This window comes from Knoellia sp. LjRoot47, assembly GCF_964253435.1.
Lineage (GTDB): Bacteria > Actinomycetota > Actinomycetes > Actinomycetales > Dermatophilaceae > Knoellia.
Window position 1 is genome coordinate 281039 of record NZ_CAXUQS020000001.1, and the last position, 55191, is coordinate 336229.

Consider the following 55191-nt stretch of genomic DNA (forward strand, 5'->3'; position numbering starts at 1 on the left):
TTCTGGAGGGTCGAGCAGAGGTTGGTGTTGCCCGTGCCGGTCGGGCCCGTGATGAGCGAGCACAGGATGAGCGCCGGGTCGTCGAGGCCCTCGAGGTTGGCCCGGGTGTCCAGCGTGCCCGAGGACGGGTTGTAGGCGAGCTGGAGGTTGGACAGGGCGACGGGTGCGTTGTCGAGCGTCGCCGCGAGGCTGTCGCGCTTGGCGGCCACCGCGCTCGTCAGGGCGGTGAGCTGGTCGATGTCCTCGGTGAGCACGGCGCGGTTGTCCTTGACGAACGTCGAGACCTCGGCGAGGGCGACGGCGAGGTTCTTGAGGGCCGCCGCGAGGTCGTCGCGCTCGCCGTCGAGCTGGTCCGAGACCTTGGAGAGGTCGGTGTTGAGCCGTCGGACCTGGGCGTCGTTGGTGGCGAGCATCCCGGTGAAGGTGTCGAGATTCTTGATCGTCGCGAAGAGGTCCCCACGCCCCTCGGCGAACGTCTGGACCGCCTGCGAGAGGTTGCGGTTCATCTCGTGGAGGTTCTGCCCGTTGCCCTCGAGGTTGCGGGCACCGGTGTCGAGGACCCGGGTCAGCGCGCCCTCCTTGTTGGCGCCCTCGGGGCCGAGGGCCACCATGAGGTCGTCGAGGCTCTGCGAGACCCGGTCGAGCTCGACCGGGACGGCGGTCCGCTCACGCGGGATCTTCGCGCCGTCCTGCATCACCGGGCCGGCCGTCCACGCCGGCAGCAGCTGGACGTAGCGGTCGCTCACGAGCGAGGGGGCGACCACGGCGGCCTTAGCGTCGGCGGGGATCTTGACGTCGTCCTCGACCTCGAAGGTCACGCGCACGCTCTCGCCGCGCGGCTCGACGGCGGTCACGGTGCCCACGCGCACTCCGAGGACGCGCACGTCCGAGCCGGGGAAGAGCCCGACCGCACGCCCGAAGTCGCCGGTCACGGTGACCTTGTCACCACGAGGCCACCAGACGAACGCCGCCGCGACGAGGCCCACGACGACGAGCGCCGCCACGACCTTCCCGAGGATGCCGGGTGCTCCGATCCTCATCGCCCCACCGCCCCGACGGGAACCGTGAGGTTCTGGATGTAGGTGTCGAACCAGCGGCCCGTCCCGAGCGTGCTCGCGAAGACGCGGGTGAACGGCGCCATCGCGTCGATCGTCCGGGTGAGGTCCGCCTCGTGCTTGCGCAGGGTCTCGAGGACCCCGTCGAGCTGCTTGAGCGCCGGACCGAGCTGGGCCCTGTTGTCGCGGACGAGTCCGGTGATCTGGACGGCCATGGCGCTGGTGTTCGTGAACAGCGTGTGGATCGCGTCGCGGCGCTCGTAGAGCTCGGCGAGCAGGAGGTCGGCGTCGACGATGATCTTCTCGATGACCTTGTTCTGGTCGGCGAGGGTCCCCGAGACCGAGTTCGCGGCCTTGAGCAGCGCCTTGAGCTCGCTGTCGCGGCTGGCCACGGTGCGCGAGAGCCTCGTCAGGCCGTCGAGAGCGAGCGTGACGTTGGCCGGCGTGTCCTTGAACTCGGTGGCGAGGGTGTCGAGGGACTTCGCGAGCTGGTCGGTGTCGATCCGCTCGGTGGTCTCGGTGAGGTCCGAGAAGGCGTCGATGATGTCGTAGCTCGAGACCGTCCGCGAGATCGGGATGGTCGTGCCCTCGGTCATCTGGCCGCGGCCCCGGGGCTCGAGCGAGACGTACTTCTGGCCGAGCAGGGTCTTCATCCGGATCGAGGCCCCGGACTCCGGACCGAACGCGACGTCCTCGGTGATGCGGAAGTCGACGTCGACCTTGTTGCCGGCGAGGCGGATGCCCTTGACCTTGCCGACCCGCACGCCGGCGATCCGCACCTCGTCACCGGAGCGCAGTCCGCCCGCCTCGCTGAACGACGCGGAGTAGTCCTCGCCACCACCGATGAGTGGCAGCGCCGAGGCGTTGAACGCCGCGAGGAGAACGAGGGCGATGGCGGCCAGACCCGCGATGCCGATCGGCAGCGGGTCACGGGAGCGGAACGGGGTGCTCATCGGCACCTCGCAGCGGCGACGTTGTAGCCCAGGCCGCCGGGTGTGGGACCGGTCGGCAGCAGGAGGTTCTCGACCTCGAAACGGCAGAGGTAGAAGTTGAACCACGAGCCGTAGGTCGCCGTCCGGGTGATCGCATTGATCTTGCCGGGCGAGCCGGTGATGAACTTCTCGTATGCCGCGGTGTTGGCCGGCTTGTTGAGCGTGGCCCCCAGCGCGTTCAGCTGGGCGATGTCGTTCTTGATGTCGGGCCGTCCGGCTGCGAGCAGCTGCGCGGTCTCGTCGGTGACCGAGTTGATGTTGGTGAGGGACTCTCCGATCGCCTTGCGGTCGGCCGAGAGGCCGGACACGAAGCGCTGGAGCTGGATGAGGAGCTCGCCGAGGGCGTCGTCGTGCTGCTCGACGGTGGTCAGGGTGGTCGTGAGGTTGGTGATGACGTTGCCGATGACCTTGTCGCGGTCGGCGAGCGTGCTCGTGAGGGACGCGGTCTGGCCGAGCAGGCTGTTGATGTTGCCGCCCTCACCCTGCAGGACCGAGATGATCTGGCCCGAGAGCTCGTTGACCTGTTGCGGCGAGAGCGCGGCGAAGAGCGGCTTGAACCCGTTGAACAGGACCGTGAGGTCGAGGGCGGGGTGGGTGCGCTCGAGCGGGATCGAGTCCCCGTCCTTGAGCGGGGTGGCCGCGCCGGGACCCTGGGTGAGCGAGATGTAGCGCTCTCCGATGAGGTTGCGGTACTTGATCGTCGCCACCGTGCCCTGGGTGAGCACGCTCGACGCGAGCACGTCGAAGGTCACCGCGGCGTTGGTGCGGTCGGGCGCGACCTCGATCTTCTTGACCGTGCCGACGCGGACGCCGGCAATCCTGATCTCGTGGCCCTTGGCCAGACCGGTGACATCGCTGAAGCGTGCCGTGAACGTGTTGCGGTCCCCCGGCTGGATGTTGGCGATGGTCGCCGCCAGCGTCCCGGTCGCGAGGATCGTGACGATGGCGAAGATGATGAACTTCACGAGGCTCGACGTCGTCTTCACTGGCTCACCACCGTCCCGCGCATCATCGGACCCGCGAGCAGTGTTGCGAGAGAGGCGTCCTCACCACTGTCGACACCGACGAGCGCTCCGACGAGCTGCTGCTCCTCGACCGTCCCGGCGAGCCCGGCGTCGACGGTCGGGATCCGTGCTCCCTCGGGTGCGAGGAACGCCTGCGGCAGCGCCGAGTGGGTGACGTTGGTCGGCGCACCGTCCGACCCGTCGTCGAACTTCGACCCGCCCCGGGGGCTGTCCTGGTTGCCGTACTTGGTGGGCAGACCCTTGCAGTCGGGGCCCCGCTTGTCGCGCCACGCGGGCTCCTCACCCGGGCGGTAGCCCGGGCGCTGCTCCGGCAGCTCCATGGTGATGTGGAACATCCCGTCGCGGAAGATCTCGCGCGCCCGCGGCAGCCACCCGACGAGTCCCTGGGTGAAGCAGGGATAGATCGGCGAGTGCTTGGCGAGCACCTCGAGGGTGGGCCGCTGGACCCGACCGACCTGGATGATGCGGTTCTGGTTGGTCTCGAGGAAGCCGGCGGTGGTGTTGGCGAACCCAGCGGTCCCGGCGAGGAACCCCGCGAGCTCCTTCTGCTTCTCGACGATCGTCGCGTTCGTCGTGAGCAACGCCTTGGCCGCGCGCAGGAGCTCGGGGGCGGCGACGGCATACGTGCTCGCGAGGTCGGCGAGACCGGAGATGTCGGCCTGGATCGTCGGCATCTGCGGGTTGAGCCGGGTGAAGTACTGGTCGACGAGCACGAGGTTCTTGCCCAGCTTGGTGCCGCGGCCGTCGAGGGCCGTGGCGAGCGCATTGAGGGTGGCCGACAGCTTGGCCGGCTCGACGGCGCGCAGCAGCGGAAGAAGGTCGTCGAAGACCTGCTCAAGCTCGATGGCCAAGGTGGTGCGGTCCTGCGGGATGACGTCGCCGGCGCGGATGGCCCGGCCCTGGTCGCCCTCGGGCGGGACGAGGTCGACGAAGCGCTCACCGAAGAGCGTCTTGGGCAGGAGCCGGGCGCTCACCTTGGCGGGGATGAGGTCGACCATCTCCGGCTTGAGCGCGAGGCCGAGCGTGACGCCGTCGCCGTGCGGCTCGATCGAGCGGACCTCGCCGACGATGAGCCCACGGATCTTGACGTCCGAGGCCTCCTGAAGCTGGCTGCCGATGCGGTTGGTCTCGAGGCTCACCTTGACGACGTCGGCGAACGCCTTGTTGAACGACGCGATCGACAGCGACAGGAGCAGGGCGACGACGACGAGGAACGCCACACCGTAGGTGCGGTGCCCGAGGCGTCCGAGAGCGCTGCTGTTGGCCATGGCTATCCCGCGATCCGCACGGTCGTCGTCGCGCCCCACACCGCGAGCGAGAAGAAGAAGTCGACGAGGTTGATGGCGACGATCGAGGTGCGCACGGCTTTGCCCACGGCCACGCCGACGCCGGCGGGGCCGCCGCTGGCGGTGTAGCCGTAGTAGCAGTGGATCAGGATGATGATCACCGCGAAGACCAGCACCTTGAGGAACGAGTAGAGGATGTCCACCGGAGGTAAGAACAGGTGGAAGTAGTGGTCGTACGTTCCCTTGGACTGGCCGAAGTAGTCGGTGACGATGAACCGCGTCGCGGCGTACGACGACAGCAGGCCGAGGACGTAGAGCGGGATGACCGCGATGAACCCGGCGATCATGCGGGTCGTCACGAGGAACGGCAGCGACGGGATGCCCATGACCTCGAGCGCGTCGACCTCCTCGGAGATCCGCATGGCGCCGAGCTGGGCGGTGAAGCCACAGCCGACGGTCGCCGCCAGGGCGAGGCCGGCCACGAGCGGTGCGATCTCGCGGGTGTTGAGGTAGGCCGCGAGGAAGCCGGCGAAGGCGCCCGTGCCGAGCTGGTTGAGCGAGGAGTAGCCCTGCAGACCGACCTGGCTTCCGGTGAAGAACGCCATGAAGGTCAGGACGCCGACCGTGCCGCCGATGACGCTCAGTGCACCGCTGCCGAGCGAGACCTCGGCGAGGAGGCGCAGGACCTCCTTCTTGTAGCGGCGGATCGTGCGCGGGCTCCAGGCGATCGAGCGCACGTAGAAGTGCATCTGGTCGCTCAGGCTGTCGAGCATCCTGCCCGGTCGGGCGGCGAGGTCCTTGGTCCGGCTCATCGTGTGCTCACCCCTCAGACCTTCTGCGGAACGACTTGGAAGTAGATCGCGGACACGACGAAGTTGATGACGAAGAGGAACATGAAGGTGATGACGACGCTCTGGTTGACCGCGTCGCCGACGCCCTTGGGGCCACCGCCGGCCGTGAGGCCCTTGTAGGACGCGACGAGCGCCGCCACGGCACCGAAGAGCAGGGCCTTGATCTCGGACGTCCAGAGGTCGGCGAGCTGGGCCAGTGCGGTGAACGACGCGAGGTAGGCGCCGGGGGTCCCACCCTGGATGACGACGTTGAAGAAGTAGCCTCCCGCGACACCGACGACGGAGACGAGCCCGTTGAGCAGGACGGCGACGAGCATCGCGGCGAGGACGCGCGGCACGACGAGGCGCTGGATCGGGCTGATCCCGAGCACCTCCATGGCGTCGAGCTCCTCGCGGATCTTGCGCGAGCCGAGGTCGGCGCAGATCGCCGAGCCGCCGGCGCCCGCGATGAGCAGGGCCGTGACGATCGGTGACGCCTCACGCACGACCGCGAGGACGCTCGCCGCTCCGGTGAACGACTGGGCGCCGAGCTGGCGGGTGAGTGTGCCGAGCTGGAGGGCGATGACCGCGCCGAACGGGATCGACACGAGCGCCGTCGGGACGATCGTCACCGAGGCGATGAACCAGCACTGCTGGATGAACTCCTTGGTCTGGAACGGTCGCTTGGGCAGCGCGCGCAGGACGTCGAGAGCCATCGCGAAGAAGGCGCCCGCCTGCTTGAGCGGGCCGGTGAGGAGGTTCATGTCGCCGGTGCCTCGTCGCGCGACTGCTTCACGCCGGGCACCCCGGCGTTGCCGGACTCGAACGACCCGGGCGGCGGCGTGACGCCGTTGGCGCGGCACCACTCCCCCGCGGGCTTCTCGGCCCGACGCGGTGCACCGTCGCTCGTCCCGAGCTGGAGCGGGATCGGCGGCAGCGGGGGCAGCTCCTGGCCGGACTCGGCGGCGAGCTCGTCGGCGTCCTTCTCCTCGGACATGCCGATGGGGCCGATGGTCTGGGCGTTGAGGAACTGGCGCACGACCGGCTCCTCGGAGCTGAGCAGCATCTCGCGCGGCCCGAACATCGCGAGGTGCCGGTGGTAGAGCAGCCCGATGTTGTCGGGCACGGTCCGCGCGGTGTTGATGTCGTGGGTGACGATGAGGAACGTCGCGTCGATCTGCGCGTTGAGGTCGATGAAGAGCTGGTTGATGTAGGACGTGCGCACCGGGTCCAGGCCCGAGTCGGGCTCGTCGATGAGGAGGATCTCGGGGTCGAGGACGAGGGCGCGAGCTAGGCCAGCGCGCTTGCGCATGCCGCCGGAGATCTCACCGGGGAGCTTGTCCTCGGCACCGGAGAGACCGACGAGGTCCATCTTCTCGAGGACGATGTTGCGGATGTCGCTCTCGGACTTCTTCGTGTGCTCGCGCAGCGGGAACGCGACGTTGTCGTAGAGGCTCATCGACCCGAAGAGCGCGCCGTCCTGGAACAGGACGCCGAAGAGCTTGCGGACCTCGTAGAGGTCGGCCTCCTTGAGCGTCACGAGGTCGTCGCCGTTGATGATGATCGAGCCCTTGTCGGGCTTGAGCAGGCCGACGAGCGTCTTGAGGAAGACCGACTTGCCGGTGCCGGAGGGGCCGAGCATCACGGAGATCTCGCCCGGGGGGAGGGTGAGGGTGACGTCGTTCCAGATCTGCTGGGACCCGAAGGACTTCGTCAGCCCTTGGACGTCGATGGCGACACCCATGTCACAACCTCACTTCCGGCCCGTGGTGCGTGGCAGGGGGACGTCGCCGTGGGCTGGGCCCGAGGCGACCGTGCAACAGGGCACCAGCGAAGTTACCCCGGGGTTACTTCGGAAACAAGTTGCGGCCACGGAGAGCAGTCAAGGTCACAACGGGCCGCCGTGGCGGATTGGCGTCGACCCAACACGAAAAGGCCCCCGTTCCGTGAGGAACGGGGGCTTTCTCGGGACGTGCGGGACGATCAGGCCTCGGCCTGGGCGTCCTCCTCGAGGAGGTTGCGCGTCTTGGTGAAGTCGAGCGGGACACCGGGGCCCATCGTCGTCGACATCGTGGCCTTGCTGATGTAGCGGCCCTTGGAGGAGGCCGGCTTGAGACGCAGGATCTCCTCCAGCGCGGCGGCGTAGTTCTCGACGAGCTGCTTCTCGTCGAAGGACGCCTTGCCGATGATGAAGTGGAGGTTCGCGTGCTTGTCGACGCGGAACTCGATCTTGCCGCCCTTGATGTCGGAGACGGCCTTGGCCGTGTCCATCGTGACCGTGCCGGTCTTCGGGTTGGGCATGAGGCCACGCGGGCCGAGGACCTTGCCGAGACGACCGACCTTGCCCATGAGGTCAGGGGTGGCGACGATCGCGTCGAAGTCGAGCCAGCCGCCGGCGACCTTCTCGAGGAGCTCGTCGGATCCGACGAAGTCGGCGCCCGCAGCCTTGGCGGCCTCGGCCTTGTCGCCGTTGGCGAAGACGAGGACGCGAGCGGTCTTGCCCGTGCCGTTGGGGAGGTTGACCGTCCCGCGGACCATCTGGTCGGCCTTGCGCGGGTCGACGCCGAGTCGCATGGCGACCTCGACGGTCTCGTCGTACTTGGCCTTGGCGCCGGCCTTGGCGAGGCGGACGGCCTCGAGCGGGCTGTAGGCCTTGTCGGCGTCGATCTTCTCCGCGGTGGCGCGGTAGGTCTTGCTGCGCTTCATGTTCTGCTCCTGTGTGTCAGGGATGGAGTTGTGGTCCGGACCAGCGCTGGCCCTCCCACGCGCTCGCCTCAGGTGAGGAAACGCTTCCCGTATGCCGGCCGCCCGCGGTGGGCGGCCGGCATACGGAACGGTTGTGGTGACCTCAGGAGAGGTCGGTCTCGATGCCCATCTGGCGCGCGGTGCCGGCGATGATCTTCATCGCGGCGTCGACGTCGTTGGCGTTGAGGTCGGGCATCTTCTGCTCGGCGATCTCGCGGACCTGGTCCTTGGTGAGCTTGGCGACCTTGGTCTTGTGCGGCTCGCCGGAGCCCTTCTGCACGCCAGCGGCCTTCTTGATGAGCTCCGAGGCCGGCGGGGTCTTCGTGATGAAGGTGAAGGAACGGTCTTCGAAGACGGTGATGACGACGGGGATGATGTTGCCCCGCTGGTGCTCGGTCGCAGCGTTGTAGGCCTTGACGAACTCCATGATGTTGACGCCGTGCTGACCGAGCGCGGGGCCGACGGGGGGAGCCGGGGTCGCGGCACCTGCCTGGATCTGCAGGTTGATGTAGCCGGAGACCTTCTTCTTGGGAGGCATTGCGGTGTGTCCTTTTTCTGGTTGTGGGCCCACGCCGTGGGCGATGACCCGGTTGCAGTGCTGCGGAGCGTCAGATCTTGGCGACCTGGCTGAACGACAGCTCGACCGGGGTCTCCCGGCCGAAGATGGAGACGAGGACCTTGAGCTTCTGGCTCTCGGCGTTGATCTCGGAGATCGTCGCCGGCAGGGTCTCGAAGGGGCCGTCCATGACGGTGACCGACTCGCCGATCTCGAAGTCGACGAGCGGGGTCTCGGCGGCCGAGCCACCGGAGGAGGCGGGCGAGCCGGGAGCGGCAGCAGCGGCTGCGGCCATCTCGAGCTCGGCCGGCTTGATCATCGTGTAGACCTCGTCGAGGCTCAGCGGCACCGGCTGGTGCGCGTTGCCGACGAAGCCGGTGACACCGGGCGTGTGGCGCACGGCGCCCCACGACTCGTCGGTGAGGTCCATGCGGACGAGGACGTATCCGGGCATCCGGACCCGGCGGACCAGCTTGCGCTGACCGCTCTTGATCTCGGTGACCTCCTCCATGGGGACCTCGATCTCGAAGATGTAGTCCTCCATGTTGAGGGACTGGATCCGGGTCTCGAGGTTGGTCTTCACGCGGTTCTCGTAGCCCGCGTAGGAGTGGATGACGTACCAGTCGCCGAACTTGCTCGCGAGGTCGTCCTTGAACGCCTGGATCGGGTCGACGTCGGTCGGGACGACGTCGCCGTCCTCGTCGGAGTCGGTGGTCGCGGCCTCGAGGGTGCTCTCGGCGGGGGCGTCGTCGTCGGACACGTCGGAGTCGGCGTCGGTGGCGGACTCGTCCGTCTCGTCGGAGTCGGCGGCCTCGTCGGAGGCGGCGGCGTCGTCGGCCGCATCGGTCGGCTCGCCGATGGGCGCGTCGAGGAACTCGGGTGCGGTGTCGCCGAGGGTCAGCGACTCACGCTGGGCCGCGCTCTCGGTGTCGTCGACGGCGAGGGTCTCGGCGTCGCTGGAGGTCGACTCGGCGTCCTGGGACGTCGTGTGGTCGGACACTGCTGACCTACTTCCTGTTCAGCGTTGGGTTCAATCGTGGTGCGGGCTCGTCCTCGCGGACGTGCCCGGGGGCTCAGCCCCCGTTGCCGAAGACCAGGCCGACGAGCTTCTGGAAGCCGAAGTCGAGCCCGGACACGAGCGCCATCATCACCGAGACGAACACGATGACGACGAGCGTGTAGTTCCACAGCTCGGAGCGCGTGGGGCGCACGACCTTGCGGAGCTCGTCGAGGATCTGGCTGATGAACAGACCCAAGGAGGCGAAGAGACGCGACACGGGGTTGCCACTCTTGCCGGCGCGCTTGCTCGCCTGGCGTGAGTCGCGGGACTCGCCCACTTCCGTCACGGTTCCTCTTCTCCGAGATGATCTGTACGTGCAGGGCAGGAGGGACTCGAACCCCCAACCGCCGGTTTTGGAGACCGGTGCTCTACCAATTGAGCCACTGCCCTAGGAACGCACCCGTTGGGTGGGCGGTTCCGGAGGTGTCGGCAGGCATGACGAATCATGGTGCTTTCACCGAGGGAACAGCATACGTGACGCCCCGGCCCGACGCGAAACCGTCCGAACCGGGGCGCCACGCGGGCTCGTCCGTCAGCGAAGCGGCACTGCGCCGAACAGCATCCGGTGGTTCGACGGGGTGAACTCCGTCGTGGCCCATCCGCCGTCCGTGCGGCTGTGGCCCTTCCACGCGAAGATGTAGTCGACCTTGCGGTCGGTGTTCTTCTTCACCTTCCCGATGGTGAACCTGCCGGTCCGGGCCTCGTTGCCCGTCGCCGACTGGGTGATTTCCCGGAAGTTGCCCTTGGAGTCGGGACCGACGCCATAGACGTAGTCCATCGCGCGCGCGGTCGGCTCACGGTTGAAGTCGCCGGCGATGAGGATGAGGTCCTTGTTCCAGGCCCGGGCCTTGTCGCGGATGACCTTCGTCGACGCGAGCCGCATCGCGTTCTTGGCCGGGCCGTCGCCGGAGGCGAGGTGCGTGGAGCAGGCGCGCGTGGACCGCCCGGCGTAGGAGAAGTTGAGGCACGCCATCCCGTAGTTCTGGTCCTCGCCTTCGACGTCGAAGTCCACGGCGTCACGCACCACACTGGCGTTCTTGTCCGTGTAGGCCACGACCTCACCGATGACGTTGTCCGAGCAATCCGACTGGTTGTCACGTCGCATGTGGAACGACGCCTTGCCCAGCTTCTCCTCGATCCGCGGGAGCATGCTCTGGCACACCTCCTGCAGGAAGACGACCTCAGGCCCCGGGAACCGGGCGCTGTTGTGCTTCTCGATGACCTTCGTCAGCGCCTCCGGCTTCTTGGCGATGTTGTGCGAGATGACTCGGACCATCCCGGGTGCGGCCTCTGCGGTCGGCGCGGTCGTCGTGCTCACGGCGCCGATCGCGCCGGTCACTGCCAGCGTGGCGACCGCGAGGGCAGCGCCGTGGCGGCTGGTGGACAACTTCATGGTGGGTTCCCTCCCTCGGTGGTGGGCGCTTCTGGCCCGCCGTGCTCCCACCCTCCAACGGCGCGGTGTCTCGCACCATGGGGAGGACTGCCCTCCACCATCGTCGTCTGGAACGATGACGGTCGTGACCGAGTCGACCGCCGCCGCCCTGTCGTCCCTCTCCCCCGCCGAGCTCGAGGCGTTCCTCGAGAGCCAGCGCACGGCATACGCCGCCTTGAAGGACCGCGGGCTCACGCTCGACCTCACGCGCGGCAAGCCCTCGGTCGCGCAGCTCGACCTGAGCAACGAGCTGCTCAGCCTCCCCCGTGGCTACAAGGACGCGAGCGGGACCGACGTCCGCAACTACGGCGGGCTGTCGGGGATCACCGAGCTGCGCGAGATGTTCGCCGACCTGCTCTGGGTCGAGCCCGAACAGGTCGTCGCCGGCGGTGCCTCGAGCCTGACGATGATGCACGACTGCCTGGTCCAGCTGCTGCTCCACGGTGCGCCGGACTCGCCGCGCCCCTGGTCGCAGGAGGAGACGGTGAAGTTCGTCTGCCCCGTCCCCGGCTACGACCGGCACTTCACGATGCTCGCGTCCTACGGCATCGAGATGCTCACCGTGCCGATGCACGAGGACGGCCCGGACGTCGCCGCGGTGCGCGAACTGGTCAAGGACCCCGCGGTCAAGGGCATGTGGATCGTGCCGACCTACGCGAACCCGTCGGGCTCGACCTGCTCGCAGGAGGTGGCCAGCGAGCTGGCCTCGATGGAGACGGCGGCGCCGGACTTCCGGATCTTCTGGGACAACGCCTACGCCTTCCACCACCTCACCGAGGACGAGGCCAAGAGCGCCGACATCATCACGCTGGCGTCCGGTTCGGGGCACCCCAACCGGCCGATCATGTTCGCGTCCACCTCCAAGATCACCTTCGCCGGGTCGGGGGTCGCCTTCCTCGCGGCGTCCTCGGAGAACGTGAAGTGGTACCTCGGGCACCAGCAGTTCGCCTCGATCGGCCCGGACAAGATCAACCAGCTGCGGCACGTCCAGTTCTTCGGCACCGCCGACGGCGTGCGCGACCACATGCGCAAGCACCGCGAGATCCTCGGCCCGAAGTTCGCCGCGGTCGACTCGGCGCTCACCTCGGCGCTCGCCGGTCGCGAGGTGGCGACCTGGTCCAAGCCCTCGGGTGGCTACTTCGTCAACCTCGACGTCCTCGACGGCACGGCCTCGCGCGTCGTCGAACTGGCCAAGGGCGCCGGGATCGCGCTCACGCCGGCCGGGGCATCCTTCCCTCTCGGCAAGGACCCGCGCGACCGCAACATCCGGCTCGCGCCGTCCTTCCCCGTCCTCGAGGAGGTCGAGACCGCCATGGCCGGGGTCGCGACGTGCGTCCTGCTCGCCGCCGCCGAAAAGCTCTCGGGCGTGACAGGGTGAGGTCATGAGCGACCAGCCCGGAACCGAGAACTTCAGCGACGACCTCGGCTCGATGAGCCTCGACGACGGCGTGGACGCCGGCGAGGGCCAGCCCGACCTGCTCGACTCGAGCGAGGGCGACAACCTGCCTGTCTCGCCGCCGGACCTGCAGCCGCGCAACACGGAGTGGGGCACCACTGCCGAGGAACAGGCGCAGGACGAGACGATCGATCAGCGCATCAACCAAGAGGTGCCGGACCCGAACTCGGCCTACGGCGCCCCGGACAACGAGTCCGGCCTCGACGCCGAGCCGCGTTCCGGCGGCGACGACCCCGACTCGATCCCGGCCGAGGACGACTTCCTCGGCGAGCCGAGCGACGACGCGAGCGCCGACGACGTCCTCGACGCGGGGTCGCTCACGAGCCCCGACGAGGGCCTTCGACCCGACGAGGAGAAGACCCTCGTCGCCGAGGAGGGCTCCGGCGATGGCTACGGCGCCTCCGAGGACGTGTCGGCCGAGGAGTCGGCCATGCACATCGTCGAGGAGTGAGCCCCGAGCCGTCCGGGTCGGTGCGCGCGCGCGACACCGCCGCCCTCCCCAAGGCGCACCTGCACCTGCACTTCACCGGTTCGATGCGCGTCGCCACCGTGCGCGAGATGTCGCAGGCGCACGGCCTACGCCTGCCGTCGGCCCTCGGCGCCGACTGGCCGGTGACGTTCGAGACCCGGGACGAGCGTGGGTGGTTCCGGTTCCAGAGCCTCTACGACGCCGCCCGCCACTGCGTGCGCGGCGAGGCCGACATGCGCCGGATCGTGCGCGAGGCCGCCTTCGACGACGGGGCCGAGGGGTCGCGCTGGCTCGAGCTGCAGGTGGACCCGACGTCGTACGCGCCGTTCGTCGGCGGCATCACCCCGGCGCTGGAGATCGTCCTCGACGAGGCGGCGGCGGTCTCGCGCGAGCCGGGCGCCGCCCAGGTCGGCGTGATCGTCGCGGCCTCGCGGATGCGTCACGAGCTCGAGTCGCGGACCTTGGCCCGCCTGGCGGCGCGGTATGCCGGTGAGGGACCGGGTGCCGTCGTGGGCTTCGGCCTGAGCAACGACGAGCGGCGTGGTGAGACCGAGGCGTTCGCGCACGCCTTCGCGATCGCTCGGCGCGCCGGGCTCGCGCTGGTGCCGCACGCCGGCGAGCTGCTCGGGCCGGACGCGGTGGACCGCACGCTGACGGCGCTGTCGCCCGACCGGCTCGGTCACGGGGTCCGGTCGGTCGAGGACCCGCGCACGCTGGACCGGGTCGTGGCCGACGGGGTCGCGCTGGAGGTGTGCCCGGGGAGCAACATCTCGCTCGGTGTCTACGACGGGATCGACGACGTGCCGTTGCGACGGCTCGTCGATGCCGGGGCGACCGTGGCGCTGGGCGCCGACGACCCGCTGATCTTCGGGTCACGGCTCGTGGAGCAGTACGAGGTGGCTCGGGTGCTGGAGTTCTCGGACGCTGAGCTGGCCGACCTCGCCCGGGCATCGCTGCGGGCGTCGCGGGCGCCGACCGAGGTGCGCGAGACGGCATACGCCGACATCGACGCCTGGCTCGGGGAGTGACGCCCGGTGGCTGAGGAGCGCGACGTCGACGACGAGCGGTGGCTGGTCGTCGACGGTCGCCGCTGGCGACGGCAGGACCCTGCGCTCCCTCCCGAGGTCGCCGAGCGGTTGCTGTCGCACCTGGGGCGTGGACGTTCGGGGGTGCGGTCGGCGAAGAAGGCCGGCGAGGACCCGGCGCAGTCACGGCACCGGGTCGACCTCGCCAAGCACGGGCTCGGTGAGCGCGGGACAGCGTGGTGGGAGCAGGACCCGGCGGCGCGGCGACGACGCTGGGAGGGGGCGCTCGATGAGCTCGACCAGCTCGATGGGTGAGTCCGGGAGCGGGGGCCCGTCGGGTGGCATGGGTGAAGGGCTGCGGTTGCTGCTGCTCGCCGACACCCACCTGCCGGCACGCGCCCGAGACCTGCCGGCGCAGGTGTGGGCCGAGGTGGAGGCCGCCGACGTCGTCATCCACGCCGGGGACTGGGTGACTCCGGACCTGCTCGATGCGCTGGAGGCGAGGGCCTCGCGAATCTTCGGCGTGTGGGGCAACAACGACGGGGCCGAGCTGCGACGCCGCCTGCCGGAGGTGGCCCGCGTCGAGCTCGGCGGGCTGCGGTGGGGCGTGGTCCACGAGACCGGGCCGAAGCAGCGGCGCGAGGAGCGCATGCGGGCGGAGTACCCGGACCTCGACGTCCTCGTCTTCGGGCACAGCCACATCCCGTGGGACACCCGGCACGAGGGACTGCGGTTGCTCAACCCCGGGTCGCCCACGGACCGGCGGCGCCAGCCGCACTGCACCTATCTCACGTGCACGGTCGGTGACGGCGTGGTGTCCGGGCTCGAGCTGCACCGGTTGCCGGCGCGCGGGCGCTGAGCCCGGCACTGACCGGGACGTCAGCAGGTCGGGGCAGGGCTTGGGGCCGGAGGTCCGTCAGCAGGTCGGGGCGGGGCCCGCGCACGCGGAGTGGTCGGCCGGGACGTCGGCGGTGACCCGGGCGAGGAGCGACCGGAAGACCTCGGCCTCGTCGTCGGACAGGCCCCGGAGGACGTCGCGCTCGACCTCGCGGATGCGGGCCGACGCGCTGTCGAGGGTCCGGTCGCCCTTGGTGGTCAGGACGACCTGCCGGGCACGCCGGTCGGCCGGGTCGGGGCGCCGCGTCACCATGCCGGCCTTCTCGAGGTCGTCGACGAGGTAGGTCATCACGGTGCGGTCGATGCCGAGGCGCAGGGCGATGGTGGCCTGGTTGCTGCAGACACCCTCGGCGGCGATGGTGAGGATCTGGAAGCCACGCGGACCACCGGGGAGCTCGTCGACGACGGTGCGCGCGCTGTCGAGGTATCGCCGAAGCAGCGCACCGAGGGCCTGACCGAGGTCGACGCCCGTAGCGCTCGACGGCGCCTGGTCGGGGGCTTCGGTCACCTTGGTCATGCCTCACATGCTAGCGGGAGCGTGGCGTTGCGGATCATCAATTTGCCAGATGATCTGTTCTCTATACTATCGTGGATCTAGACCACTTCGGTCTGGTCCCTGAACCTGAACGAGGAGCACGCGATGAGCACGATCTTCCGGCTGGACTCCAGCATCCGCACCGAGGGCTCGGTCAGCCGAGCCGTCGCCGACACCCTCGAGGCGTCGATCGTCGAGGCGGAGGGCGTGGACACGACCGTCATCCGGCGCGACGTCGGGCTCCACCCCCTCCCCAGTGACGTCTGGGCGACGTCTGCCTTCGCCGGGTTCGTTCCCGAGGGCGACCGCAGCGCCGAGCAGGTCGCGGCCCAGGCTCTCGCCGCCGAGCTCGCCGACGAGGTCGTCGCGGCTGACGTCGTCGTCATCGCGACCTCGCTCTACAACTTCGGGGTGTCCCAGCACCTCAAGACGTGGATCGACACCCTGATCTCCGACCCGCGCTTCGCGCCAGGGACCGCGACGGTCAAGGGCAAGCCCGCGTTCCTCGTCATCGCCCGCGGAGGCGGCTACGCGCAGGGCACCCCGCGCGAGGGCTGGGACCACGCCACGGCATACCTGCGTCGGATCCTCGTCGACGTCTGGGGACTCGACCTCGACGTCATCGAGACCGAGCTGACCCTCGCAGAGGTGACGCCGCAGATGGCCGAGCTGCGCGACCTTGCGCGCCAGCAGCTCGCCGAGTCGCACGAGGCGGCGCGGACCGTCGGCCGCTCCGTGACGCTGAAGCTCGGCAGCGCTGCCTGAGCTGTCCGAGCTGTCTGAGCCATCTGAGCTGCCGCAGGGACGGCCGAGACGGGCGCCCGCGGACATGGTGCGGTGGAGGAGTGTCTGTGCTTCCACCCATCACGCAAAGACACCCCCATTTGCCCCGGGAGGCTGACGCAACCGGCCTGTGCGTCACCTGGTGCAGCGAATGGGGGTGTCTTTGCGTCAGGGAGCCGGGGCACAGGGCGGGTGGTTGTCCACAGTGACGGGGCTGGGCGGGGGTCGTCCACAGATTCGCCGTCGGACTCTGGTGGTGAGCTGCGAGCACGACGCACCGTCGACGGCATGACAACTGAGGAGAAAGCGGCGCAACGGGCCGCACAGAGGGAAAAGGCCGCGAGGGACCTCACGGTCGCCGGGTCCGTGGGGCTCGCGCTGCGCGACCACCGACGCCGGCTGGGGCTCTCGCAACGTGCCTACGCCGCGGTGCGGGGCTGGTCGGCGAGCCATGTCGCCAGGCTGGAGACCGGGGCCGGACGGTTCTCGCTGGACGACGTCGTCGACGCCCTGGTGGGCACGGGGTTCAGCATCGCCCTCGTGCGACCGGGGCAGGCCGATGCGCCGGCGGAGGTCGTGGACCCCGGCTCGTGGCCCGAGGTGGAGCTGGTGGCGCGGATCCGTGACGGCAGCCGCCGCTTCCCCGCGCACCACGAGACCGAGGCCGCGATCAGCCCGCCGACATGGTGGTGGCACCGCGAGTTCTTCCACGGGCTGGGTCCGGCGCCGCAGTGGTACGCGCCCCGGCCGTCCCGGGCTCCGTGGGTTCGATCCGACGACGACGCCGCCTGAGCCGCCGCGAACGTCCGTGCCCGCCGGGGGGTGTCTCCGGCCCACAGGGTTGTCCGGTGCGCGGCCGCGTCACGAGGTGGAGCAAAGACACTCCTCCAGCGCACCACCTCTGCGGTCAGGGCCGGCGTCCCCGCGCTGCGTCACGAGGTGGAGCAAAGACCCTCCTCCAGCGCACCACCTCTGCGGTCAAGGCCGGCGTCCCCGCGCTGCGTCACGAGGCGGAGCACAGACACTCCGTCAGCACACGACCTGCGGACCCGCGTCCGGCTACCCCGCGAGGAAGTCGAGCCGCACCATGCGCTCGTGGTTGTCGACGTTGAGGTCGACCAGGCAGATGCTCTGCCACTCCCCGAGTGCGATGTGCCCACCCTCCACCGGCAGGGTGGCGTAGGGCGGGAGCATCGCCGGCATGACGTGGGACCGACCATGACCCACGGTGCCGTGCCGGTGGCGCCAGCGCCCGTCGGCCGGCAGCAGCTCCTCGAGCGCCGAGAGCAGGTCGCTGTCGGAGCCGGCACCGACCTCGATGATCGCGAGGCCCGCCGTGGCATGCGGGACGAAGACATGCAGCAGTCCGTCACCGAGCTCCTCGACGAAGTCCGCGCACTGGTCGGTGATGTCGAGGACGACGTCCTCACCGCCGGTCCACACCTCGAACGTCACGGTCTTCATGCGTCACCTCTCAGAGCTCGTGGCCGACGAAGACGGGCTCATTGACCAGTGTGACCCCGAACCGGTCGTGCACGCCGTCTCTGACCTGCCTGGCCAGCGCCGCGACCTCCGCCGCCGTCGCCGTCCCGCGGTTCGTCACCGCGAGGGTGTGCTTCGTCGAGAGGGCGGCGGGGCCCGGCATACCGAATCCCTTGCCGAAGCCGGCCTTGTCGATGAGCCACGCGGCACTGGTCTTGACGTCACCGCTCGCGTCCTCGAAGCGCGGCGGCCCCGGGGCGTCGTCACCGAGCTCGAGGGCCACCTTGGCCGCGAGCTCCTCGAAGCGCCGCGCCGACATGATCGGGTTGGTGAAGAACGACCCGCAGCTCCACGTGTCGTGGTCCGACGCATCGAGCACCATGCCGCGCCGCCGCCGCTGCTCGAGGACGCCCTCGCGTGCCTCGGCCAGTGGAACCCGCGCGCCGACCTCCACGCCGAGCCCCTTGGCCAGGTCGGCGTACGCGATCGGCTGCGATCGGTCCGCCACGCGCAGCTGGAAGGTCACGTCGAGGACGACGTACTGCGAGGTCGCCTTGAACAGGGAGTGCCGGTACGTGAACGCGCACTCCGCCGCACTGAACGTGCGCACCTCCTGCGTCTGCCGGTCGAAGACCCGCACGCGGGCGATCGTCTGGGCGACGTCCTGCCCGTAGGCGCCGACGTTCTGCACGGGGGTCGCACCCGTCGAACCCGGTATGCCGGACAGCGCCTCGATCCCGGACCACCCCTCCGCAACGGCCCGCTCCACGACGTCGTCCCACACCTCGCCGGCAGCGACGCGGACCATCGCCCCACCGCAGGTGTCGTCGGACTCGACGTCGATCCCCGAAGTCTCGAGCTTGAGCACGGTCCCGGCGAACCCGGCGTCGGCGATGACGAGGTTGGACCCGCCGCCGAGGACGAGCAACGGCTCGTCGGCGTCGTCGACCTCACGGACGGTGTCGACGACCTCGTCGATCGTCTCGGCCACGACGAGGCGCTGGGCGGGGCCGCCCACCCGCATCGTCGTGTGCTCGGCGAGAGGGGCGTCGTGGGTCTCCTGCATCAGTCGAGCTGGACGGTCGCGACGCAGCGACCGAGGACCTTGTCGCCGCCAGCCGTCACGGTGAGGTCGACGACGGCGCGACGCGTCTCGGGGTCCACGCTCTTGACGGTGCCCCCGATGATGACGTCCGCGCCGGTCGCCGGCACGACGACGGGCTTGGTGAAGCGGGTCCCGAACTCGACGACCCGGCCGGCGCTGCCTGCCCACTCGGACACCACCGACCCGGCCGCACCCATCGTCCACATGCCGTGGGCGATGACATCCGGCAGGCCGACGGACTTCGCGAAGTCCTCGTCCTGATGGATGGGGTTCTGGTCGCCGGAGGCGTTGGCATAGGCCACGAGCGTCTCGCGGCTCACCGGCACGGTGTGCGGGTCGAGGACGTCCCCGGCTGAGGTCTCGGCTGCGGTGCGGATGCTCATGCGTCCTCCCCTCCTCGCACGACGATGGTGGACGTGGACGTGCACACGGGCTCGCCCGCTGCGGTGAGCTCGGTGCGGGTCGTGATCATCGAGTGCCCGCCGGCGGAGCGGATCGCGTCGACGGTGAGCTCGCCGAGGATCTCGTCGCCGGCCGTGATCGGGCGGTGGTGGACGAAGCGCTGCTCACCGTGCACGACCCGGCTGTAGTCGATGCCGGACTCGGGGTCCTTGACGTACTCGGCGTCGCACTTCTGCGCGAGCGTCACGGCGAAGGTGGGCGGCGCGATGACGTCGGCGTAGCCCGCGCCCCGCGCGACCTCGGGGTCGTGGTGGAGGGGGTCGTCGGAACCGACCGCGGAGGCGAAGGCGGCGATGTCGGCCGCGGTCACGGCATACGGACCGCTCGGCGGATAGGACCGACCCTGGAAGTCTGCGTTCACGGGCATGCGGACACTCTAGGCAACCCGCTCCCCCGCCCGGAACGGCGAAGCCGCCCTCCACGAGACGTGGGGGCGGCTTCGGCGAGGCAGAGACGCTGGGGTCAGCGGGTCTCGCGGTGCTCGGTGTGCTTCTTGCAGCGGGGGCAGAACTTCGCCAGCTCGAGCCGGTCGGGGTCGTTCCGACGGTTCTTCTTGGTGATGTAGTTGCGCTCCTTGCACTCCGTGCACGCCAGGGTGATCTTGGGGCGGACGTCAGTGGCCTTGGCCATCGGGGCAACCTGCTCTCGAAAAGTTTGATCTGGGTGGTCGTGTCGCGCCGACTCACGAAGCGAGTTCGCGCGACGCCAGCACAACAGAATAGGGGACATCGGGTATTCCCCGAAATCGCCTTGAGTAGCGGGAGCGGGGCTCGATCCCGCGACCTCACGATTATGAGTCGTGCGCTCTAACCAGCTGAGCTACCCCGCCTTGGGGGCCGAGGACCATCACGCGGTGGTGCTGGTCCGGACCAGAGCCCCCTGTCGGAATCGAACCGACGACCTTTTCCTTACCATGGAAACGCTCTACCGACTGAGCTAAGGGGGCCGATCAGGCACCGGGTCAGACCCGGGCTGAGTGCGACGGCGATGCTACACGGACTCCCGCGCGCGAACGAAATCCACCCCCGGAAGAGCGATGACGGTCATCCCCGCGGACGTCGCCGGACGGTCCATCGCGGCCAGCGCGGCGCCCGCGCCGTCGAGCCCGATGACCTCCCCGACGAGCCGGTCGGGGCGCAGCGTGCCGTCGGCGACGAGGGCGAGCATCGCGGGGTACTCGTGCGCCGCCATGCCGTGCGAGCCGTAGATCTCGAGCTCGTGGGCGACGACCCGGTCCATCGGCAGCGGTGGAGTGGACGACGAGCCGAGCAGCAGCCCGACCTGGACGTGCCGGCCGCGGCGACGCAGGCAGGTCACCGACGCGACCGCGGTCGCCGGTGCGCCGAGGGCGTCGAGCGACACGTGCGCCCCTCCCCCTGTGAGCCCGTGGATGGTGGCGGCCGGGTCCTCGTCGCGGCTCGCGTCGACGAGGTGGGTGGCGCCGAGCTCACGCGCCCGCTCCAGCGCCGTCTCGCTCACGTCGACGGCGACGACCGTGGCGCCGAGGGCGACGCCGATCATCACGGCCGACAGCCCGACCCCGCCGCACCCGTGGACGGCGAGCACGTGCCCTGCCTCGAGCCGGCCGTGCGCGGTGATCGCACGGAACGCCGTCGCGAACCGGCAGCCCAGCGACGCGGCGGTGACGACGTCGACCGAGTCGGGCAGCCCGACGAGGTTGGCGTCGGCGGCGTTGATCGCGACGCGCTCGGCGAACGACCCGGGACCGGTGAACCCGGGCTGGGTCTGGTCGGGGCACACCTGCGCCTCGCCGGCCACGCAGTGCTCACAGACGCCGCACCCGCAGACGAACGGCACGGTGACCCGGTCGCCGACCTGCCAGCGGGTCACGTCGGCACCGACCTCCGCCACCGTCCCGGCCAGCTCGTGGCCGGGGATGTGCGGGAGATCGACGGGGTCGTGTCCCTTCCATGCGTGCCAGTCGGAGCGGCACACGCCCGTGGCGCCGACGGCGATGACGACGCCGTCGCGCGGGCAGTCGGGGTCCGGCACCTCGCGCACGCGGAGAACCTCGTCGTATGCCGTGTGGACCGCGGCCTTCACGCTGCGGTCCTCGTCGTGGTCATCCCGGTGCTGCGCGTCATGCCTCCAGTCTCCACGTCCCGGCGCAGGCAGGTCGGCGCCGCCCACCTAGGGTTGCTGCATGAGTGAGAACGACGCCGTCGCCACCTTCTGGGAGCTGGCGCGGGTGCACGCCAAGCTCAACCTCTCCGCCGCGTACTTCGGCCCGACGCCGCTCGACTCGGTCCCGCCGCCGGCATGGTCGTTCGGCGCCGACGCCGCCCAGGCCGACGAGCTGCTCGACCTCGTCCTCGCCGGGACCAAGACGGCGACGGCGAGCGCGCTGTGGGACTACGAGGCGGACGACGAGCCGCTGCCCGAGCAGGGTGCGCTGAGCATCATCCTCGACGGCGCCGGTCGCCCGCGAGCGCTGATCGAGTCGACGGAGGTCGAGGTCGTGCCGTTCGACGAGGTGGGCGAGGAGCACGCGCGGCTCGAGGGCGAGGGGGACCTGTCGCTGGCCTACTGGCGCGAGGTGCATGAGCGCTTCTTCACCGATACCGCGTCGCACGACCACGGGTTCGCGACCGACATGCCGGTCGTCTGCGAGCGGTTCCGCGTCCTCTACTCCGACGAGGGCTGACCCAGCGCGGCTCGCGCCTCGACGAGTGACGGGCCGTACCAGGTGATGAGGCGACCGTTGACGAGTCGTGTCGGCGTGCGCGAGAACGCCTCCGGACCGTCCTCGGCGGCGAAGACGTAGGGCTCGTCCGGCAGCAGCACCAGGTCGGCGCCGCAGGTGTCGAGCCGCTCGACGTCCACGTGCGGGTAGCGGCCCGGCTCGCCGGCGGTGACGACCTCGAGCCCGACGCGGGCGAGCAGGTCGGCGGTGAACGTCGGGTGCCCGACGACCATCCACGGGTCGCGCCAGATCGGGACGACGACCGTGGCCGACGGCACGGGCACCTCACCCGCCCACAGTCGCTCGGCCTCCACGAGCCACGTCGGCTCGTCCCACCCGCACACCTCGACGAGCAGCCGGCGCATCGACGCCAGCGCCTGCGGAACCGTCTCGATGTCGGTGACCCACACCGGTATGCCGTCCGCGCGCAGCCGCTGCACGTCGAGCTCGCGGTTCTCCTCCTTGTTGGCGATGACGAGGTCCGGGGAGAGCGCGGCGATGGCGGCGCGGTCGGGGTTCTTGGTGCCGCGCACCCGGGTCACGTCGAGGTCGGCCGGGTGCGTGCACCAGTCCGTCGCGGCAACGAGCGCTCCGGGCGCGGTCGCGGCCACCGCTTCGGTGAGGGAGGGGACGAGCGAGACCACCCGGCATACCTCGTCGTCCGGGAGGGAGACCTCGAAGCCGAGGTCGTCGCGCAGCGTGCGGGTCATCGCGAGCCTCAGGCGTGGCCGACCGCGAGGAACATCGAGAACGTGCCCCGGCCCTGGTGGTCGCCGCCGAGCTCCTTCTCGACCGAGCCCGCGTCGCGCACCATGACGTCGCGGAAACCGCTGTGGCGCAGGCGTTCTGCGAAGGCATCGCGGTCGAAACCGTGGTGCCCGGTGAAGTCCTCGTGACCCGCATGGAAGGCGCCGGCACGGTCGTCGTCGAGGTCGACGATCGCCACCCATCCGCCGGGGACGAGGACCTCGCGGACGTGGGCCAGGAGGGCGTCCAGGTCGTGCACGTGGTGCAGCGCGAGCTGCGCCCACGCACCGTCGAAGCGCTCCGTCGGCAGCGGGTCCGACACGAGGTCGAGGCGCTCCGCCGCCAGCCTCCCACCGACGCCCGCACGCTCGATGTTGGCGCGCGCGACCTCGACCATGCCGGCCGAGGCGTCGGTGACGAGGACCGAGCCGACCCGGTCCGCGAGCGCGAGGCTCAGCTGTCCGGTCCCCCCGCCGACCTCGAGGACGCGCTCGTCACCGCGCAGGGGCAGGACCTCCGCGAGGATCGCCGCCGTGGACCGCGCCCGCTCGACCTTGGCCGGGTCGTCGTCCCAGGTGCTGGCTGCGGTGTCGAAGTGCCCGTGGTCGCTGGGGGTCATGGGCGCCAGCCTGTCATGGCCGGGGACAGTCACGACAGGGCAGCGCGCAGGGCGTCGCCGATGCCGCGCAGGGCGTCCATGACGTCGTCGCGACCGGTGCCGGGCGGGTTCTCGGTCCAGTTCGCGAGCACGGCGTATGCCGTGGCTCGCCCGCCGCTGTCGAGCACCCCGACGTCGGCGCGGACGCCGAGGTTGGTGCCGGTCTTGTTGACGACCACGGGACCGGCGGTCTCCTCGGCGTGCGAGAGCGGGTCCTGGTGCCAGGCCGACGCGACCATCGACAGGTCCATCCCCGACGCCAGCCACCCGAGGACGTGCTCGCCCACGGAACCGGGCGTCGAGCGTTCGGCCCAGAGCCGCGCGAGCACGTCGACGTGGTCGGCGGCGCAGCCGAGGCTGAGGTGGGGCGGGTCGTCGGGGCCGCGCAGCCCACGCACGACGTCGACGAGGTCGGAGCCGCGTGCCGCCCACTGAGCCGCACGGGCACGGACGGCGTCGATCCCCACGAGGTCGATGAGGACGTTGGTCGCCCAGTTGTCGCTCACCGTGCCGACGAGCCGCGCGACGTCGTCGAGCGGCAGGACGTCGGTGCGGAGGTGCTGCCACAGACCGGAGTCCGCGACGGGTGTGACGTCGCGACGGTCGAGCGGCTGGTCGGACGTGAGCGTGCCGGCGCGCAGGCGCTCGGCGACCTCGATAAGGACGAACACCTTGCCGACGCTCGCCGTCGAGAGCAACCGATCAGGGTCGTGCGAGGCGAGCACCTGACCGCTGCCGAGGTCGACGATCGAGATCGACCAGTCGACGCCCGGCAGCAGCTCGAGGTCCAGGGGCACGTCGGTGGAGCGCTGGGCAGCCACGCGTCAGCGCGGAGCCATGCGCAGGGCGCCGTCCATGCGGATCGTCTCGCCGTTGAGGTAGTCGTTGTCGACGATCGCGAGCGCGAGCTTGGCGTACTCGGTCGGCAGGGCGAGGCGCTGCGGGAACGGCACACCGGCGGCGAGCCCGGCGCGGAACTCGTCGGACACGGTCGCGAGCATCGGCGTCTCGACGATGCCGGGGGCGATGGTGCAGACGCGGATGCCGTACTGCGCGAGGTCGCGGGCCGCCGGGAGGGTGAGACCGACGATGCCGCCCTTGGACGAGCTGTAGGCCGCCTGGCCCACCTGTCCGTCGTAGGCCGCGATGCTCGCCGTGTTGACGATGACGCCGCGCTGGCCGTGCTCGTCGGCCTCGGTCTGCGCGATGGCCTCCGAGGCGATGGCGAGGACGGTGAACGAGCCGACGAGGTTGACCTCGACGACCTTGCGGTAGAGCGCGAGGTCGTGGACGCCCTTCTTGCCGAGGATGCGGGCGCTCGGGCCGATGCCGGCGCAGTTGACGACGATGCGCAGCGGGGCGGCGGGGTCGGCGGCGGCCTGGGCGACGGCGGAGCGGACCTGCTCCTCGTCCGTCACGTCGGTCGCGACGTAGGTCACGCCGTCGACCTGCGGGGCATGCTCGATCGCCGTGGCGAGGTCGAAGGCGTGGACGTGGGCGCCCTGGGCGGCGAGGGCGGCTGCCGTCGCGGCACCGAGGCCGGAGGCGCCGCCGGTGACGATGGCGGAGGTCTGGTCGATCTGCATGGGCGTCATCGTGCCACTGCCGGTGGGTGACGACGCATCCCGCTGCGGCGCACCGACGCAGAGCGGCGTCGACGTCACGCCGCTCGTCGTACGCGACGACAGGTGCGCGACAGGTCCCCGACATGCGGCGTGACGACGCTCGGGTCCATGACGACCACTGCCCTGCCGCTCCTCGTCCACCCGTTGAGTCCCGGCGACACCGACACGGTCCACGCGGTCTTCGCGCAGCTCTCTCCCACCTCGGTCTGGCTTCGCTTCCACACCGGTATGCCGCGGCTCACGCCGGCGATGGCCGCGCGGCTCGCGGCCGTGTCACCTGGCCGCCACGAGGTCATGGTCGCCCGCGTGGAGGGAAGACCGGTGGGTCTCGCTCGCTGGATCCGGGACCCCGTCGACCCGACGTCGGTGGAGGTCGCGGTCGAGGTCGCCGACGCCGCACAGGGACAGGGCATCGGCTCGCGCCTCCTCGAGGAAACGGTGGCCGCAGCACGGTCCGCTGGGGCCCGCTGTCTCGTCGCCCACGTCCACCCCGACAACCGCCCGGTCGTCGCGTGGCTCCGTCGGCTCGGCGCCTCGCATCCGGGCGGCCTCGACGAGCCGTTCCGGCTTTCCCTGACCCCCGGTTCGGAGTCGGCAGCGTGTGGTTGCATGAAGGAGTGCGGGTCGGGGTGCTCGGACCCCTCTGGGTCGAGGTCGACGCCGGGGTCGCGACACCCCGGGGATCTCGCTCGCGCGATCTGCTCGCTATCCTCGTGGCGCGACGTGGTCGCGCGGTCCCCACGGAGGTCCTGCTCGACCTCGTCTGGGGTCAGGAGGCTCTGGGTCTGACGCCGACGGTCGTGCACACGGCGGTGGCTCGGCTTCGCCGACAGACGGCGCCCGACCTCATCCGCAGCAGCGACCTCGGCTACGTCGTGCCGCCGGGCGTGGACAGCGACGCCGACGCCTTCACTCGGCTCGTGGTCGACGTCGCTGCGTGTGCGACCTCGACTCCCGAGCGAGTGGGTCATCTCCGCTCGGCGCTCGCGCTCTGGCGGGGCGAGCAGGCCTACGACGGGGTGAGCGACGAGCTCGTCCTCGCGGAGCGGACCCGCTTGGCCGACCTGCGCCGACGCGCCATGTCCGGACTGGCCGAGGCCCTCCTCGACGAGGAGGGCTCGGACGCCGAGCGTGAGGCCGACGACCTCGCCCGCGCCCTGCTGTCGAGCAACCCGCTCGACGAGAGCGTCGCGGCGCTCGCCATGCGGACGGCATACCGGCGGTCGGGACAGGGCGAGGCCCTGGACGTCCACGAGTCCGTGCGCCGGGCGCTGGGCGACGAGCTCGGGGTGCGACCCGGGCCGGCGGTCCGCGAGCTGCACGCCCGCATCCTGGCGCAGGACCCCACCCTCGACGGCCCGAGCGCGCGCTCGCTGCGTCCGGTGCCCGTCCTGCTGCACCCGAACCGGCTCGTGCCCGTGCCGACCTCCCCCACCGTCGGTCGCGAGGACGACGTCGCGGTGGTCCTCGAGGCCCTGGCTTCCGGGCGACGCCTCGTGACGATCACCGGCCCGGGCGGCGTGGGCAAGTCCCGTCTGCTCGCCGAGGTCGGTGCCGCGCTGGCGGCGCAGGGCGAGGTCGCCCACGTGTCCCTCGGGGCGCACGCGGCACTCCCGGTCGACGAGCTCGCCGCCGGCATCGCGCTGGCCGCCGGCGTCCCCCTCTCTGCGGACGACCCGGTCGCCGGCCTCGTCGCGGCCCTGCGCACGTCAACAGCCACGGTCCTCGCCGACGAGGCCGAGTGGGTGCTGGGCTCCGCCGCGAGCCTGACGGCGACGCTGCTGGCGGGCTGTCCGGGCCTGCGCATCGTCATCACGTCGCGGGTACCGCTGTCCGTCGTCGGTGAACGCGTGGTCGTGCTCGAGCCGCTCGTGACCGCTGATCCGCAGGGGCCGGTGGAGGACCTGCGTGCCTCGGCAGCCGTGCGACTCCTCGCCGAGCGGCTCGCCGACCAGGGGCACCTGCCGGCCGACCTCGTCCAGGTCGAGGAGGAGGATCTCCGGCTCGTCGCCGAGGCAGCCGAACGGCTCGACGGCATGCCGCTGGCCCTCGAGATCGTGGCCGGCGCCGCGGCCGACGCCTCACTGGCCTCGCTGCCCGAGGTGGCCGCGAGCGCCCTCGACGTGACGACCGAGGACCACGGGCGGGACGAGCGGCACCGCTCCCTTCGCGACGCCTTGACCTGGGGCGTTGCTCGCCTCGGGCCCGACGCCCGCACCGTGCTGCGACGCCTCGGGGTCTTCGCGGGCCCGTTCACGGTGGCGGCGGCAAGGGCTGTCGTCGGGCCCGACGTGCGCGACGTCACCGGGGCGGTGCGCCAGCTCGCGCGGCACAACCTGCTCCGGGTCGACCGCATCCCTGCTGCCCTGTCGTTCGTCATGCTGCGTGTCGTGCGCGACCTCGCCCTCGACGAGCTGGCGGCCGCCGGTGAGGAGAGAGGGGTGCGTGCGCGCCATCGCGCCTGGTTCGCCGAGATCTGGCGCGACAGCGCACTCAGCGACGACCTCGTCGAGCAGGTCGGTCGCACCCACGACGACCACCTCGACGCCCTGGAGAACGCCCTGGCCGAGGGCGACGACGTGGCTGCCGGTGACGTCTGCATCGCCCTGTGCCGGCGCTGGCAGTTCGTCGAGGCGAGCGCTGTCGGTGCCCGGTGGACGTCCCGGGTCCTCGAGCGCCCCGGCCTCACCGACCGCCAACGCGCCCGGTTGGAGATCTGTCACGCCGCGTTCATGCAGGGCGCCGACTGGGACGCGACGCACCACGAGCATCTGCGGCGCGTCCTCGCCGGCGACGCCGAGTGGACCGGCCTGCTGAGCCTCGCGGGTGCGATCACGGCATACGCAGCCGGCGACGTCGACCTCGCACGCCGGCACCTCGACGAGGGACGCACCGCCGCCGCGTCCGGCACCAACCTCCTGCCCGAGGTCATCGCCACCGGGGCCGTGGTCGATGCCGCGGCCGGCGACGTCGATGCGGCGGTGGCCGGTGCGCGTGACGCCCTCGCGAGGATCGGCACGACGCATTCGGCGGTCCACTCGGTGACGGTGGTGCCGAAGGTGGCGCTGGCCCTGCTGGACGCCGGCCGGCCGGCCGAGGCGCTCGAGCTCCTCACCACGGCAGCCGAGGACGCGGAGGCACGCTTCGGCATCCGGCCGACGAGCACGACCGCGATGAACGCCGGTTGGGCAGCCATGGCCATCGACGATGCCGACACGGCGATCCTGTGGTTCCGGACGTCGCTCACAGGGCCGCAGGCAGCGACCGCGACGGCGTCGATCGCGGAGGCCGCCAGCGGAGCCGGCTGCGCGCTGGCCGCACTCGGGCACGCGGGGGCGGCCGAGCTCCTGGGGCTGGGTCAGCACCTGCTCGCGTCGTGCCACCAGGAGCTGCCACCGACGCTCACCACACTCGTCGAGCGGGCCGAGGGCCTGGTTGGCCTCACCGGACCGCCGGCCGGTTGGAGCGTCGAGCTCGCCACCTCGAGAGTCGACCAGCTCGTTGGGGAGCTCGCAGCGCTGTGACGCAGCGCGCGTCGTGCTGGGTGCAGGGGTCAGCCCGTTGCCACGGCGAGGTGCTCGCGCAGGATGCGGATGACGAACGCGTGGTCGTCGCGCTGGGGCAGCCCGGAGACGCCCATCCAGCCGACGACCCCGGCCGACGCGACGCGCAGGGGGACGGCGCCGCCGTGCGCGGCGTAGTCCGACTCGGGGAGCAGGAACTTCGCCTGCAGGGTCGTCCCGGCGTCACGGCACAGCTGCCCCATGTAGAGGGAGGAGCGCTCGAAGCGGCGGACCACACGACCCTTGCGGCGCAACCACTCGTCGTTGTCTGCGGTGGAGCCGGGCAGGGCGCAGTGGAAGAGCTGGTGGTCGCCACGCCAGATGCCGACGACGATCGGCAGCGCATCGGGCCACGCCGCGTCGACGGCCGCGCGCCCGAGGTCGTAGGCGACCTTTTCTGTGAGCTCGGGGAGGACGACCTCGGCCTCCTGCCGCTCCAGCTCGTCGAGGGTCGGCCAGGCGTCGTGTGCAGTCACCTGCCGAGCGTATCGACCGACCCGGGATACCCGAACTACCCGCGGACGCCACCGAGGACGTAACCTTGGAGTGCGTCCCGGCGTTCGGCGGGGGCGCGTTCAGCGACAAGGGGCCGGGGTCGTACCCCCGGAACGTGTTCGCCTTCGAGCCGGTATGCCGTGCATCCGGCGCGGTGACCGCGGCGCCCCTGCACGGTGGTCCGGCGCCCGTCAGCGCGCCCAGGCCGTGCCCGACCCAGGAGAAGGTTTCCGCTTGGCACAGCGACCTCAGCGACGTGGCGGCGCATCCCGCAACGGATCGCACACGCCGTCACGCGACCGCCGCCGCCCCCAGGAGCGCGACGGCGAGGGCATCATCCCCGTGCTGGCCAAGGCCGTCCGCCAGGTCGAGGCCGCAGCGCAACGGGGGCGGATCCGCCCGAACCAGCGCACGGCATACCAGGTGGTTGCCCTGCTGGTCCGTGAGGAACGGGCGCGGGTCAAGGCCGACTCGACCATCTCCGAGGGCGAGCGGACCGCGATGATGACCCGCCTCGACGGCATCGCGACGATCCTCGCCAAGACGGCGGCGCGCGACACGTCGCTGCTCGCCCTGCTCGCCGACGGCGCGGCGGTCTCGCCCGCGGCGGCCAGCCTGCGCAACGACATGCTCGCGGCGGCCGGGCGCGAGCCCGACCCGGAGCCGGAGCCGACGGCTGAGCCCGAGTCGGTCGGCCCTGCCGCCCCGGCACCGCGCAGCGTCGTCCCGCAGACGGTGATCCAGCGCCAGCTCGCGAACCCGTTCCTCGCGCCGGACTTCTCGGCGGCGCAGGCCCCGCGTCCGAAGACGAACCGGCTCGGCAGCTGGGAGCTGCTGTCGCCGCTGTTCCGGTCGTTCGAGTACGGCGGGGAGTCCTCCTGTATGCCGTTGCCCGAGCCGTCGCGCGTCGTGCACGGCATCGAGGACCTCCAGCTCATGCACCACCAGGGGCAGGTCGTCGCTGCTGCCGCCGAGGGGCACCGGACGTTCCTGCTCGCCGACGAGCCGGGCCTCGGCAAGACCGCACAGGCGCTGCTCGCGGCCGAGGCCGCCGGGGCCTATCCCCTGCTCGTCGTCGTGCCCAACGTCGTCAAGGCGAACTGGGCGCACGAGGCCGCGCTGTGGACCCCGCGCCGGACCGCGACCGTCATCCACGGTGACGGCGAGAGCATCGACGGCTTCGCCGACATCGTCATCGTCAACTACGAGATCCTCGACCGGCACGTCGGCTGGCTCGGGCGCCACGGCTTCCGCGGGATGGTCGTCGACGAGGCGCACTTCATCAAGAACAAGACCTCCCAGCGCTCGCAGCACGTGCTCGCGCTCGCCGAGAAGATCCGCGAGTGGAGCCCGAACGCGCTGTTCATGGCGCTCACCGGAACGCCGCTCATCAACGACATCGAGGACTTCCGGGCGATCTGGCAGTTCCTCGGGTGGATCGATGACAAGAAGCCACGGCCCGCGCTCATGGCGGCGCTCGAGGCCAAGGGGCTCGCCCCTTCGGACCACGGCTTCTACACCTCGGCCCGCAACACCGTCATCGACATGGGCATCGTGCGCCGCCGCAAGGTCGACGTCGCCTCCGACATCCCCGCGCGCCGGGTCGCCGACCTGCCGGTTGAGCTCGACGACGCCATCGGGCGCTCGATCCGCGCGGCCGAGGCCGAGCTGGCCGCCCGGCTCGTGGAGCGCTACCGCTACACGATGTCGACGCGCGCCGAGTCCGGTGTCGGGGGCGGGGTGGACAGCAAGGGTGACGGCCTCGGCGACGAGACCGGCGGCCTGGACCACGCGCTCATCCGTCGTGTCGCCGCCGCCGAGCTCAAGAACACCGGCACCGGGTCGGGCGAGAAGGGCGACAACGTCTTCACGCTCATGCGCAAGATCGGCCAGGCCAAGGCCGGGCTCGCCGCCGACTACGCCGCGCAGCTCGCCCGCAGCGTCGGCAAGGTCGTCTTCTTCGCCAAGCACCTCGACGTCATGGACGTCGCCCAGGAGACCTTCGAGAAGCGCGGCATCGGCTACGCGTCGATCCGCGGCGACCAGAGTGCGAAGTCGCGCAAGGACAACATCTCGGCGTTCCTCGAGGATCCCGAGGTCGAGGTCATCGTCTGCTCGCTCACCGCGGCCGGCGTCGGCATCAACCTCCAGGTCGCGTCCAACGTGGTGTTGGCGGAGCTCTCCTGGACCTCGGCCGAGCAGACGCAGGCCATCGACCGCGTCCACCGCATCGGCCAGACCGAGCCGGTCACCGCGTGGCGGATCATCGCCGCGCAGACGATCGACTCGCGGCTCGCCCAGCTCATCGACGACAAGGCCGGGCTCGCCGCCCGTGCGCTCGACGGCTCCGACGAGGAGGTCGGGTCGTCGGCGGACGTCCAGCTCGAGGCGCTCGTGTCGCTCCTGACCGACGCTCTGGAGAAGGAGCGCGCGGTGGCGCTGCCCGGCGGGCCGGACGCTTCGGGTGGGTCGGGCGCTGCGGTCTCGACGGGTGCGGCGGGCTCGACGGGTGCGGCGGACGACGCGGCGAGCGCACCGCTCGCTGCGCCGAGCCCCAGCCCCTTCAGCCCGTTCAGTCCGTTCAGCGCGTCCTGACGAGGTCGTGGGTGAAGTGGATGCCGGGCTCGGGCCTGCCGTCCGCTCCCTGAGGGACGTACTCGAGGTCGACCCTCGCGAACGACAGGACGACGACCTCGTCGCCCGCGTCGGCGTCCGCGCTGATGGACGTCGCGACGCCCGACACGCTCACCTCGGTGAGGTCGATCGTGAGGAAGTCGTGCTGCCCGTGCCCTGCCTTGCGCACGGTGACCCGCGCCTTGGGCAGGCGCTGCCCGGTCGCGCACGCCTTCATGAGCAGCGGCGAGGCGGCGTCGACGTGGTGCACGAAGGTGAACTCCGAGAACGTCGGTCGTCCCACACGCCCTGACCCGCCGCCGTGTCCCGGGCCACCCGCGCCCATGGCCTGGGCGACGCCCCACGACCACGACACCGCCTCGATCTCGTCCTCGTGGCCGCGCTCGCGCGACTCCCCCTTGATCGAGTCGATGCGGACGAAGATCGACGTGGACATGACGCGCCCCTTCCGGGCCGGCGACGACGGACCTGCTCAAGGTCCCGCCGTGACCTTCGCGGTGTCAAGACCTCCGTATGCCGTCCGCTCCCCAGGCGCCGTGACGGCGGGTGATCTCCGGTCGCCGGGAGGGGTAGGGATCACCGTCATTCGCCACAGAGCCGGAGAGCGGCCATACTCGGAGGTCATGGCTACGTCATCTGCACCGTTGCGTCCGCGTCACGCCAACAGCCCGTTCGCACCTCGGGTCGAGCCGGAGGTCGAGCTGTTCGTCGTCGACGACCGCGTCCTGCACGACTCCTACGGCCTGGGTCGTGTGGTCAGCGTCGACGTCACCGGTGCGACGGTCGACTTCACGAGCAGCACCGTGCGCATCGCCACACCGTTCCGCAAGATGACGAAGCTCTGACCCGTCCGGCGATTCCTGCCTCCGTGCTCCACCGCGCCGCTAGCGTGATCTGCGACCGGCGACCACGGCGCACCGATCGGAGGACGACATGGACGCAGACAGCGCACCCCCGACGGGAGTGCGGGCAGCCGCGCTGATCGCGTGGGGCATGGGCCTGCTCGGGGCGGGCATGGCGCTGCTCGTGCTCAACCTGCTGAGGTCCGACTCCCCCGAGTCGACGGCCTCGCTGCGCGTGGCGCTCGTGGTCGTCGGCGTCGGCTGGGTGCTGCTCACCGCAGGAGTCACGAGGTTGGCTCGGCGGCTGGACCAGCTCGGTGACCGTCGTGAGGACCTGGCAGTCCCCACACCTTGAGAGGGCCCGCGCCGGGCGCGGACCGAGACGAACTCGGTGGTGAGCGCATTGGCGCTGGGCACGAGTCCGCCGAGGCCGAGGCCGGCGATGAGGCGAAAGGCGCCGAAGGTTTCGGCGTTGGGGGCGACGTAGCAGAGCGCGGTGAAGAGCGAGAACCACAGCGTGCACCAGAGGATGGTGCGGCGGCGGCCGAGAGCGTCGGCGAGGCGGCCCGCGGCCAGGGCCTCGACGAGCATCCCGAGGAAGGCGAGGCTCCCGATCAGGCCCCCGGCGGTGGCGGAGAGGCCCCAGCCGGGCTCAGCAAGGATCGAGGGAAGTGTCGTCCCGTAGACGATGAGGTCGTAGCCGTCGAAGACCACGATGAGCCAGCAGAGCAGGATCACGAGCCAGGCCGAGCGGACCGGGCGGGCTGTGCGGTGGGGGGTGGGCGTCGTTGCCATGCGTTCGAGAGTGACGGCGTTCGGTGGAGCGGAACAGTGATTTCTGCCTAGAAGAATGGCTTGGGCTTGACTCAGGGTGTGAACTCGCGAGAGCTCAAGACCAAGCCGACGTATGCCGTGACGTCTGTCGACCATGCCCTGCGCCTTGCGACGTGGTTGCAGCTCGAAGGTGGGCTGACGGTGGCGGAGGCTGCTGCTCGGTTGGGAGTGGCGCGGTCGACGGCTCACCGGTTGCTGGCCATGCTCGTCCATCGCGACTTTGCCGTGCAGAGCGCGGACCGTGGCTATCGGGCCGGGCCGGTGCTGGAGCTGGCGGGGAACTCGCCTTCGGAGACGTCAGCGTTGCGGGCGGCGTTGGGGCCGATGCAGGACCTGGTGGCTCTTGTTGGCGAGACGGTGAACCTGACGATCCGGACGGGCGACACTGCTCGCTTCATCGCGTCGGTGGAGTCACCCCAGGCACTGCGGGTGGGTTCACGCGAGGGGATGGTGTTCCCGGCTCATCGGGTGACGGGCGGGCAGATCCTGCTGGCTGAACTGAGAGACGCCGAGGTGGAGGAGCTGTACTCAGTGGATCGGTATGCCGGCCGCGAAACCGAGCGACCGGATGTGCCACGGTTGCTGCGGACCCTGGCCCGGATCAGGACACGCGGCCTGGCGGTCAACCGCGGTTTGAGCGAAAAGGGCGTCGTGGCAGTCGGCCGGGCAGTTCGGGACTCGTCGGGTTCGGCGATCGCCGGCCTGTCCATCTCCATGCCAGCAGTCCGCTACGACCCCGAGCAGCTCCCAAGACTCGACGCCACCCTCCGCCTGGCGATCTCTTCGGTCCCTGCCGGCATGTCAAGCCTCAACACTCGCAGCTCTTGAGGCAAGGGCGGCGCCTCGTCGGGAGGAACTGCGCTCTACACAGAGCCGCCTGACATGTGGTCCATCGCAGTGCGCCCTGCCTGGGCGAGACAGAGCGCAATCTGACTGCCCCGAGTTGTCGACGGATGATGCTCAGGTCTTTCGACCGGCGTGCCCCCTTGATCGCCGTGTTGCCCAGCCCCGCCCACGTAAGAATCCGCCTCCACCGGTTGGGGCGGAGCCGGAATCAACGGCGCCGGGTACTGGGCGATCTGAAGCAACAGACTCCCGTAGCGGGCGCCAGAGACAGCAGCTCGATATGTGATCAGTGCTGCACTGACCCGTACGCTTCCGCGATGACAGGACAACGATGGTTCGACCTCTGGTTAGCTCTAGGACAAACCCTTGTCGGAGTCGCAGTGACTGTGCTGGCGGTCTACTTGGCGGCCATGGCTGCTCTCCGGCAAGACAGACGGCGAGCTGTGGCGGAACGGTCGCGAACGGCGGCCGAGCGGATACTTGGCGTAATCGACGAGTGCCAGCAGCGACTGATGTTGGCTTGGGGGCACGTGATCTACGTCCTCCAACCAACACCCGAGCGAATGGATGACCCTCGACTAGCCGAGGTTCCCGACTTCCCGCAACTTGCTAAGAGTCTCGTTGGCGACCTCTCTAGACTCAAGGTTGAGGCTGGCCTGCTGAACGATCCAGACCTTCGACAGCAGTTCGATTGGGCCTTCAAGTGTGCGCTCGACCTGAGCTTAATGGTGACCGCCACCGCTCAAGATCCCGAACGCTTTTCTGCCCGGGCGATCGCGGAGAACGCTGGGTCTGCCTCCGGCATGCTGGGCCAGTTTGCGACCGCGTTGCGCGCCCACCTCATGGAGGAGACGGCGCCCGTTGTAGCGAAGCCGACCCATCTGACCTCGCCGGTTCGAGACCATCTCTAGAGCCGGTCGGACCATGTAGCACGCATCTTCAGTTGACCCCGGACCCCATTCCGACAGTTTCTCAACTTACTCACTCCCGTTGCGCGGGTGCGACAGACTATGACTTAAACGAACGCCTCGAAGCAGAAGGAGCCTGATGTCGACAGTTTGGACGGAGTGGGGCGCACTCACTCGGTTCCTAGAGAGCGCTCGGGTCGCTTTCGCTCGCGAGCGAAACCTATGGCATTCGCTCGAGCTTGCCGACCCAGAGGCAGTTCAGATCACGACTACTACTGGGGCCCGTCGGTACGAAGTCACGCTCGCCAACCATGTCGCCGCCGTGGAAGACGAAGTGATTCTCCATGCCTCGGTTTTGATCCACACCTACGCACTGGCAGAGGCTGCCGCATGTAGCAAGCTAGGGATCGATTCGCGGTCCGCCGGAGGCATCGAGACGTGGGGGAGGCGGCTCCTCGCCCAAAACAACCGTGACTGGACAGGGGTGTTCGACGAGGAAGCGGGTGCTGTGGAGGTCGCGGTAGTACGCAACGCTTTTGCGCACGGGACTCGCATGATCGACGCATCCGACGAGACAAGATTGGCCGCGGTCGGCGCGCCGCCACGAAGGGCCGGAGACGCCGTCGGCCTTCCATACGAGGAGTTGCGGGTGTATCGCGATCGGCTTCGAAGTCTGCTTCGGACTGGCGGGGTCGATCTTACAGCGCCGAGGCCCACCTGAGCACACGGCTGACCGCCGAACCGCTCTCCGGACCTGCAATCCAACAGGATGGGCGGCCAGGTTACCTGCGGGCCCGATGACACGGCCCTTGCTCCAATTCGTCGGACGCGCAACTCTGTTCACGCTCGCGCTCAACCCCTAGCGTGGACCTCGGGCTTCAAGGAGCCAGCCGCACTCCCGGCCGGTGCGACGAGGATCTCGATCGCCAGTCGTCAGTCCAACCACCGGGGTGAGGCACGCTGATTAGGCTGCGTTGTCACGGACTCGGATGCACGCCAGCCCACCAGTTCCTGCCTGGCCCGGAATGGCGATTCCAGAACGGGTGGCCCCCGGTGAGTTAGGCAAGCGCAGCGAGCTGTGAATCACTAGTGTGAGCATCCGACCTAGGAGGGTGACATTGGCATCTGAGATACGAACCCAGCGATCAGAATATTCGCAGGACAAGCTAGCTGAGCTTCGGCTGCGGCTTGACGAAACCGGCGCGTTCGCCGACCTGTCCGATCTGACTGTGTTCGCTGCTGGGTCCTACGGGCGAATGGAAGCTGGTGTCCACAGTGACATCGACCTGTTCTTCATGTATGGCCTCAAGGCAAACCGCCGAAACGATCGAGCCCGAGAGGCGAGATTCTTCCGTCAACTACACAGCATCGCCGGGGATATGGGATTCCCTGCCTTTACTGATAATGGCCGATACCTTGTCACCCATCGGACGAATGAGGTTCTGCGTCGACTGGGGGGGCGAAAGGACGACTACGGGAACCATTTCACGGCGCGGATGCTCATGCTTCTCGAGAGTGCGCCGGTAACAAGACCCGAAGTATTCGATGAAATCGTACGGGCTGTAATTGCCGAGTACAGCCGAGACATGCCCGGTCACGAGGAGACTTTCTATCCGCTATTTCTTGTAAATGACATACGTCGCTTTTGGACCACACTCTTAATAAACTATGAAAATAGTCGCAACGAAGCGGTCAAGCGTGACAGGAGAGCGGCGCACAGGGTTAAGAACTACAAACTGCGCATCAGCCGACTTACGACTTGCTATGCGACTATCGCCGCCATAGAGAGCATCCACCCCATTTACCACGACGGGCTAACTGATATTTTGTCCAGAACCCCTAGGGGTCGACTCGACGTTGTTCACGAGAACGTTCCTGAGTCACGCGAGGCACTCGAGGAGATGTCCGAACTGTACGACCATTTCCTCGAGATGACTGCGCTCCCCACTTCAGAGATAGAAGCCATCTTCAGCGATGACACCCGCCGAAAACGAGAGCGCATCAGGGCGCGACGTTACGGCGACCTCATGTACCAGGTCATCGATGCAGTTGGTCAACAAAGAGAGGCCGATCGCGGGTATCATCTGGCAAGAATGCTGGCGATATAACGTGGTGGCCTCCAGTTTGGGGCTGTTCTTCTTGGAAGATCCAGTCGCTTCCGCTTTGCAGCTGATTCGGCGAGTTATGCAGCCACAATCTACCGATGTACCTCACATCACGTTACGTTATTCCGACATTCAGATACCCCCCTCCTTTCAGGCGGTCTTCTCCTCAACGCAGGTTGACCGAGTTGTTCTTGAAGCCCCTGGCACATTCGACCTTGCTGGCTACGAGCAGGGGCTGATCGGCACCACCTTCCTGCGGTGCGGGGCCCCTCGTCTTGAATCAATTGCGTACAAGCCTGATTTCCCGGACAGCATCTTTCACGTCACCCTTTACGAGGGGCGACCAAGCGGCGTGGCATTTGAGTTGCTACAACTCCTTCGAGCCTACCCGTGGAATCTTGAGTACTCCCCCGGCCAATCCGTGATCATGAGCTTCGAAGCTTTTCGAGGATTGCGGTCAGACATCAACGGCGCACCAGGAGCACTTACTACAGGCGCGGCGGACTTATTTCAAGAGTTGACCGGCCGAGCCCCAACTATTGCAGCGCTGCACTCTGTCACAGCCGACGCCAAGCTGGATCTGATAGATCAGATCGTACGGCGCGTGCATTCCGCCGAGAACGTCAAGCCACTCTCGGTCGTCTCCAGGCAGGTCGAATCTAAAGATCATCTGGTGTTTCACCGAGTACACCAACCGCAATTGCTGTCAGACACGGATCTTGGGATTGAAGAGACAGCGCACGCCAAGAGTCCAGAAGAAACGGCAACGGTGATCACACCGCCGGAGATTGCGGCAGAAGTGGTGGACCAGGCCCTGCAGCATCTACTTCCCGAGCAGACGAAGATCTCGCTACTTGACCCGGCGATTGGCGGCGGCGTCTTCTTCGCCACTCTCGAGGCCAAAACCTCGCCGGCCACTAAAACCTCTCTAGCTCGAATCACGTCCGCCATCGGAATAGAGAAGCGCATACAGCGTGCCGGATTGACTCAGCACGCATTCGACGGCTCCAACCTCCGAGTCGTAGTTGCTGACTTCCTGTCCGTCAAGCCAGCCGACATCCGGACGAAGGCCTCCGACGAGAGCCTCCTTCCGAACCTCCTCCTGGCGAACCCTCCCTACATGCGCCCATCGCTCGATTCGAGCAACGCTTACGAAGTAGCGCGTGATCAGATTCGGGACCGCCTCGGCATCACGCTCTCCAAACGGGCAAACCTTTACATCTACTTCATGCTGCACGCAGATGCCTTCCTTGACCATGGCGCCGTGGCCGCGTGGGTGCTGCCGGGCGAGGTCCTTTACTCCGACTCAGCGGAACCCGTCCGCCGATACCTGATGTTGCAAGTGGACTTGCTCTCAGTGCACGTCTACACGGACGCAATGCGCTTTCACCGCAAGCGCGTATCTACCGTCGTGGTCACGTACCGAAAGGGTGCCCCTTCGCGCTCAGGCCGCGTCCACTGGTCTCAAGGAGACTCGTTGCTTACTCCGGAGCGAGAGCGAGATGTCGACCGTCACACGCTTACGACCGAAGCGAAGTGGAACTCCTCGTGGATCCTCGGAGCGTCGACACCGCGTGCGGGTGGCGTCGAATTGGGGGCGCTGTTCACCGTCTCCCGAGGAATAGCCACAGGCGCAAACAACATCTTCGTTGTCGACGATGAGGTGAAGGAAAGTTTGCGGCTCGAGGAGAGTTGCCTACGGGTCCTACTTCCCAAGCCAAGAGAGCTGTTCGGTTCCATCATTGAAGCTACAAGCTCCGGATTGCCTGAGGGCTACTCGCCCCGTTGGCTCATCGACTCGAAACTTCCGTGGAGGGAACTTGAGCGTTTGGCACCGAGACTCCATGGCTACCTGTCTGAACATATGTCTGTCGCTGACCTAGCCCTACCCAAGAGACGAAGCCCATTTTATCGCCAAGAGCAGCAGCTGGTTCCCCCAATTGTCTTTATAAGCATGACCGGGGCGACGAGAGGTGGAGACCGGTTCATTCTTAATGCGAGTCTCGGCAGAGCGTTGAACAATTACCACGTTGTACGTCCAAACGCTCTTCTATCAGATTGGATGAAAAAGAGCGGTGTCAAAATGTCGGACGTTCACCGCGCACTCCAGGACGTTCGAGCTGAAGACTTGTTAACGATAGGCCGGCTATTCCATCGCGGATCTGTAAAGTTGGAACCGGGTGACCTTCGAAGGGTGCCTCTGCGAAATTCTTTATTCCTGAAGGCCCTTTCTAGTGCTACGGATTGGGAGGGCGCGACATGACGCCAGCAGATCGGGATGCCGTCAAGACGGAACTGAACCGTCTTTTGTCCTCGGTTCTATATACAGAGAAGGCGCACTTTAGACACGAGGAGCGCGCCCGAAGGACCTACTTTTGGCTAGGGCTCGTGGCAACAGCTGCGGGAACCCTGACTGCTATATCCGTACTACAGGACCTGGCCACATGGATACCAACGGTTCTAGCGGTCCTCGCGTCGTTGTGCTCCGCACTGTTGACTTTCGTCCGACCGAGCGATTCGGCGGAGGCCCACGCCAAATCAGGCAGATCACTAGGCGAATTGCGCGTTCGGATGCGGCAGTACCGCGACTTGGACTTGCGCGACGCGGATGTAACTGTTCAGGCAGCGAGGGCATGCCTCGCCAAGTTCGCGGCGGACAAGGCTGATATTGATGCTGTAGCAGAGGCGATCTCGGATCGTGTGTATCGACGCACAGCTAAGAAGCTGAAGGACGAAGGCCAGCAATAGCGTCCGGCATTCACATGGCAGCAGTCCGTCTAGTGTTTGGGCCGTGACTGCAGCGGCACGCCGAGCGGTCGACCGGGGTCACCGCACTATGGGCTGGCCCTTGCGGGGCTAGCGCTCTGGACGCATGGAGTGAGCCAGATGACCGCCCTAACCGTTCGGCCCGAGGGGCACCGAGTTGGGCTCAGGGAAACGAAGGGGTTGCTCCTTTCGGGCCAATCACCGAGCAGTGCGCAAGCGAGCACCATCCTCCGCACGCAGCGACGATCCGCAAATGGCTAAACGTTGCGGCGATACTGGCCTCCGACCTCGAAGAAGGCGTCCGTGACCTGCTGCAGCGTGCACACCCGAGCAGCATCCATGAGCACCGCGAACACGTTGTCGCCCGACATCGCCGCCGCACGCAGCCGGCCCAGCGCCTCCTCGGCCTCGACCGAGTGCGCCTCGCGGTACGCGCGGACCCGGGCCAGCTGGGACTCCTTCTCGGACTCCGACGCCCGCGCGAGCTCGACGTGCTGCGGCGTGCCACCCTCCGCATCGGGCTTGCGGAACGTGTTGACACCGATGATCGGCAGCGACCCGTCGTGCTTGCGGTGCTCATAGAGCATCGACTCGTCCTGGATCTTGCCGCGCTGGTAGCCGGTCTCCATCGCCCCGAGCACTCCCCCGCGCTCCGAGATCCGGTCGAACTCCGCCAGCACCGCCGCCTCGACCATGTCGGTCAGCTCGTCGATGACGTACGACCCCTGCAGCGGGTTCTCGTTCATCGCGAGCCCCCACTCACGGTTGATGATCATCTGGATCGCCAGCGCCCGACGCACCGAGTCCGGACCCGGGGTCGTCACCGCCTCGTCAAAGGCGTTGGTGTGCAACGAGTTCGCGTTGTCATAGATCGCGATGAGCGCCTGCAGCGTCGTGCGGATGTCGTTGAAGTCCATCTCCTGCGCGTGCAGCGAACGACCCGACGTCTGCACGTGGTACTTCAGCTTCTGCGAACGCTCGTTCGCGCCGTACTTCTCGCGCATCGCGACCGCCCAGATCCGGCGCGCCACCCGACCGATGACCGAGTACTCGGGATCCATGCCATTGCTGAAGAAGAACGACAGGTTCGGCGCGAAGTCGTTGATGTCCATGCCGCGCGCGAGGTACGCCTCGACATACGTGAACCCGTTCGCCAGCGTGAACGCGAGCTGGCTGATGGGGTTCGCCCCCGCCTCGGCGATGTGATAGCCGGAGATCGACACCGAGTAGAAGTTGCGCACCTGCTGCTCGATGAACCACTCCTGGATGTCGGCCATCATCCGCAGCGAGAACTCTGTCGAGAACAGGCACGTGTTCTGCCCTTGGTCCTCCTTGAGGATGTCGGCCTGGACCGTGCCGCGCACCGACGCAAGAGCAAGCGCCCGTATGCCGGCCGCCTCCTCCTCGTTGGGCTCGCGCCCCTCGCGCTCGGAGAACTTCGCCATCTCACCGTCGATGACCGTGTTGAGGAAGAACGCGAGGATCGTCGGCGCCGGGCCGTTGATCGTCATCGAGACACTCGTCGACGGTGACGTGAGGTCGAACCCGTCGTAGAGCGCCTTCATGTCGTCGAGCGTCGCGATCGAGACACCGGAGGTGCCGACCTTGCCGTAGATGTCGGGGCGCGGGTCGGGGTCGCGGCCATAGAGCGTCACCGAGTCGAACGCCGTCGACAGACGCGTCGCCGGCTGACCCTCGGACAGCAGCTTGAACCGGCGGTTCGTGCGGAACGGGTCGCCCTCGCCGGCGAACATGCGCGCCGGGTCCTCGTTGTCGCGCTTGAACGGGAACACCCCAGCGGTGAACGGGAAGAAGCCGGGCAGGTTCTCGCGCCGCAGGAACGACACGAGGTCACCGTGGTCGGCGAACGACGGCACCGAGACGCGGCGGATCTTGTTGCCGCTCAGCGACTCCTTGACCAGCGACGTGTGCAGCTCCTTGTCGCGGATGCGCACGACCTGCTCGTCACCGGCATACGACTCGACGACCGCGGGCCAACGCTCGATGGCCTCCTCGACCTCGGCCGGCAGAGCCTTCCGAGCCTCGGCCAGCAGCGCATCGACCGCGTGGTCCTCGTGACCGGCCGCAGCGAGCTCGTCGTCCACGAACTCGAGCCGCTGCACGCGACGGGCGTGGGCGGCATACGCCTCGGTCTGCGAGTGGTATCCACGGACGGTGTCGGAGATCTCGGAGAGGTAGCGCACGCGCGCGGCGGGCACGATCTGGCGCAGCACCGACGAGTACCGCACGGAGACGGGCGGCAGGACGCCCTCGGAGAACTCGAGGCCCTTCTCGGAGAGCAGGCCGCGCAGCTCCTGGTAGAGCGCGGTCACGCCGTCGTCGTTGAACGTCGCGGCGGAGGTGCCGAAGACCGGCATGTCCTCGGGCTTCTTGCCGAAGGCGTTGCGGTTGCGGACGAGCTGGCGGCCGACGTCGCGCAGCGCGTCCATGGCGCCGCGCCGCTCGAACTTATTGATGGCAACGAGGTCGGCGAAGTCGAGCATGTCGATCTTCTCGAGCTGGCTCTGCGCGCCGAACTCGGGCGTCATGACATACATCGACACGTCGGCGAACGGCACGATCGCCGCGTCGCCCTGGCCGATGCCGGGCGTCTCGATGACGATGAGGTCGTATGCCGCGGCCTTGAGGATCGTGATGACGTCCTCGAGCGCTTCGGGCACCTCGCGGCCGCCGCGGGTCGCGAGCGAGCGGAAGAAGATGCGGTCGCCGTCGAGCGAGTTCATCCGGATGCGGTCGCCGAGCAGGGCGCCACCGCCCTTGCGACGGGTCGGGTCGACGGCGACGACGGCCACGCGCAGCTTGTCCTGCTGGTCGACGCGCAAGCGGCGGACGAGCTCGTCGGTGAGGCTCGACTTGCCGGAGCCACCGGTGCCGGTGATGCCGACGACGGGGACGTGGCGGCCCTCGGCTGCCTTGGTGAGCTCGGCGCGGTCCTCGTCGCTGAGCTTGTGGGTCTCGGCGCCGGTGATGGCGCGGGCGACGGCTGCCCGGTCGCCCGAGAGGACGGCAGACATGTCGGCCGAGCGGACGGCATACAGGTCGGTGTCGCAGTCCTCGATGACGGTGTTGATCATCCCGACGAGACCGAGCCGCTGGCCGTCCTCGGGGCTGAAGATCGTCACGCCCGCCTCGCGCAGGCGGGCGATCTCGTCGGCGACGATGACGCCACCGCCACCGCCGACGACCTTGACATGGCCGGCGCCGGCCTCGCGGAGGAGCTGGACGAGGTACTCGAAGTACTCGACGTGGCCCCCTTGGTAGGACGAGACGGCGACGCCCTGGACGTCCTCCTCGATCGCCGCGTCGACGACCTCCTGGACGGAGCGGTTGTGCCCGAGGTGGACGACCTCCGCGCCCTGGCTCTGCATGATCCGCCGCATGATGTTGATCGACGCGTCGTGCCCGTCGAACAGGCTCGAGGCGGTGACGATGCGCACCGGGTTCGTGGGCACGTGGAGCTCGGGAGCCTGAGGAGCCTGGGGGGACGTCGCAGTCATGGGAGAAATAGTAGGACGTCCTACTAAGTACCCGGAAGTCACGAAGGCTTCAGTCGTCGAGGCGTGACGGGTGTCGGTGGGCGGGCCAGTGGTCCATCACCAACCGGCAGTAACCCTCTTGATGTACTGACCCTTGTAATAGACGAACAATCCACCCCACTTGTAGGTCGTGCCCCGTGGGCACGTCGCCTCTGACATCCGGCGGTCCCCAGCCCATCGCTCCAGCCCGTAGTCGTTCGTGATGATGGAGCTGGTCTTATAGCACTGGGTGACGGCGACGTAGGTGTAGTCGGGTCCCCTTCCGTCGCACCATCCGCGCGCCGTCGTGGCATTTCGGTGGGCGCTGCAGGATCCCAGCGAACCTGCGCCGTGGGCCATCGGGGCTGCGGCGATGGTGGCCGCCACGGCGCTGGTGACGACTGCGGACCCGCAAGCGACGCGGCGGATTCGGGACGATGACGATGACATGGGTGGGCCTCTCTGCGGAGCCTGGCGGGAGATGACGTTCAGTACCCCCGGTGGGGTCGGAACGTCAGCAGCACACCGCGTCGGGGCAGGTCACCACCACCACTATGGCGGCCATCCGCCACGTCTCTGGGTGGGGCGGTGCACGCCGGGTAGCAGTGGCGATGTCGGTTCGCTGTCAGTGGCTCCCGATAGGTTCGAATCAGTCGTTGGGGAGGGTTTCGATGGACGAGCAGCAGTTGGCAGGAGCGGGTCTGACCGCTGTGCTGACTGCGGCACGCGACGGGTTGTGCGATGTGGCCAAGGACCTGGCTGCGATGTCGGCCGTCGAGCTGGCCGAGATCATGAGCGTCGCCGACGCGGTCGCCGCGCAGGCGCGGGCAGCGCAGGTGCAGGTCACCGCAGAGGCGTGTCACAGGGGTGAGTTCGCATCAGCGCGACGCGGTGCCGGTTCGGTGCACGAGTGGGTGCTCGAGCACGCTCCATCGTTGCGGCAGAGCGGCGCCGGGCAGGTGGCCCAGCTGGCTCAGGACGTCGCGGCCGCGACGCCCGGTGGTCAGTGGTCGCGTGGTGGACCCGAGTCCGGGGCGTTCGCGGACCAGGACCGTCCCGAGGGCATCGTGTGGGGCCGGGTGGTCTCCGGCGACGTGGGTGTGGGGCTGGCACTGACGGCGATGCGCGAGGTCGCTCGGATGAAGGACCTCCTCAAGCCCGAGGCGGTGCCGGCCGTGACGAAGGCGATCCTGGACCACGGCGTGCTTTGCGGTCAGGACAGAGCGCGCGAGATCCGTACACAGCTGCTCGCGAGATACGGGGCCGAGGGCGAGTTCGACGATCAGCAGCGCCGACTGCGCGGGGGCGCGTTCCTGTCGAGTCCGGCCGTTCATGACGGCGACCTCACCGAGTACCGCATGGCCATGACGCCGGAGCAGTCCGCGCGACTCGAAGCGGCCATCGGGCCTCTGGCGAAGCCATGCCCCAACCCCGACACGGGCGAGGCCGATCTGCGGACGGCTGGGCAGCGACGGGTCGAGGCGCTGTCGGCGGTGCTGGCCACGCGCGCTTCCCAAGAGGCCGGAGGCGCCGCGCCCGGTGCGAGTCCCACCAGCCTTCATGTGACGTTGGGCCTGGCCGACCTGCAGGCAGCGCTGGCCGCGGTTGCGGATTCGCGTTCGGGCAGCGCGGGCGGTGCAGGCGAGGGATGTGGCCGTGTCATGGCGTCGCGGGCGGCCGGCACGATCCTGGCACCCTCCATGGTCCGCCAGCTGGCGTGCGATGCAGACCTCATCCCGATCGTCCTCGGGGCGGAAAGTGAGGTGGTCGACCTCGGCCGCGCGACGCGGCTCTTCACCCGCGGTCAGCGCCGCGTCCTGTGGCACCGCGACGGTGGGTGCTCCTTCCCCGGCTGTGACGCGCCGGCGGCGTGGACGCAGGCACACCATCTCGTGCACTGGGCCGACGGCGGACCGTCGGACCTGACCAACGCTGCCTTGCTGTGCCAGCGCCACCATACTTTCGTCCACGAGAGACGGCTCATCGCGACGGTGCATCCACCCGACGATGACGGCAGGTCCGTGACATGGGACCTCAGCCCGGGCAGTTACGACCTAGGGCTCGAGCGACGGCTCCGCGAGCTTCGAGCAGCTCGAGGGGCGCCGAACACTCGCGGAGGACGGACACGGCTCGACACCGGACCGCCCGACGGTTGGGCATCACAAATTCCCGAAGACGTTCTCCTGCGACTCGTCGACGACCTCGAAGCAGAGCACTCCCATGCCCTGTCCCATGCGTGGGACGGCACCGCCGACTTGCCGATGGGCGCCTGAAGCTCTTCGACAGCGTGACTGCGTGAGTGCTGGCCGCCGCGCAGCGACCAGAGGCAACGCGCGAGTGCCGACCGAGGCGTTGCGACACAACTCGGCATGAGTCCGCTCGAGCGTTGCGACGTCAGCGGTCAGGGAGCGCCGATGCCGCCGCTGCCCGGGTGGTTGTGGCGCATCGCCTGCCCGAGCGAACCCGCCTCGGTGTCGGTCGAGCCCTTGCTGTGCAGACCAGAGTTACCGCGCCGGTTGAGCACGAACGCGAGCACGGCGATGACGACGACGAAACCGACGATGAGCTGCCACATGACTGCCTCCCCTGCTGCTGGAACGTCCAGCGTGGGCTCAACCTAGCGGTCGCGGCCCTTGTTGGACAGGCGTGAAACCGGGGTTCAGGTGTTGCCGCCACCGGTGTAGGAGCCGCTGCCGAGCCCACCGCCGTTGCCCTCCTGGCGGAACGGAGCCTGGGCGTCGGCCGACGAGTGCGACGAGATCTGACCGCGGGTGGAGGAGTCGCGCCGACCGAGGTACCACGCGAGTAGACCGATGACGACGATGATGCCGATGACGACGTAGACCATGCGTGCCTCCTGCAACGGGGGCGCGAGGTGCGCCGTGTGGCTTGAGGCTAGCGGTGGCGCCGAGTCACGAGCCAGCGAATCGCCTCGACGTAGCCGGCGATCCCACGCCCTATGACCTGGTGGTCGGTGACGTCGGTGAGATAGCTGAAGTGCCGGAACTCCTCGCGCGCGTGGATGTCGCTGATGTGCACCTCGACGCTCGGCACGGTCACGGCCGACATCGCGTCACGCAGCGCGACGGACGTGTGCGTGTAGCCCGCCGCGTTGATGACGAGCCCGGCGATCCCGCGCCGCCCCTCCTGCACCCAGTCCACGAGCGTGCCCTCGGAGTTGGTCTGCCGGAAGTCGAGGGTCAGCCCCTCGGCGTTGCACGCGATACGGCACAAATTCTCGACGTCCGCGAGCGTGTCGCTGCCGTAGATCTCGGGCTCGCGCTCGCCCAGCAGGTTGAGGTTGGGGCCGTTGAGGACGAGCACCGTGGTCGAGTCCAGGCCGTGGGAAGACATGCGCCGAGTATGCCGTCCGCCCACCTCCGTGCGACTTATTGCCTGTTCGGGCGCATCCCAGCGAACGTGCGCCGATCGGCAAGGCGCCCGAACGGGCAATAAGTCGAGTCACTCACCTCGGCCTGGGTCACTCACTTCACGACCTCGGCGTGGGGCAATCAGTCGAAGATCTCGGCGCGGGTGTCGGTGGGGACGAATCCGTCGCCGAAGCCCTTGCAGAACGACGGGTCGACCGTGAGGTCCTTGCCCTTGGCCGCGTTGAAGGCGTTTTGCCTTCCGAGGTTGAGCTCGAGCACATCGTCGTTGCGGTCGGCGCTCTTCTCCATGCGCCACGTGACGACGCACGCCGCCTGCTTGTCGTCGAGCCCCGCGAGGATCGCCGGAGTCGCGTCCACCCCGAGACCGGCGAGGTAGTAGGTGTCGAGCTTGCCCGTGGCGTGGAAGCGCTCGATGTTGCGCGTCGCCACCCAGCCGTCGGGGTTCATCAGCCCGAACCCGAGGAAGAGCACAGCGCCCGAGATGAGCGCCGCCCGCGGCACCCACGTCCCCTTGAGCCGCACGACCGCCACCATCATGAGGACGATGAGCAGGCCCAGCCAGAGCTCGAACCCGTCGACGAAGACGCGCAGCACCGTGTAGCCGTAGGCCTCTTGGTAGAGCGACATCCGGTAGAGCGCGGAAGCCACGACTGCCAGGGTCAGCGTGCACAGCACGAGCAGCGAGACCCGCAACGCGAGGCGGTCCGAGGCCGTCTCCTGCGAGGCCTTGCGGGTCGCTATGCCGACGACGACGAGGGTGAGGAACGTCGCCGTGGTGAGCTGACCGAAGCCCTCGTGGACGTACTCGGCATACGTGAGGCCGGTGGTCTCCCGCAGGTACTCGTGACCGCCCCACATCGCCGTGGCCTGCGCGACGAGGAACAGCGCGAAGATCGCAATGACGACACCGAGCGGCACGAGCCACTCCCACCGGTGCCGGACGGGCGCACCCCGCGGCACGTCGAGGTCGGCGATCTTCGGCGGGTTGAGCGCGAGGTAGGCACCGGCCAGCGCGACACCGGCGACGAACACGAAGACGAAGATGCGGGCGATGATCGTGTCCCACCGCAGGTCCGGCACGAGCGACTGCGCCCACGAGCCGAAGATCGCGTCACCCGAGGCGAACAGCCCACCGAAGAGGACGAGCCCGACGGCCGCGATGGCGACGGTCCGCAGCACCGGCCAGAGCAGTGGCATCCGGCTCGTCGCCGTGAGCGTGCGCCCCAGGAGCGGCAGGCCGCGCAGCCCGGCGAGCACCCACGACATCGCCGACAGCGGGATGCTGATGAACGAGCGGGCCCGCGTCACCGTCGCCGCGAGCAGCAGCGCTGCGAGCAGGACCGACAGGACCGCGATCCACTCGGTGGCGCGCACGACGGTCATCGCGGTGAGCGCGATCCCGACGGCGACGCAGGCGATGCTCCACGGGCTGCGCCTCTCCTTCGACGCCCACAGCATGAGCCCGGCGGCGAGCAGGACGACGATGAAGGCGGCAAGTCCGATGCGCCTGTCCGGCACCGTGAACGACGCGAAGAGACCGAGGAGCAGCGCACCGATGAGGAGCTGTGGCTGGGGTCGCAGACCCGACTCGGGCCAGAACTTGCCGAAGACAACGTCGGTGAAGGGCGGCGGCCCCGGCCTGGCGACGGCCGTCGCTGACGCCGGCTGGGCGGGGCGTGCCGGCTGCGCGGGTCGCGCGGGCTGGGACGGCGGGACGGGGGTCGTGGTCATGGGAGCCTCCGAGATGGTCTGTGCCGCAGGCGTGCTCGCCTCGCGTGCACGGGATCGGGTATGCCGTGGCAGGACCGCGCGCAGCCGCGCACCTCGCCCGCCGGGCCGGGTGGGAAGGACGGAGATGGAGCCGCCGTGGAGCTGGCAGACCCACGCCGCGATGGCGAGGCCGAGGCCGGTGCCGCCACCGGAGTCGTCGCCCGTGCCGAAGCGCCGGAACACGTTGCCGGCCTTGTCGGCGGGGATGCCGGGACCCTGGTCGATGACGTCGAAGGTCCAGGTCGCGTCGTCGAGCGCCGTTGCCACGAGCTCGATCTCACCGTTCGGCGGGCTGTGCCGGGCGGCGTTGTCGAGCAGGTTGGCGACGAGCTGCTTGAGGCGAGCGGGGTCGGCGGTGACGGTGAGGTCCTCCGGGACCACCCGGCATACGTGGGTCACGGTGCGGGAGCCGAGCTCCGCCTCGGCGACGGCACCGCGCAGGAGGTCCGCGACCACGACCTCCTCGAGCCGCAGGGGCGCCACCCCCGCGTCGATGCGCGAGAGGTCGAGGAGGTCGCCGACGAGGTCGCTCAGGCGTTCGGACTGTGTCAGCGCACCCCTGAGCGCTGCATCGTCCGGCTGAACGACCCCGTCGACGAGGTTCTCGAGCAGCGCTCGCTGCGCGGTGAGCGGCGTGCGCAGCTCGTGCGACACGGTCGCGATGAGCTGGCGCCGCTGGGAGTCGGCGTCGGCGAGGTCCGCCGACATGGCGTTGAAGGCGCGGGCGAGCTGCCCGACCTCGTCGGTGGAGACGGTCGAGACCCGCTGCGCGTAGTCACCCGCTGCCATCCGGCTCGCGGCGTGCGTCATCTCGCGCAGGGGCGCCGTCATCCCGCGGGCGAGCCACTGGACGACGGCCAGCGCCAGGGCGACCGTGACCGGGAGGGTGAGCCAGAGCGGCATACCGGCGCGATCGCCGATCGTCGCGAAGAGTGCGGCCACGACGCAGCTCGCGCCGACGAGGAAGCCGAGCTTGACCTTGATCGAGCCGACGCCCTGAAGGGGTTCGACGGTGTTCACGTCGTCTCCAGGGCGTAGCCCACCCCGTGCACGGTGCGGACGCGGGAGGCGCCGATCTTGGCGCGCAGGGACTTCACGTGGCTGTCGAGGGTGCGGGTGCCGGACGCGTCGGACCAGCCCCACACCTCGCTCATGAGCTGTTCGCGCGAGCGCACCGCACCGGGGGTGGCCGCGAGCGCGGCGAGCAGGTCGAACTCGAGGGGCGTGAGGTGGACCTCGCCGCCGTCGACGGTGACGCGTCGGGCCGGACCGTCGATCTCGACGGGCCCGACGGCGGTCGTCGGCGCCGGGACCGAGGCCAGCTCGGCGGCGCGCTCGACGCGACGCAGGAGGGCGTGGGTGCGGGCGACGACCTCACGCATCCGGAACGGCTTGGTGACGTAGTCGTCGGCTCCCACCCCGAGGCCGACGAGGATGTCGGTCTCGTCGTCGCGGGCGGTGAGCATGAGGACGGGGACGGGGCGGATCGCCTGGATCCGGCGGCAGACCTCGAGCCCGTCGAAGCCGGGGAGCATGACGTCGAGGACGACGACGTCGGGTCCGTGCTCACCGAAGGCCTCGACCGCCGCCGGACCGTCGAAGGCCTGGTGGACGGCGTATCCCTCGGCGCGCAGGCGGTCGGTGACGGCCTGGTTGATCGTCGGCTCGTCCTCGACGACGAGCACCGTCGCCTTCGGTCCACCCACGGTCCCCGCACCTGTTGTCGTCATGGCACCGACAGTAGGAGCCTGCCTGCGAGTCGCGTGGGCACGACCTGTGGAGATCTCGTGAAGATCGGTCGGGCGCGACAGGTGGAGCGGGTCAGGCGGGTGAGCGGTGGCGGGTCCGGAACACTGTCGGCGTGAGGCCCGTGCACTGCGAGAAGTGGTGCCGCAGCAGCGCGGCCGACCCGAACCCGACGTCGCCGGCGATCTGCTCGATCGACAGGTCGGTCTCCTCGAGCAGCTCGCGCGCCCGGAGCACCCGCTGGTCGGTGACCCACTGGTGCGGGGTCGTGCCCGTCTCGGAGACGAAGCGCCGGGCGAACGTCCGCGACGACATCGACGCGCGACGGGCCAGCCCGGCGACGGTGTGCGGCTCGTCGAGGTGCTCGAGCAGCCACTGCAGCACCGGGCCGATGCTCTCGCACTCGGTGACGGGGACGGGCCGGTCGATGAACTGGCGCTGACCGCCGTCGCGGTGGGGCGAGACGACCATGCGGCGGGCGATCCGGTTGGCGACCGCTCCCCCGTGCTCGCTGCGCACGAGGTGGAGGCAGGCATCCATCCCCGCGGCGGTGCCCGCGCTCGTGATGACCGTGCCGTCGTGGGCGTAGAGGACGTCGGGGTTGACGTGCGCGAGCGGGTAGGCGGACGCGAGCTCGTCGCTGTGCCGCCAGTGGGTCGTGCACTCGCGCCCGTCGAGGACGCCGGCTGCCGCGAGCGTGAACGCTCCCGAGCAGACCGACAGGACGTAGGCGCCGCGCTCGACGGCGTCGCGCACGACGTGCTTGACGGCCTCCGACGGCCGGTCCGCCGAGCTGCTCGCCGGGATGGCGACGAGGTCGGCATCGGCCGCCGCGTCCAGCCCGAACGGCGCGACGAGCATGGTCTGCCCGTCCGCCTGCATCGGCTCCCCCGGGCGCTCCGCGCAGACACGGAAGTCGAACGCCGGCACGCCGTCGTCGGTGCGGTCGATGCCGAACACCTCGGACAGGACACCGAACTCGAACATCGCGACCGGATCCTGGAGCACGACGGCGACGGAACTTAGGGCCATCCCTGCAGCATGACAGCGTGGCAGCATCTTGTGCAAGAGGGGCAGGTCTGCCACTCGTGGCAGGATGTGGTCGAGCATCAAACTTATGCCATGAGCACATTCATCGAGAACCTCGTCCCCATCGTCCCCGCGCTCATCCTCACCGCCCTCTTCGTCTGGGCCCTCGAGCGCAACAACCGCCGCCAGCGGGTCGCCCCCTGGTCCGACGACTTCCGCCACCACGTCGACCACGACGCCGACAGCCGGCGCGTGCTGCACGACCTCGACGCCTACGACCGCGCGGCCTGACGTCGTCGCCAGCTGCCCCACGTGGTCGAGAGGAGAGAACACGCCGCACCGGGACAGCCCCTAGGCGACGTGTTCTCTCCTCTCGACTGCGGAGTCAGCCCCGGTCGCGGCCCCACGCGTAGCCGACGAGGACCCCGATGAGTCCCGCCACGGCATACGGACCCCACGTCCGCACCGCGGACGGGAAGGCGATGGCTCCGAGGTCGATCGCGTCGTCCACCGGCTTCGGTGCCGGCGCCGACCTCGCGGGCTTCGACGTGGTGGGTGTCGACGCAGGCGGCGTCGCCGACGTCGACGCGACGGCAGCGACGGGCGCCGTGTCCGCGGCCTCCGCCTCCACCTCCGCCGACGCTGTGGCCTCGTCCGGCACGTCGGTCGGCGCGAACTGCCCCTCGATGCACTCGACGAACTGACGCAGCAGCTTGTCGGACACGTCCTGCATGACGCCCCGCCCGAACTGTGCCGGCTTGCCGGTGATGGCCAGGTCGGTGGCGACCTCGACCCGGGTCGCGCCGTCCTCGGGCGTGAGCTGCATGGTGACGTTGGCGCCAGCCGTGCCGTTGCCTCGCTTGTCCTTGCCCTTGGCCTCGATGACCGCGCGGTGCGTGGCGGGGTCGCGCTCGACGAAGGTGCCGGAGCCGGCATACACGAGGGCGATCGGGCCGAGCTTGACCTTGACCGTCCCCGAGAAGCCGTCGTCGGTGACCTCGGTGACGGTCGCGCCAGGGAAGCAGCCACCAACCCGTTCGAGGTCGAGCAGCACGTCCCACACGGTGTCGACGTCGGCGGGCACGGTGAACTCGTGTCTCAGCTCCACGGGTCAGCCTCCCGCGGCCGCGAGGACCGCGCGGCGGGTGAGCACCGGGGCGATGGCGCGTCGGTAGTCGGCGCTGCCGTTGAGGTCGCTCGGTGGGTCGGTGCCCTCCGAGGCCGCGGCACACGCCTCGCGCACGGCGTCCTCGGTGGCCGCCGCCCCGATGAGCGCGGCCTCGACCGACGAGGCACGCAGCGGCGTCGACCCCATGTTGGTGAGACCGATGCGTGCCTCCGCGATCGAGCCGCCCTCGACCCGCACCGTCGCCGCGACCGCGATGATCGACCACTGGTGCGCGACCCGGACGAACTTCTCGTAGTGACCGCCCCACCCCGTGTGCTTCGGGACGCGGATCGCCGTGAGCAGCTCGCCCTCGCCGACCGCGGTCTCGAAGAGGTCGTGGAAGAAGTCGGCGGCCGCGACGGTCCGCTCACCGCCGCGGCCGGTGACGACGAACTCGGTGTCGAGAGCCAGCGCGGGTGCGCCGACGTCACCCGCCGGGTCGGCGTGGACCAGCGCGCCACCGAGGGTCCCGCGGCGACGGATCTGCGGGTCCGCCACCTCGGCGACGGCAGCCCGCAGCACGGCTGCGTGCTCGCGCACGGCGTCCGAGGCCAGCACCTCGGCGTAGGTCGTCATCGCACCGATAACGACGTGGTCACCGTCCTCTCGTATGCCGCGCAGCTCCTCGATCCGACCGAGGTCGATGACCTTCTCGGGCGCGTTGAGCCGCATCCGCAGGATGGGCAGGAGGCTCTGGCCACCGGCGAGCACCTTGGCGTCGTCGCCTGCCTCCTCGAGGGCGGCCAGGGCGTCGGCCACCGAGGTGGGGGCGAGGTAGTCGAAGGATGCGGGGATCACTGCCCCGCTCCTTCCGCCGCGGCACCGGGATCCTGGTTGGGCGTGTCGGCGTCGAAGTGCGGCTGCGCGTCGGCGGGGACCGGCGCCGACTGGTTGGCGCCGGCCGTCTGGATGGCGGTCCACACCCGCTCGGGCGTGCACGGCATCGTGATGTCGTTGACGCCCATCGGCCGCAGAGCGTCGACGATGGCGTTGACGACGGCCGGGGTCGAGGCGATCGTGCCGGCCTCGCCGACACCCTTGGTGCCGAGGGAGTTCGACGTCGACGGCGAGGTCGTGTGGTCGGTGACGAAGCTGATCGTGTCGGCCGCGGTCGGCAGCGTGTAGTCGACGAACGACCCTGACACGAGCGTGCCCTGCTCGTCGTACTCGGCGCCCTCCCAGAGGGCCTGGGCGATCCCTTGGACGAGGCCGCCGTGCACCTGGCCCTCGACGATGAGCGGGTTGACGATGACGCCGATGTCGTCGACGCAGACGTACTTGCGCATCGTCGTGGCACCGGTCTCGGTGTCCACCTCCATCGCGCAGAGGTGGGTGCCGTGCGGGAACGAGAAGTTCACCGGGTCGAAGGTCGCGTCGGCGTCGAGGCTCGGTTCGGCGCCGTCGGGCAGGTTGTGCCCGGTGAAGGTGGCGAGCGCGACCTCGGTGAGCCCGATGCCCGTGTCGGTGCCCCTGACCGAGAACCGGCCATCGGTGAACTCGAGGTCGTCGGGGTTGGCCTCGAGCAGGTGCGCCGCGAACGGCCGGGCCTTGTCGATGACCTTGTCGGCGGCGCGCACGAGCGCCTCGCCACCGACCACGAGCGAGCGCGACCCATAGCTGTCGAGCCCCTTGGGCGCGATCTGGGTGTCGCCGTGGAGGACCTCGACGTTCTCGAACGGCACCCCGAGCCGGTCGGCGACGATCTGGCTCCACGCCGTCTCGTGGCCCTGGCCGTGCGGGGAGGTGCCGGTGACGACCTCGACCGTCCCCGTGGCGAGCATCCGGATGCTCGCGGACTCCCAGCCACCGGCGCCGTAGTTGAGCGAGCCGAGGACGCGCGACGGCGCGAGACCGCACATCTCGGTGAAGGTCGACACACCGATGCCGAGCTGCACCGGGTCACCGGCCTCGCGCCGCTGCCGCTGCTCGGCCCGGAGCTCGTCGTAGCCGAAGAGCTCCTTGGCCCGGGCCGTGGCGGCCTCGTAGTTGCCGGAGTCGTAGGTCATGCCCGCGACGGTGGTGAACGGGAACTCGTCGTGCGTGATCCAGTTCTTCTCCCGGATCTCGAGAGGATCGACGCCGACCTCGGCGGCGAGCTCGTCCATGAGCCGTTCGATCGCATAGGTCGCCTCTGGTCGCCCCGCGCCGCGGTAGGCGTCGACCCACGTCTTGTTCGTGTAGTAGTTCGTCGTGTTGAAGCGGTATGCCGGGAACTTGTAGATCGCGTTGAACATCCACGCGCCGAGCACGGGCACGCCGCCACCGACGAGCGCGGCGTAGGCGCCGAGGTCGGCGAGCAGCTCCACCTTGAGGCCGAGGACGGTGCCGTCCTTCTCGGCGGCGAGGGTGAGCTTCTGCCACTGGTCACGACCGTGGTGCGCGGACACCATCGTCTCGGAGCGGGTCTCGGTGTACTTGCAGGGCCGGCCGAGCTTGCGGGCGACGGCGAGGGTGACGAACTCCTCGGGTGTCGACTGCAGCTTGCCGCCGAAGCCGCCACCGACGTCCGGGGCGATGACCCGGATCTTGGACTCGGGCAGCCCGGTCGTCGCAGCGATGCAGAACCGGAGGATGTGCGGGACCTGCGTGGACGACCACATCGTCACCTGTTCGCCGGTGGGGTCGACG

General features: G+C 69.2%; 55 protein-coding genes and 3 tRNA genes (2 of these 58 only partly in view). 19 read left to right on the forward strand and 39 right to left on the reverse strand.

Annotated features, from left to right (window positions below; genetic code table 11):
- From ACSQ11_RS01350 to ACSQ11_RS01410, 13 genes are all read right to left on the reverse strand, one after another.
- On the reverse strand, positions 1 to 1040 hold the 5' portion of the coding sequence (locus ACSQ11_RS01350) for an MCE family protein (RefSeq protein WP_436002309.1). It extends 202 nt beyond the left edge of the window; the window shows 1040 of its 1242 coding nt (coding positions 1-1040); its start codon is at positions 1038 to 1040; its stop codon lies off the left edge, out of view.
- Positions 1037 to 2008 carry an MCE family protein gene (locus tag ACSQ11_RS01355; RefSeq protein ID WP_436002311.1) on the reverse strand — a complete coding sequence of 324 codons (972 nt, stop codon included), beginning with the start codon at positions 2006 to 2008 and terminating at the stop codon, positions 1037 to 1039. The genes ACSQ11_RS01350 and ACSQ11_RS01355 overlap by 4 nt, the downstream gene beginning before the upstream one ends.
- On the reverse strand, positions 2005 to 3033 hold the full coding sequence (locus ACSQ11_RS01360) for an MlaD family protein (RefSeq protein WP_436002313.1): 1029 nt from the start codon (positions 3031 to 3033) through the stop codon (positions 2005 to 2007). The genes ACSQ11_RS01355 and ACSQ11_RS01360 overlap by 4 nt, the downstream gene beginning before the upstream one ends.
- The gene (locus tag ACSQ11_RS01365; RefSeq protein ID WP_436002315.1) at positions 3030 to 4340 is read right to left on the reverse strand and encodes an MCE family protein; all 1311 of its coding nucleotides are present in this window, start codon (positions 4338 to 4340) and stop codon (positions 3030 to 3032) included. The genes ACSQ11_RS01360 and ACSQ11_RS01365 overlap by 4 nt, the downstream gene beginning before the upstream one ends.
- A 2-nt stretch (positions 4341 to 4342) precedes the next feature.
- Entirely contained in the window at positions 4343 to 5170 is an 828-nt protein-coding gene (locus ACSQ11_RS01370; RefSeq protein ID WP_436002317.1) for an MlaE family ABC transporter permease, read from the reverse strand.
- 14 nt (positions 5171 to 5184) lie between these two features.
- Entirely contained in the window at positions 5185 to 5952 is a 768-nt protein-coding gene (locus ACSQ11_RS01375; RefSeq protein ID WP_147064710.1) for an MlaE family ABC transporter permease, read from the reverse strand.
- The gene (locus ACSQ11_RS01380) at positions 5949 to 6932 is read right to left on the reverse strand and encodes an ABC transporter ATP-binding protein (protein WP_436002320.1); all 984 of its coding nucleotides are present in this window, start codon (positions 6930 to 6932) and stop codon (positions 5949 to 5951) included. Before ACSQ11_RS01380 ends, ACSQ11_RS01375 begins: the two co-directional genes overlap by 4 nt.
- 239 nt (positions 6933 to 7171) lie before the next feature.
- A complete protein-coding gene (rplA, locus tag ACSQ11_RS01385) occupies positions 7172 to 7894 on the reverse strand; it encodes a 50S ribosomal protein L1 (RefSeq protein ID WP_436002322.1) in 723 nt (240 codons plus the stop codon).
- 142 nt (positions 7895 to 8036) lie between these two features.
- A complete protein-coding gene (gene rplK, locus ACSQ11_RS01390; RefSeq protein ID WP_436002324.1) occupies positions 8037 to 8471 on the reverse strand; it encodes a 50S ribosomal protein L11 in 435 nt (144 codons plus the stop codon).
- A 70-nt stretch (positions 8472 to 8541) separates the two neighbouring features.
- Complete coding sequence (gene nusG, locus ACSQ11_RS01395) at positions 8542 to 9489, reverse strand: transcription termination/antitermination protein NusG (RefSeq protein ID WP_436002326.1); 948 nt, start codon at positions 9487 to 9489, stop codon at positions 8542 to 8544.
- 73 nt (positions 9490 to 9562) lie between these two features.
- On the reverse strand, positions 9563 to 9835 hold the full coding sequence (gene secE, locus ACSQ11_RS01400; RefSeq protein WP_436002328.1) for a preprotein translocase subunit SecE: 273 nt from the start codon (positions 9833 to 9835) through the stop codon (positions 9563 to 9565).
- A 31-nt stretch (positions 9836 to 9866) separates the two neighbouring features.
- Positions 9867 to 9939: transfer RNA gene (locus ACSQ11_RS01405), tRNA-Trp, on the reverse strand.
- Between the two features lie 142 nt (positions 9940 to 10081).
- Positions 10082 to 10942 carry an endonuclease/exonuclease/phosphatase family protein gene (locus ACSQ11_RS01410; RefSeq protein WP_436002330.1) on the reverse strand — a complete coding sequence of 287 codons (861 nt, stop codon included), beginning with the start codon at positions 10940 to 10942 and terminating at the stop codon, positions 10082 to 10084.
- A 124-nt stretch (positions 10943 to 11066) separates the two neighbouring features.
- On the opposite strand from ACSQ11_RS01410, the gene ACSQ11_RS01415 reads away from it, so the two are divergent.
- Genes ACSQ11_RS01415 through ACSQ11_RS01435 form a run of 5 tightly spaced genes read left to right on the forward strand, consistent with a single transcriptional unit; the run spans position 11067 to position 14790 of the window.
- Positions 11067 to 12359 carry an aminotransferase gene (locus ACSQ11_RS01415; RefSeq protein ID WP_436002332.1) on the forward strand — a complete coding sequence of 431 codons (1293 nt, stop codon included), beginning with the start codon at positions 11067 to 11069 and terminating at the stop codon, positions 12357 to 12359.
- Positions 12360 to 12363: 4 nt separating this feature from the next.
- A complete protein-coding gene (locus tag ACSQ11_RS01420; RefSeq protein ID WP_436002334.1) occupies positions 12364 to 12888 on the forward strand; it encodes a DUF5709 domain-containing protein in 525 nt (174 codons plus the stop codon).
- A complete protein-coding gene (locus tag ACSQ11_RS01425) occupies positions 12885 to 13934 on the forward strand; it encodes an adenosine deaminase (RefSeq protein ID WP_436002336.1) in 1050 nt (349 codons plus the stop codon). The genes ACSQ11_RS01420 and ACSQ11_RS01425 overlap by 4 nt, the downstream gene beginning before the upstream one ends.
- A gap of 6 nt (positions 13935 to 13940) precedes the next feature.
- Entirely contained in the window at positions 13941 to 14246 is a 306-nt protein-coding gene (locus ACSQ11_RS01430; RefSeq protein WP_436002338.1) for a biopolymer transporter Tol, read from the forward strand.
- Positions 14247 to 14274: 28 nt separating this feature from the next.
- Positions 14275 to 14790, forward strand: a complete 516-nt coding sequence (locus ACSQ11_RS01435; protein WP_436006670.1) for a metallophosphoesterase family protein — start codon at positions 14275 to 14277, stop codon at positions 14788 to 14790.
- A gap of 57 nt (positions 14791 to 14847) precedes the next feature.
- On the opposite strand, the gene ACSQ11_RS01440 is transcribed toward ACSQ11_RS01435, so the two are convergent.
- A complete protein-coding gene (locus ACSQ11_RS01440; protein WP_436002340.1) occupies positions 14848 to 15345 on the reverse strand; it encodes a MarR family winged helix-turn-helix transcriptional regulator in 498 nt (165 codons plus the stop codon).
- Positions 15346 to 15468: 123 nt separating this feature from the next.
- Here ACSQ11_RS01440 and ACSQ11_RS01445 point away from each other — a divergent pair, with 123 nt between their 5' ends.
- Positions 15469 to 16128: an NAD(P)H-dependent oxidoreductase gene (locus ACSQ11_RS01445; protein ID WP_436002342.1), complete on the forward strand. Its 660-nt coding sequence runs from the start codon at positions 15469 to 15471 to the stop codon at positions 16126 to 16128.
- Between the two features lie 306 nt (positions 16129 to 16434).
- Entirely contained in the window at positions 16435 to 16938 is a 504-nt protein-coding gene (locus ACSQ11_RS01450) for a helix-turn-helix domain-containing protein (RefSeq protein ID WP_436002344.1), read from the forward strand.
- A 267-nt stretch (positions 16939 to 17205) separates the two neighbouring features.
- On the opposite strand, the gene ACSQ11_RS01455 is transcribed toward ACSQ11_RS01450, so the two are convergent.
- The 8 genes from ACSQ11_RS01455 to ACSQ11_RS01490 form a co-directional block, all read right to left on the reverse strand.
- Positions 17206 to 17610: a secondary thiamine-phosphate synthase enzyme YjbQ gene (locus ACSQ11_RS01455; RefSeq protein WP_436002346.1), complete on the reverse strand. Its 405-nt coding sequence runs from the start codon at positions 17608 to 17610 to the stop codon at positions 17206 to 17208.
- 10 nt (positions 17611 to 17620) lie between these two features.
- Positions 17621 to 18694 carry a UDP-N-acetylmuramate dehydrogenase gene (locus ACSQ11_RS01460; RefSeq protein WP_436002348.1) on the reverse strand — a complete coding sequence of 358 codons (1074 nt, stop codon included), beginning with the start codon at positions 18692 to 18694 and terminating at the stop codon, positions 17621 to 17623.
- A complete protein-coding gene (locus tag ACSQ11_RS01465; RefSeq protein ID WP_436002350.1) occupies positions 18694 to 19116 on the reverse strand; it encodes a MaoC family dehydratase in 423 nt (140 codons plus the stop codon). The genes ACSQ11_RS01460 and ACSQ11_RS01465 overlap by 1 nt, the downstream gene beginning before the upstream one ends.
- Positions 19113 to 19562 carry an FAS1-like dehydratase domain-containing protein gene (locus ACSQ11_RS01470; RefSeq protein ID WP_436002352.1) on the reverse strand — a complete coding sequence of 150 codons (450 nt, stop codon included), beginning with the start codon at positions 19560 to 19562 and terminating at the stop codon, positions 19113 to 19115. The genes ACSQ11_RS01465 and ACSQ11_RS01470 overlap by 4 nt, the downstream gene beginning before the upstream one ends.
- A gap of 95 nt (positions 19563 to 19657) precedes the next feature.
- Complete coding sequence (gene rpmG / locus ACSQ11_RS01475) at positions 19658 to 19825, reverse strand: 50S ribosomal protein L33 (RefSeq protein WP_009776014.1); 168 nt, start codon at positions 19823 to 19825, stop codon at positions 19658 to 19660.
- 125 nt (positions 19826 to 19950) lie between these two features.
- Positions 19951 to 20024: transfer RNA gene (locus ACSQ11_RS01480), tRNA-Met, on the reverse strand.
- A 44-nt stretch (positions 20025 to 20068) separates the two neighbouring features.
- Positions 20069 to 20141 (reverse strand) — tRNA-Thr (locus tag ACSQ11_RS01485).
- 44 nt (positions 20142 to 20185) lie between these two features.
- The gene (locus ACSQ11_RS01490; protein WP_436002354.1) at positions 20186 to 21259 is read right to left on the reverse strand and encodes a zinc-dependent alcohol dehydrogenase family protein; all 1074 of its coding nucleotides are present in this window, start codon (positions 21257 to 21259) and stop codon (positions 20186 to 20188) included.
- A 100-nt stretch (positions 21260 to 21359) separates the two neighbouring features.
- On the opposite strand from ACSQ11_RS01490, the gene ACSQ11_RS01495 reads away from it, so the two are divergent.
- A complete protein-coding gene (locus ACSQ11_RS01495; RefSeq protein ID WP_436002356.1) occupies positions 21360 to 21860 on the forward strand; it encodes an ASCH domain-containing protein in 501 nt (166 codons plus the stop codon).
- Here the strand turns inward: ACSQ11_RS01495 and ACSQ11_RS01500 are convergent.
- From ACSQ11_RS01500 to ACSQ11_RS01515, 4 genes are read right to left on the reverse strand one after another with little or no spacing between them, the layout of a single operon-like run.
- On the reverse strand, positions 21842 to 22609 hold the full coding sequence (locus ACSQ11_RS01500; RefSeq protein WP_436002358.1) for a helical backbone metal receptor: 768 nt from the start codon (positions 22607 to 22609) through the stop codon (positions 21842 to 21844). The two genes, ACSQ11_RS01495 and ACSQ11_RS01500, sit on opposite strands and share 19 nt — an antisense overlap.
- Before the next feature lie 8 nt (positions 22610 to 22617).
- Positions 22618 to 23265, reverse strand: a complete 648-nt coding sequence (locus ACSQ11_RS01505; RefSeq protein WP_436002360.1) for a class I SAM-dependent methyltransferase — start codon at positions 23263 to 23265, stop codon at positions 22618 to 22620.
- A gap of 29 nt (positions 23266 to 23294) precedes the next feature.
- On the reverse strand, positions 23295 to 24125 hold the full coding sequence (locus ACSQ11_RS01510) for a serine hydrolase (protein ID WP_436002362.1): 831 nt from the start codon (positions 24123 to 24125) through the stop codon (positions 23295 to 23297).
- A gap of 3 nt (positions 24126 to 24128) precedes the next feature.
- Positions 24129 to 24890, reverse strand: coding sequence for an SDR family NAD(P)-dependent oxidoreductase (locus ACSQ11_RS01515; RefSeq protein ID WP_436006672.1), 762 nt, complete (start codon positions 24888 to 24890; stop codon positions 24129 to 24131).
- Between the two features lie 147 nt (positions 24891 to 25037).
- On the opposite strand from ACSQ11_RS01515, the gene ACSQ11_RS01520 reads away from it, so the two are divergent.
- Together ACSQ11_RS01520 and ACSQ11_RS01525 are read left to right on the forward strand one after the other, a co-directional pair.
- Positions 25038 to 25718, forward strand: a complete 681-nt coding sequence (locus ACSQ11_RS01520) for an N-acetyltransferase family protein (protein WP_436002364.1) — start codon at positions 25038 to 25040, stop codon at positions 25716 to 25718.
- The gene (locus ACSQ11_RS01525; RefSeq protein ID WP_436002366.1) at positions 25643 to 28453 is read left to right on the forward strand and encodes a BTAD domain-containing putative transcriptional regulator; all 2811 of its coding nucleotides are present in this window, start codon (positions 25643 to 25645) and stop codon (positions 28451 to 28453) included. Before ACSQ11_RS01520 ends, ACSQ11_RS01525 begins: the two co-directional genes overlap by 76 nt.
- A gap of 29 nt (positions 28454 to 28482) precedes the next feature.
- Here the strand turns inward: ACSQ11_RS01525 and ACSQ11_RS01530 are convergent, their stop codons facing one another.
- Positions 28483 to 28968: a heme-degrading domain-containing protein gene (locus ACSQ11_RS01530; protein WP_436002368.1), complete on the reverse strand. Its 486-nt coding sequence runs from the start codon at positions 28966 to 28968 to the stop codon at positions 28483 to 28485.
- Positions 28969 to 29221: 253 nt separating this feature from the next.
- Here ACSQ11_RS01530 and ACSQ11_RS01535 point away from each other — a divergent pair, with 253 nt between their 5' ends.
- A complete protein-coding gene (locus ACSQ11_RS01535) occupies positions 29222 to 31582 on the forward strand; it encodes a DEAD/DEAH box helicase (RefSeq protein ID WP_436002370.1) in 2361 nt (786 codons plus the stop codon).
- Here the strand turns inward: ACSQ11_RS01535 and ACSQ11_RS01540 are convergent.
- Positions 31569 to 32057 carry an Hcp family type VI secretion system effector gene (locus ACSQ11_RS01540; protein WP_436002372.1) on the reverse strand — a complete coding sequence of 163 codons (489 nt, stop codon included), beginning with the start codon at positions 32055 to 32057 and terminating at the stop codon, positions 31569 to 31571. The genes ACSQ11_RS01535 and ACSQ11_RS01540 overlap by 14 nt on opposite strands.
- 187 nt (positions 32058 to 32244) lie before the next feature.
- Between ACSQ11_RS01540 and ACSQ11_RS01545 the strand changes: the two genes are divergently transcribed.
- Positions 32245 to 32466 (forward strand): hypothetical protein, encoded by a 222-nt coding sequence (locus ACSQ11_RS01545; RefSeq protein ID WP_436002374.1) that lies wholly within the window; start codon positions 32245 to 32247, stop codon positions 32464 to 32466.
- Positions 32467 to 32505: 39 nt separating this feature from the next.
- Here ACSQ11_RS01545 and ACSQ11_RS01550 read toward each other — a convergent pair whose 3' ends face one another.
- Positions 32506 to 33258: an MFS transporter gene (locus tag ACSQ11_RS01550; protein ID WP_436002376.1), complete on the reverse strand. Its 753-nt coding sequence runs from the start codon at positions 33256 to 33258 to the stop codon at positions 32506 to 32508.
- A 78-nt stretch (positions 33259 to 33336) separates the two neighbouring features.
- Between ACSQ11_RS01550 and ACSQ11_RS01555 the strand changes: the two genes are divergently transcribed.
- The 5 genes from ACSQ11_RS01555 (at position 33337) to ACSQ11_RS01575 (ending at position 39904) form a co-directional block, all read left to right on the forward strand.
- Positions 33337 to 34125: an IclR family transcriptional regulator gene (locus tag ACSQ11_RS01555; protein WP_436002377.1), complete on the forward strand. Its 789-nt coding sequence runs from the start codon at positions 33337 to 33339 to the stop codon at positions 34123 to 34125.
- 335 nt (positions 34126 to 34460) lie between these two features.
- Entirely contained in the window at positions 34461 to 35054 is a 594-nt protein-coding gene (locus tag ACSQ11_RS01560; RefSeq protein ID WP_436002379.1) for a hypothetical protein, read from the forward strand.
- A gap of 1115 nt (positions 35055 to 36169) precedes the next feature.
- Positions 36170 to 37159, forward strand: a complete 990-nt coding sequence (locus ACSQ11_RS01565) for a hypothetical protein (protein ID WP_436002381.1) — start codon at positions 36170 to 36172, stop codon at positions 37157 to 37159.
- Positions 37095 to 39419 (forward strand): N-6 DNA methylase, encoded by a 2325-nt coding sequence (locus tag ACSQ11_RS01570; RefSeq protein WP_436002383.1) that lies wholly within the window; start codon positions 37095 to 37097, stop codon positions 39417 to 39419. Before ACSQ11_RS01565 ends, ACSQ11_RS01570 begins: the two co-directional genes overlap by 65 nt.
- Positions 39416 to 39904 carry an SLATT domain-containing protein gene (locus ACSQ11_RS01575; protein ID WP_436002385.1) on the forward strand — a complete coding sequence of 163 codons (489 nt, stop codon included), beginning with the start codon at positions 39416 to 39418 and terminating at the stop codon, positions 39902 to 39904. The genes ACSQ11_RS01570 and ACSQ11_RS01575 overlap by 4 nt, the downstream gene beginning before the upstream one ends.
- A gap of 275 nt (positions 39905 to 40179) precedes the next feature.
- On the opposite strand, the gene icmF is transcribed toward ACSQ11_RS01575, so the two are convergent.
- Positions 40180 to 43440: a fused isobutyryl-CoA mutase/GTPase IcmF gene (gene icmF / locus ACSQ11_RS01580; protein WP_436002387.1), complete on the reverse strand. Its 3261-nt coding sequence runs from the start codon at positions 43438 to 43440 to the stop codon at positions 40180 to 40182.
- 689 nt (positions 43441 to 44129) lie between these two features.
- On the opposite strand from icmF, the gene ACSQ11_RS01585 reads away from it, so the two are divergent.
- The gene (locus ACSQ11_RS01585) at positions 44130 to 45731 is read left to right on the forward strand and encodes a DUF222 domain-containing protein (protein ID WP_436002389.1); all 1602 of its coding nucleotides are present in this window, start codon (positions 44130 to 44132) and stop codon (positions 45729 to 45731) included.
- A 128-nt stretch (positions 45732 to 45859) separates the two neighbouring features.
- Here the strand turns inward: ACSQ11_RS01585 and ACSQ11_RS01590 are convergent, their stop codons facing one another.
- The 6 genes from ACSQ11_RS01590 to ACSQ11_RS01615 form a co-directional block, all read right to left on the reverse strand.
- Positions 45860 to 46033 carry a hypothetical protein gene (locus ACSQ11_RS01590; protein WP_436002391.1) on the reverse strand — a complete coding sequence of 58 codons (174 nt, stop codon included), beginning with the start codon at positions 46031 to 46033 and terminating at the stop codon, positions 45860 to 45862.
- A gap of 84 nt (positions 46034 to 46117) precedes the next feature.
- Positions 46118 to 46306, reverse strand: a complete 189-nt coding sequence (locus tag ACSQ11_RS01595; RefSeq protein WP_436002393.1) for a hypothetical protein — start codon at positions 46304 to 46306, stop codon at positions 46118 to 46120.
- Positions 46307 to 46353: 47 nt separating this feature from the next.
- Positions 46354 to 46812 (reverse strand): type II 3-dehydroquinate dehydratase, encoded by a 459-nt coding sequence (aroQ, locus tag ACSQ11_RS01600; RefSeq protein WP_436002395.1) that lies wholly within the window; start codon positions 46810 to 46812, stop codon positions 46354 to 46356.
- Between the two features lie 158 nt (positions 46813 to 46970).
- Positions 46971 to 49640, reverse strand: coding sequence for a DUF4153 domain-containing protein (locus ACSQ11_RS01605; protein ID WP_436002397.1), 2670 nt, complete (start codon positions 49638 to 49640; stop codon positions 46971 to 46973).
- On the reverse strand, positions 49637 to 50350 hold the full coding sequence (locus ACSQ11_RS01610) for a response regulator transcription factor (protein ID WP_436002399.1): 714 nt from the start codon (positions 50348 to 50350) through the stop codon (positions 49637 to 49639). Before ACSQ11_RS01610 ends, ACSQ11_RS01605 begins: the two co-directional genes overlap by 4 nt.
- Before the next feature lie 91 nt (positions 50351 to 50441).
- On the reverse strand, positions 50442 to 51398 hold the full coding sequence (locus ACSQ11_RS01615; protein ID WP_436002401.1) for a helix-turn-helix domain-containing protein: 957 nt from the start codon (positions 51396 to 51398) through the stop codon (positions 50442 to 50444).
- Between the two features lie 90 nt (positions 51399 to 51488).
- Between ACSQ11_RS01615 and ACSQ11_RS01620 the strand changes: the two genes are divergently transcribed.
- Complete coding sequence (locus ACSQ11_RS01620; RefSeq protein WP_436002403.1) at positions 51489 to 51686, forward strand: hypothetical protein; 198 nt, start codon at positions 51489 to 51491, stop codon at positions 51684 to 51686.
- Between the two features lie 94 nt (positions 51687 to 51780).
- Here the strand turns inward: ACSQ11_RS01620 and ACSQ11_RS01625 are convergent, their stop codons facing one another.
- The 3 genes in view from ACSQ11_RS01625 to ACSQ11_RS01635 are tightly spaced (at most 3 nt apart) and all read right to left on the reverse strand, a layout consistent with a single transcriptional unit that may run on beyond the window.
- Complete coding sequence (locus tag ACSQ11_RS01625; protein WP_436002405.1) at positions 51781 to 52503, reverse strand: SRPBCC family protein; 723 nt, start codon at positions 52501 to 52503, stop codon at positions 51781 to 51783.
- A gap of 3 nt (positions 52504 to 52506) precedes the next feature.
- Positions 52507 to 53361, reverse strand: coding sequence for an FAD binding domain-containing protein (locus tag ACSQ11_RS01630; RefSeq protein WP_436002407.1), 855 nt, complete (start codon positions 53359 to 53361; stop codon positions 52507 to 52509).
- Positions 53358 to 55191, reverse strand: the 3' portion of a protein-coding gene (locus tag ACSQ11_RS01635) for a xanthine dehydrogenase family protein molybdopterin-binding subunit (RefSeq protein ID WP_436002409.1). 659 nt of this gene lie beyond the right edge of the window; 1834 of the gene's 2493 nt are visible here — the last part of the coding sequence; its start codon lies off the right edge, out of view — the gene reads right to left on this strand; the stop codon is at positions 53358 to 53360. The genes ACSQ11_RS01630 and ACSQ11_RS01635 overlap by 4 nt, the downstream gene beginning before the upstream one ends.

Excerpts from the sequence above, each read along its gene's own strand:
- ACSQ11_RS01355 (WP_436002311.1), bottom strand. The coding sequence starts at position 2,008 with ATGAGCACCCCGTTCCGCTCCCGTGACCCGCTGCCGATCGGCATCGCG.
- ACSQ11_RS01365 (WP_436002315.1), bottom strand. The coding sequence starts at position 4,340 with ATGGCCAACAGCAGCGCTCTCGGACGCCTCGGGCACCGCACCTACGGT.
- ACSQ11_RS01370 (WP_436002317.1), bottom strand. The coding sequence starts at position 5,170 with ATGAGCCGGACCAAGGACCTCGCCGCCCGACCGGGCAGGATGCTCGAC.
- ACSQ11_RS01375 (WP_147064710.1), bottom strand. The coding sequence starts at position 5,952 with ATGAACCTCCTCACCGGCCCGCTCAAGCAGGCGGGCGCCTTCTTCGCG.
- ACSQ11_RS01380 (WP_436002320.1), bottom strand. The coding sequence starts at position 6,932 with ATGGGTGTCGCCATCGACGTCCAAGGGCTGACGAAGTCCTTCGGGTCC.
- rplA (WP_436002322.1), bottom strand. The coding sequence starts at position 7,894 with ATGAAGCGCAGCAAGACCTACCGCGCCACCGCGGAGAAGATCGACGCC.
- rplK (WP_436002324.1), bottom strand. The coding sequence starts at position 8,471 with ATGCCTCCCAAGAAGAAGGTCTCCGGCTACATCAACCTGCAGATCCAG.
- ACSQ11_RS01410 (WP_436002330.1), bottom strand. The coding sequence starts at position 10,942 with ATGAAGTTGTCCACCAGCCGCCACGGCGCTGCCCTCGCGGTCGCCACG.
- ACSQ11_RS01420 (WP_436002334.1), top strand. The coding sequence starts at position 12,364 with ATGAGCGACCAGCCCGGAACCGAGAACTTCAGCGACGACCTCGGCTCG.
- ACSQ11_RS01435 (WP_436006670.1), top strand. The coding sequence starts at position 14,275 with ATGGGTGAAGGGCTGCGGTTGCTGCTGCTCGCCGACACCCACCTGCCG.
- ACSQ11_RS01440 (WP_436002340.1), bottom strand. The coding sequence starts at position 15,345 with ATGACCAAGGTGACCGAAGCCCCCGACCAGGCGCCGTCGAGCGCTACG.
- ACSQ11_RS01445 (WP_436002342.1), top strand. The coding sequence starts at position 15,469 with ATGAGCACGATCTTCCGGCTGGACTCCAGCATCCGCACCGAGGGCTCG.
- ACSQ11_RS01450 (WP_436002344.1), top strand. The coding sequence starts at position 16,435 with ATGACAACTGAGGAGAAAGCGGCGCAACGGGCCGCACAGAGGGAAAAG.
- ACSQ11_RS01455 (WP_436002346.1), bottom strand. The coding sequence starts at position 17,610 with ATGAAGACCGTGACGTTCGAGGTGTGGACCGGCGGTGAGGACGTCGTC.
- ACSQ11_RS01460 (WP_436002348.1), bottom strand. The coding sequence starts at position 18,694 with ATGCAGGAGACCCACGACGCCCCTCTCGCCGAGCACACGACGATGCGG.
- ACSQ11_RS01465 (WP_436002350.1), bottom strand. The coding sequence starts at position 19,116 with ATGAGCATCCGCACCGCAGCCGAGACCTCAGCCGGGGACGTCCTCGAC.
- ACSQ11_RS01470 (WP_436002352.1), bottom strand. The coding sequence starts at position 19,562 with ATGCCCGTGAACGCAGACTTCCAGGGTCGGTCCTATCCGCCGAGCGGT.
- rpmG (WP_009776014.1), bottom strand. The coding sequence starts at position 19,825 with ATGGCCAAGGCCACTGACGTCCGCCCCAAGATCACCCTGGCGTGCACG.
- ACSQ11_RS01495 (WP_436002356.1), top strand. The coding sequence starts at position 21,360 with ATGAGTGAGAACGACGCCGTCGCCACCTTCTGGGAGCTGGCGCGGGTG.
- ACSQ11_RS01500 (WP_436002358.1), bottom strand. The coding sequence starts at position 22,609 with ATGACCCGCACGCTGCGCGACGACCTCGGCTTCGAGGTCTCCCTCCCG.
- ACSQ11_RS01505 (WP_436002360.1), bottom strand. The coding sequence starts at position 23,265 with ATGACCCCCAGCGACCACGGGCACTTCGACACCGCAGCCAGCACCTGG.
- ACSQ11_RS01515 (WP_436006672.1), bottom strand. The coding sequence starts at position 24,890 with ATGCAGATCGACCAGACCTCCGCCATCGTCACCGGCGGCGCCTCCGGC.
- ACSQ11_RS01520 (WP_436002364.1), top strand. The coding sequence starts at position 25,038 with ATGACGACCACTGCCCTGCCGCTCCTCGTCCACCCGTTGAGTCCCGGC.
- ACSQ11_RS01540 (WP_436002372.1), bottom strand. The coding sequence starts at position 32,057 with ATGTCCACGTCGATCTTCGTCCGCATCGACTCGATCAAGGGGGAGTCG.
- ACSQ11_RS01545 (WP_436002374.1), top strand. The coding sequence starts at position 32,245 with ATGGCTACGTCATCTGCACCGTTGCGTCCGCGTCACGCCAACAGCCCG.
- ACSQ11_RS01550 (WP_436002376.1), bottom strand. The coding sequence starts at position 33,258 with ATGGCAACGACGCCCACCCCCCACCGCACAGCCCGCCCGGTCCGCTCG.
- ACSQ11_RS01560 (WP_436002379.1), top strand. The coding sequence starts at position 34,461 with ATGACAGGACAACGATGGTTCGACCTCTGGTTAGCTCTAGGACAAACC.
- ACSQ11_RS01570 (WP_436002383.1), top strand. The coding sequence starts at position 37,095 with ATGCAGTTGGTCAACAAAGAGAGGCCGATCGCGGGTATCATCTGGCAA.
- ACSQ11_RS01575 (WP_436002385.1), top strand. The coding sequence starts at position 39,416 with ATGACGCCAGCAGATCGGGATGCCGTCAAGACGGAACTGAACCGTCTT.
- icmF (WP_436002387.1), bottom strand. The coding sequence starts at position 43,440 with ATGACTGCGACGTCCCCCCAGGCTCCTCAGGCTCCCGAGCTCCACGTG.
- ACSQ11_RS01585 (WP_436002389.1), top strand. The coding sequence starts at position 44,130 with ATGGACGAGCAGCAGTTGGCAGGAGCGGGTCTGACCGCTGTGCTGACT.
- ACSQ11_RS01590 (WP_436002391.1), bottom strand. The coding sequence starts at position 46,033 with ATGTGGCAGCTCATCGTCGGTTTCGTCGTCGTCATCGCCGTGCTCGCG.
- ACSQ11_RS01595 (WP_436002393.1), bottom strand. The coding sequence starts at position 46,306 with ATGGTCTACGTCGTCATCGGCATCATCGTCGTCATCGGTCTACTCGCG.
- aroQ (WP_436002395.1), bottom strand. The coding sequence starts at position 46,812 with ATGTCTTCCCACGGCCTGGACTCGACCACGGTGCTCGTCCTCAACGGC.
- ACSQ11_RS01610 (WP_436002399.1), bottom strand. The coding sequence starts at position 50,350 with ATGACGACAACAGGTGCGGGGACCGTGGGTGGACCGAAGGCGACGGTG.
- ACSQ11_RS01615 (WP_436002401.1), bottom strand. The coding sequence starts at position 51,398 with ATGGCCCTAAGTTCCGTCGCCGTCGTGCTCCAGGATCCGGTCGCGATG.
- ACSQ11_RS01620 (WP_436002403.1), top strand. The coding sequence starts at position 51,489 with ATGAGCACATTCATCGAGAACCTCGTCCCCATCGTCCCCGCGCTCATC.